The organism is Pseudogracilibacillus sp. SO30301A (assembly GCF_037072025.1).
GTDB lineage: Bacteria > Bacillota > Bacilli > Bacillales > Amphibacillaceae > Pseudogracilibacillus.
Genome location: NZ_JAXHDD010000032.1, coordinates 1 through 46050 on the forward strand (window position 1 = coordinate 1; position 46050 = coordinate 46050).

The window sequence follows — 46050 nt, forward strand, 5'->3', positions numbered from 1 at the left end:
CGACTCGACGTCTTGGAGATCGAGTCATTCTTTCCTAGTGGTGATTAAAATAGTTATGTCACAGTATCCTTCGACTACTTATGACAGTATCCTAGTTAGAGTGGAAATCATGATTCTTGTTTCATTCGTTTTTAATTATTTATACGAAATACTTTTTTAGCATTCTCTGTTGTTATGTGGCAAAGTTCTTCATATTTCATTTCTCTTAATGTAGCTATTTGCTCGGCGACTAGAGTAACGAATGCAGGTTCATTCCGTTTGCCTCGATATGGGTGTGGTGCAAGATAAGGGGCATCTGTTTCAATTAATAGACGGTCTATCGGAATCACTTTTGCTACTTCTTTTACTTCTTTTGCATTTTTAAATGTAACTGGACCACCTAAAGAAATATAAAAATTCATTTCGAGACAAGCTTCCATTTCAGTTATATTTCCACTAAAACAATGCATAATTCCCCCAATATCTTTTGCGTTCTCTTCTTGTAATATATGAATTACATCACTAGTTGCTTCTCTATTATGAATAATGATTGGCATATTGACACGTCTTGCCAACTGAATTTGCTTTCGAAACACATTTTCTTGAACGTCTTTTGGCGACGTATCCCAATGGTAGTCTAGACCCATTTCTCCGAGTGCAACAACCTTTTCATGATCACTTAATTTTTCCAACATACTCAAATGTTCTTCTTTATAATCTATAGCATCAACAGGGTGCCAGCCTACAGCTGCATAAATATTTGCATGTTTTTCAGCAATATCTATTGCAAGTGGGATAGTTTCGTTATCAAAACCGACCACAACCATTTGTTTAACACCCTTGTTATGTGCACGTGCAATAACTTCTTCTACGTCTTCCTTAAATTGTCTTGCATTTAAATGAACATGTGTATCAAATAACATCATCATACCTCCAAATAAGAGAAAAGGTCGTCCTCCTTGATAGCGAGTTCGACCTTTCTAAATTATTTAACTACGGAACCGTTCGGTAAAGACTTTTCAACGGTAGCTAAGGATAAGTTTCCTTTTTCATCTTCCCCTGATAAAATCATACCTTCTGACATTTCTCCACGTAATTTAACTGGTTTTAGATTTGTAATACATATTACCTTTTCACCTACCAAATCCTCTGGTTGGTAAAATTCGGCAATTCCAGAAATAATTTGCCGCTTCTCAGATCCAATATCAACTTGCAGTTTCAGTAATTTATCTGCATTCTTCATTTTTTCCGCTTTTAATACTTCTGCAACACGAAAATCCAATTTCATAAAATCATCGTAGAGTACTTCATCTTTTTGTTCAACTTTTTCATCTTTAACCACAGGAGATTTCATCATACTTTTTATTGTAGCAATCTCTTCTTCCATGTCTAAACGTGGGAAAATAGGATTGCCTTTTTCCGTTTTAATTCCAGCTTGAATACTTCCAACTTCATAAATACTATCCCATTCTTGCAATGAAGCATCTTTAATCCCTAGCTGTCTAAAAATTTCTTTTGGTGTCTCCGTTAAGAATGGCCGTAACATGACAGCAGTAATTCGAAGCGATTCTACCAAATGAGCCATTACATTGCCAAGGCGATTTCTTTTTTCGTCATCTTTTGCTAAATTCCAAGGCTCTGTTTCATCAATATATTTATTCGTTCTGCTTATAAGCTGCCAAATGGAAGATAATGCAACAGAGAATTGCATTTTTTCCATTGCAATTTCTACCTTTTTAACGGTATCTTGTACAACTTGCTCTAAATCCTCATCTTCTTTATTTTCGGCAAGTGTAAATTCAGGCACTTCTCCATCAAAATAACGACCAATCATCGCTACTGTACGATTAAGTAGGTTCCCTAAATCATTCGCTAAATCATAATTTATTCTTTCGACAAATCCCTCAGGTGTAAAAACACCATCAGAACCAAATGGAACTTCACGAAGTAAATAATATCGTAGCGCATCTAGACCAAAGCGATCGATTAAAGGAATAGGATCAATAACATTTCCTTTTGATTTCGACATTTTACCGTCTTTCATTAATATCCAACCATGAGCAAACACCTTTTTTGGTAAGGGAAGATCTAAAGCCATTAAAATAATCGGCCAATAAATGGTATGAAAACGTACAATTTCTTTCGCCATAATATGCACATCTGCAGGCCAATACTTTTTAAACTTCTCCTCATTTTCAGTACCATAACCTAGTGCTGTAATATAATTCGTTAACGCATCAATCCATACATAAATAACATGTTTTGGATTTCCTGGTACTTTAATTCCCCAATCAAACGTCGTACGGGACACAGCTAAATCTTCTAATCCAGGTTTAATAAAATTATTTAACATTTCATTTTTTCTGCTTTCAGGTTGGATAAACTCAGGATTTTCTTCATAATACTGGACAAGTCTGTCTGCATATTTACTCATTTTAAAGAAGTAAGATTCTTCTTTTACTTTTTCTACTTTTTTACCACAATCTGGACAGCAGCCTTCGTTTAGTTGCAGATCAGTAAAGAAAGACTCACAAGAGACACAATACCAGCCTTCATATTCGTCTAAATAAATATCCCCTTGCTCTAATAATTGCGTAAAAATCTTTTCGACAATTACTTTATGTCTGTCTTCTGTCGTTCTAATAAAATCGTCATTCGTAATTTTTAATTTTTTCCATAATGATTGAATCGTTTCAACTATTCCATCTAAATACTTTTGTGGTTTTAATCCTTGCTCCTCAGCGGCTTTTTGAATTTTCTGTCCATGTTCATCTGTACCTGTCAGATACATAACTTCAAAGCCACGCATCCTTTTGTACCTGGCGATCGCATCCCCGGCAACAGTTGAATAAGCATGTCCAATGTGTAAATTCCCACTCGGATAATAAATAGGTGTTGTTATGTAAAACGTATTTTTTTCTGACATTTTTTATCTCCTCTTTTTTGAAACTTATCTAATCTATTTAATCACCATAGGAAACATGCCTTCTGGCAAGCTTCTTGCTTATAGTAAATTGTATAAATCTATTGTATATACTTTTACTGGAAGATGAAAGTATATATAATTTTTGCCACTTTTATTATAATGTAACCAATTAATTAGTATACCATGAACTAATTGACTAATTTAATCGAAACATTTACAATAATTGTAATTCTATTAATTATTTATTGTTCAAATTTATTTACATTTTTTTGATAGATTGCTACAATAATAATGTGAAAAAATTGTTGAAATATACATTTTTATACATTCAATGCTATAGTATAATAGAATAGTATAGTTATTATCAATTTATTTCGACTTAGATGAAAGGGGATCGTAATATAATGAAATCTACTGGAATGGTAAGGAAAGTTGATGAGCTTGGAAGAGTAGTTATTCCAATCGAGTTAAGGCGCTCATTAGGAATTAAAGAAAGAGATGCAATTGAAATATTCGTCGATGAAGATCAAATTGTATTAAAAAAATATGTTCCTAATATGGCCTGTCATATTACAGGTAAAAATACAAACGATAATGTCGCTTTAGCGAAAGGAAAAATTGTACTTAGTCCAGAAGGTGCCAAAGCTTTAGTGAATGAGATACAGCAAAGCTTTAACTTAAATGAATAATGGTACCAGTATACATCGATTGTAAAAATAAATAACGGCTTTTTTCTTTTTTTGCGATAAAATAGATCGATACAATTTAGACATACTTAAAACTTGCATCATTGGGGATGCAAGTTTTTTACTTTTTCACATGAATTTTTTGATATACTTCTCTTCGTGATATGCCTCTATCGACTGCCACTTGTTTCATTGCTGCTTTATGCGACATTTCATCGGAAATTTCATAATGTTTAACGTGATCTGGAATGGATAAGTTTTGCCACCATACAGAAGCATTTTCTTCTCCGGCGTCATTTCCTTCTACAACAATACAACATTCGCCTTTTATCTCATTGTTCTCAGCCCAACGCAAAACGTCTTTCCCATTTCCTCTTAGAATTTGCTCGTATATTTTCGTAATTTCCCGGGAAATAGAAATTTGTCGATTTCCTAGTAGTTTTACGATTGCCTGTAGTGTATCTTTTATTCGGTAAGGTGATTCATAAAATATGAGTGTAGCTTTCAAAGAACCCAATCGTTCCAATTCAGCTTCTTTCTCTTGTTTCTTTCTAGGTAAAAAACCATAAAATAAAAATTCATCTGTCGAAAGACCAGAACCAACTAATGCACATAATGCCGCATTTGCTCCCGGTAAAACTACTACTTGCATTTCTTGATTGATTACTTCCTGTACAAGTTCTGATCCAGGATCTGAAATTGCTGGCATGCCAGCATCACTTACTATGGCAACATTCTTGCCCTGTTTAAGACTTTCTATAAGTTGTTCAAATCTTTCTCTTTTACTATGCTCATGGTAACTAAGTAATCGATTTTTAATCTCAAAATGATTCAAAAGTTTCTGGGTATGCCTTGTGTCCTCCGCCGCAATAATATCCACTTCTTTTAATGTTTTTATTGCTCGAAAAGTCATATCTTCCAAATTTCCAATCGGAGTTGGGACGACATAAAGTGTCCCGGTTTCCTTCTCTTCATAACTTACTTGTACATTCATTTGATGTCATCCTTTTTTCGTTAATGAGTTCGATTTTGTCTTTTCTTTGGAGTTTTTTTATGGCATGTTCCCGTTGCAAAGCAGCAGACTTTGTTGTTAACTCTTCTTGATAAACCAATTGAAATGGCCCTCTACCCCGTGTATATTTCGCACCTTTTCCACTTTCATGTAATTTTAATCGGTTTTCAATATCTGTTGTATATCCAGTATATAAAGAGTCATCCTTGCACCGTAACATATATACGTAATGCTTATTTTCCATAAATGATCTTCCTCGCCCGATCAGTATAATTCCCATCATGTTCATAAATAAATAGTGGTGGTAATACTTTAAGACCTGTCCTTCCATCTCTAATTCCTTCCAAAAGAATTGTATTTGCAGCCTTATCAGCCTTTGGGTACACGTACTGAATTCTTTTTGGTTCTATTTGATATTTACGAAAAAGTGTAAGCATGTCCACTAACCGTTCTGGTCGGTGTACCATAGAAACTTTACCACCCGGTTTCACGTACAATTTACATGCTTTAACGACATCTTCTAATGTACAGCAAACTTCATGTCTAGCAATCGTTAAGTATTCATTTTGATTGTGCTCCGTTGTATTCGGGGACGAAAAATATGGAGGATTACATGTTACAACATCATAATAACTTTGTTTTAATCCTTCGTGTCTTTCTTTTAAATCTCCTTCAATAATGTTAACTTTTTCTTCCATTCCATTTAATTTCACACTCCTATTCGCCATGTTGACTAATCTATTTTGAATTTCAAGTCCAGTAATTTTCCCTTTTGTTCTTTTTGCAAGAAAAAGTGGAATGACTCCATTTCCTGTACATAAATCAAGAATATTTCCTTTGTTAATCGGTACATATGTAAAATTTGCGAGTAATACTGCGTCAAGCGAATATGAAAATATTGTTGGACTTTGAATTATTTGTGTTTTTCCATCTGACATTAAGTAATCCAGACGCTCGTCATCCATTAGATTTACCACTAAGCACCCTCCATATTCTGTCTTTATTATTCAATACTTTAAGAAGATGTTCAAAAAGTTCGGTAAAAATGACACTGTGAATTTCGCACGAATGCTTGTTTCTCTGCTACTCATGTATCTAAATGCATACATTCCGCTGACGGGAACAGCGCCGCCTCGAACTTCTTGGTCCTTTTTATCCTCCTTTTATGAACACGCACTTTAACTATATTGTATTAAATAAATAAATTTATCGTAAATTTTTTATAAAAAAATTGTCTCCTATCTTGATGGGATCTTATCCAATCATATAGGAGACAGTTTTCATTTTAATCAAATAGTTCGAGGCAAAATAAACAATCTTCATCTGTTCTTGGACTTCCAAACTGCATATGGCAAATATGAAAGCCTTCTTTATAAATGCGAGCTAAATTATCAAAACCTTCACCCGGTACGGTAGCTTCACGTTTTTTCTTCGTTGTCTTTTTCTCTTCTTGAACATGATCACGATTTAAATAGGTTCGTAAGTGCTTATTTTCGATAGTTAATCGATGATTTTCCTCAATGAGCTCACCTAAGTCATTTTTTAAATTCCCCAATTGCTCATAAAGTTCACCGATCTGAGTTTCCATATGTGAAACTTGATCAAAAATTTCTCTTTGCCTCTTACTCAAGCGTCCCACCTCTTTACTATTACTGAACAGAAATGATCTTATCCTCGATTAGTTCGTCTAAAGTATATTCAATAATATTTTGATTTTCATACATTTCAATCTCTATTACTTTTTCTAAAATATTTAATCCAACTACTTTACCGCGACCATTATTTGTATGAATTTCTTCCCCAATATCTGGTAGTTGCCTTTTTGCATCTTCATAACTATCATTTTCATAGCGTAAACAACACATTAATCTTCCACATAATCCTGAAATTTTAGTAGGATTTAATGATAAGCTTTGGTCTTTAGCCATTTTAATTGAAACTGGATCAAAATCTCCTAAAAATGTTGAACAACAAAGCATCCTGCCACAAGGACCAATGCCGCCTAACAATTTCGCTTCATCACGAACACCAATTTGCCTAAGTTCAATTCTCGTTTTAAATAAAGCAGCGAGATCTTTAACCAAGTTACGAAAATCAATTCTACCTTCAGCAGTGAAATAAAATATCACTTTATTTCGATCAAATGTATATTCTACATCTACTAAACTCATGTCTAATCGATGATAATTTATTTTATCTATACATATATTTAAAGCTTTCTTCGCTAATTGCTCATTTTGTTTCACATTCTGTTTATCTGTATGATTTGCAATTCGCATTACCTTTTTCAAAGGAAGCACGACATCCTCAATATCTACTAACTTATTAACAAGCACTACTCTGCCAAATTCAACTCCACGTACTGTTTCTACAATCACATCATCATCTAACTGTATGGATAAATTATTTGGATCAAAGTAATAAATTTTTCCCGCTTGTTTGAAACGTACTCCGATTACTTCTATCATCTCATAAACCACCTCTAAAATTGAAGTACAAGTTGTTCCATCACTAACGTAGGATGTACATTCTGATTGACTTTTTGTTTTGCTTCTAAAAGAGTCTTTAATAGTTGAAGTAATCTCTTTTGTGAAAAATGATGGACAGAACGTGTTAAGAGACCATCATCGGATTGGAAAAAAGAAAGTGAGCCAGACCTGCCTACTTGTTCATTTGTAATATCTCTAAATGCCAATAACAAAATATCTAAACCTTGTTCAATATCCTTTTTATCTTTTAAGTTAGTTAACCACACTTGGTGGATAAAAAGATAACGTTCCTCATAATTTGAAAGTAACATATATATAAATTGTTCAACTAAATCTCTTATTTTATAAATCTTTTCTTCTGTATGATACTCTATTGCTTCATCTATATTATTTGTTAAAGCACTAAGTAAACGTGCGTTATTTTCGTTAATTGTTATACTTTCTAATTGGGTTAAGTTTTGTTGAAAAGCTAATTCGTCTAATGGTTTTAAGTCAATTAACTGACAACGAGAACGAATAGTTGGAATAATTCCTTGCCCGTTATTTGTTAATAAAAGGGCAGTAATTTCAATATCGGGTTCCTCTAAAAACTTTAATATTCTATTTGCTGCATTCACGGTTAACGCTTCAGCAGGATTAATAACATATACCTTTTTTGAAGATTCAAGTCCTGTATAGGAAAACTCTTTTCTTAATAATTCAATCTGTTCATTTTTTATGGAAGAGCCCTCAGGCTGAACCCAGTGAACATCTGGATGATTACCTGATAATATACGTGTACACATATGACATGTTTGACAAGGCTCCATTCCATTTTTCTCCTGACAAAAAAGGGTCATTGCTATTAAGTTAGCAAGCATCTTTTTTCCAGTACCACGTGACCCTTGGATGAGATATGCATGGGATACACGATCTTTTTGAAAGCTATTTATTAATATTTTGCTAGCTAAAGGTTGTATTTCACTTAGTTCTGACCATGTTTGCATAAATTAACATCCTTATTATGTTGATAAATTAAATAACAAAGCCCTAATTTCTCCAATAAATCCTAATAAATCAACGGTCTGTTTTTCCTGATCAAGCACATCTTTAGTAAGTTGGACTAGCTTTTCAACAACTTCCTCGACCGTTGTTAACTTATGACCAGACCCTGTCATATTAAAACTTCTTGATTCTTTTAATGATAAACCACTGTGAACAGTTTCTTGTAAAAATGCTTCATCATTCTTTTAAATTTTGCTAAATATTGTAAGGAGCGAAAACGGGCTATTTTTCCCCTTGTTTTGTAATATCCCTAATTAAACTCTCGTTTTACTCGAAAGGATTCTGACCTAACAACCTGTTATAAAGTTTGATTTTCATTCATTTACTTTTCTAAACGGTTTTTGGTCGATGGTTAGAATTAATTTCTTGACCAATTTTCATCTAAATAGCCCCTTTTCTCCTAGTTAAAAGCGATAGAAAGATTCAATCGGCAAAATAAATACAGTTGCTCCACCAACTTCCACCTTAACTGGCTTTGGTATATACGAGTCTGCATTTCCCCCCATCGGAGAAATTGGAGCCACCATTTGCTCTCTTTGTGAACAATTTTCTTTAATTATTTTTAGTGCTTCCTCAATATGTTCATCTTGACAACCAATCATAAGCGTCGTATTTCCTTCTTTTAAGAAACCGCCTGTTGTTGCCAGTTTTGTTGTTTGGAAATTTTCATCATTTAACGCATTGATTAATCGATTGGAGTCCTTATCTTGGACAACCGCAATTATTAGTTTCATTTTCTAACCTCCTTCAAATGAGAAATAATATATTTAAATGCATCTTCCGTAACCTGATTTACCGCTTGCTCTGCATCAATTCTTTGGATGCGATCTGGAAACTTATTTAGTAAAATTTGATATCCTTCATATACTTTGTTATGAAATTCCATCGCTTCCAAGTCTAAGCGATTTTGTTCTCGGTTACTATTCAATGCAATTCGCTTTAATCCCTTCTCAGGTTCGATATCGAAGTAAAGCGTTAATGTTGGCATACACCCTTCAATAGCAAACTGATTAATTGTAAACACTTCTTCTATCCCTATTTCTCGGGCATAGCCCTGATATGCAAGACTGCTATCAATAAACCTATCACAAAGCACAATCTTTCCTTCTTGTAATGCGGGAAGCACTATCTCAACTAAATGTTGTCTTCTCGCTGCTGCATATAATAACGCTTCTGTTCGTTTTTCCATTTCTGTATGATCTGGGTGAAGAATGATATGACGAATTTTTTCAGAAATAGATATACCACCAGGTTCCCTTGTTAAAAGAACACGATATCCCAGCTCAGTCAATTGATGATGGAGTCGATCTAGTACCGTTGTTTTCCCAGCACCTTCCCCACCCTCAACTGAGATAAAAAACCCTTTCATTTTCTCTTCTCCTTTTGTAAATCAAAGATGTTTTGTTACTTTTATATTACTGCGAATAAGCTAGTTGTAATTTAGAAGCGGAGTTTTTAGAGATTTTAACCAACATATTACCTTTGCTGTAAAGGTATGTTTCTTACCGATAACTTATTCATTCGGTTGTTACGAAACAAAAATATTGAAAAGAAATAAGCTTGTTACATCTATTGTATCATGCTTTTCTAATTAATTGTTCTTTATTATATAGTGTTAATTTGGGTAATTGCTACTATGGTAGACAAAAAGTTACTGTCATTTCATTTTACTGAGATATAAATGATTAATCGATAAAATAAGCATGTATCCGTAAGATTCTTTGTTATATAACACTTATTTTATACAGAATGTAATTGAATGCAAGAAAAAAGAAAAGCACAAGCGCTTATTGTCAACTGTTTAGATGACTTTTAAGCAACTTGTGCATGGTCGATATTCTGTCTCTATGAAAAAAGCTTTGATTGATTCATATTTTTTAACTTTTGTACATAGTAGCGATATTTTTCTTCTCGTACTTCGGTATGGACGATATTGTATTCACATTGTGTGCAAATAAATAATGTATATAAATGAATACCCTCTGCCTTTTTCTCTTCACAAATCACACATTGTCCCATACTATTCACCTCTATCGTCAGTTTAGTAGATAGTATCTCCTAATCTAACGATTTTTATACATTAACTGATAGTACGTGCTCAAAAAGTGGATAAAAAGGATCGAGTCGGTTAAGACCGTTGACGTCCTGTCAGCAACACCGACACTAGTACGTCCAGTGCGTCGAACTTTCAAGGCGGCGTAGTTTCAAGCGGCGGAATGTATGCATTTAAATACATGAGCAAAGATTTGGCACGCAGGAAAAGTGTTCTTCTTTTCCAAGGAAACGCTTCTAGCACGCAGAAAAAGTGCTTTCCTTTTTCAAGGAGCGGAGAAGCAAGCCAACGAGCTTCCACAGGACGTAGTGACCTCGACGTTCGATACAGGACATGTCGGTATCTAGTCGAAGTCCCCCTCTCGATGTGTCACTTTTACCGGACTTTTTGAACTTCCTATTATAGTATAAATATATGAATAGCAGCTAAAGATGTTACACCAAATAAACCTAAAATGCTACTTATAATTACAGTAAAAATATTTATCGGTATATGAAGTCCAATCGCACCGCCAAATACATTTAAGAAAAATAAAAATAAAACGCCAATTGTTAATCGGATTACACCTGTTCCAATTAATCGTAGAGACTTCGCTGGTGAACGAAAAATAAAAAAAAATCCGATAATAACTAATATCCCCATTAGAATCATAATTGCTTTCATGTTTACTTCAGCTCCTTTTATACCTTTATTAGTTTTTATGTATAAAAGGATAAAAATAGAACCTAAAGAACATGTTTGTATAGCAAAACATTAATATCTTAACGCACTAATTCTCCGATGTTTCGCTTCCTTTAATAGAAACATATATTTTGCCTCAGCTAATTGCAATGTTTGCTGACTTTCTTCCATCAGTTCAATACTGTTATCAATAATATATCGTAGTTTTTTCCATTCTGTTTCTAAAGTAAAAATTACATCTAGTAATTCATGATCGACTTCTTTTTGTCTCCTTCTTCTCCTCATAATGTCACCCTAATAAATTAGTTTTCTATTTTTTCTCTTTTAATCTTTACTAGTTATTAATTCTTTTGTGCTAACTTTATAATCAATTGTTTTAAAGTTCGCGACGTCCTTCTAATGATTTGGCTAAAGTTACTTCATCGGCATATTCTAAATCTCCTCCAACAGGTAAACCATGAGCAATTCTCGTTGCCTTGATGCCTGATGGTTTGACAAGTCTCGATATATACATTGCCGTTGCTTCCCCTTCAATATTTGGGTTTGTCGCAAGGATTATTTCTTTTACGTCATGCTCTTTTAATCGTTGGATTAAACTTGGTACATTAATATCTTCAGGACCAATTCCGTCCATTGGTGATATAGAACCATGTAAGACATGATATTTCCCATTAAATTCTTTCATTTTCTCCATTGCAATGACATCTTTGGAATCCTCGACAACACAAATTACCGACTCATCTCTAGTATGATCTTGGCAAATGGAGCATGTCTCTTGGTCAGAAATATGCCCGCAAATCGCACAATGCGTTAATTCACGTTTTGCGCTAACTAACGCCTTTGCAAAATCAACAACATCGTCATCATTCATATCAATCACAAAAAAAGCCAGACGGACTGCCGTCTTTGGTCCAATGCCTGGCAATTTTGTAAAACTATCGATCAATTTCGATATTGGTTCTGGATAGTACATCATGTTAGCCTCCTAAGGCAATTGAACCATTAAAACATGCCTGGCATATTTAATCCTTTCGTAAATTGCCCCATCGTTTGCTCTGTTTTTTCTTCAATTTGTTTCATTACGTCGTTTATTGCAGTAAGAATTAAATCTTGTAGCATTTCCACATCGTCCGGATCAACTACTTCTTCCTTAATTTGAACATCTAGAATTTGCCTGCTTCCATTAGCAACGACTGTTACCATTCCACCACCCACAGACGCTTCAAACTCCATTGCTAAAAGCTCATCTTGTGCCTTCATCATTTTTTTCTGCATTTTTTGCATTTGTTTCATCATATTACCCATGTTTCCCATGCCTTTCATGTATAACTCCTCCTTAAAATATATGCATTCAAGTTCTATTTTAGAAGGTAAGAAAGTATAAAACTTTCTTACTTCTCACTGGCTAAAAGCTCAGGCGTCCTGGGACTAGGACTGCGCTTACTCGTCCCACCGTAAAGCATTTGTCGCAGACGCCAGTACTAGCACATCAATCACTCGTAAGTGCAACTAGGGCTTTCGCTATAAGGCTTGGCGATAAGCCAAATTTTCTAATGTTTCATCTAGTCACGAATTTCTAATATTTCATCTCCAACCAATTCTCGAGCTTTTTCAATTACCGGATCATTGGCTGATTCTTGTGTTGGTTCTGCTTCCTCTTGTTGACTTAAAAATTCACTTCGAACGGTGTGCCAATCTTCTTCCGGTATCGGGATGATTGGCTTATGATGGGAAAGTATATTGGCGAGCGTTGATTCAATCAGTTCTTTATGTTCAAGAAATAACGCACAGTGAATTTCATATTTAAATCCAACTACAATTGCTTCTTTTGAGGCTGCCACCGGCTTACTATCTTGAATGGTTGCATGAGCCGGAGCATTTTTTCGTTTTAACTGATCCAGAAAATTCGCCCATTCTGCTCTTACTAGCTGCAATGCGGATTTTTCTGCCTGAGTCAGTACCATACGAATTCGTTCATGTGGAATATCATAGGTTCGTTTCTTTGCTCTTGGCATTTCTCTTTTTCTTGTAGTTGATGCAGCTTGAGCAGAACTGTTAGATTGTCCTACCTCATTTAATTTCTTTTCTAACAAGTTAATCCGCTCAGTTAAATCCTTCACTTCTGAATTATTTATTTGCTTTTCTTCTATATTTTGTTCTGTTTTATTATGTCGATTTGTAATGGTCAATAAAGTGATCTCTACAAAAATTTTGGGACTATTCGTCCATTTTGTTTGTTGTTCACACTCTGTCAGTTGAACAATTGCCTCTTGAATCCAACTTGTTTCTATCGTCTCAGTAAATTTTACAAATTCCTCTGTTACGATAGCCCTTTCTAAATACTCTTCCAATTTGGGGTTTGTTTTATAAAACAAAACATCTCGTAAAAAGTAGATAAAGTCAAACACAAAACGTCCCGGATCTTTTCCACTCTGAATAAGTTCATCGAATAGTCGCAACGTTTCTATCGTTTCTTGTGCATACATCGCACGAGCAATATCTGTCAAAATATTTTGTGAGACCCCACCGGTTACAGCAAGAACATCCTCTATTTCAATTTTTCCATTACTATAAGAAATTGTTTGGTCTAAAAGACTGAGTGCATCACGCATGCCACCTTCAGCCGTCAGTGCAACAGCCTCAAGTGCTGCAGTAGAAATTTCAACCTCTTCATAATTCATAATCTCCTGAAGCCGTTCCATAATAACACGGTTACTTATGGATTTAAAATCAAAGCGTTGGCATCGTGAAATAATCGTAAGTGGAATCTTGTGAGGCTCCGTTGTTGCCAAAATAAACACAACATGTTCCGGAGGTTCTTCTAACGTCTTAAGTAAGGCATTAAACGCATTTGTTGAAATCATATGGACTTCATCAATAATGTACACTTTATACGGAACGGAACTTGAAGCGTATTTAACTTTATCACGAATATTTCGGATGTCGTCTACGCTCGTATGAGAAGCGGCGTCAATTTCAATTACATCCGAAATCGATCCATCTAAGATTCCTTGGCATGATGCACATTCATTACACGGTTCTTTCGTCGGCATCTGTTCACAATTAATGGTTTGCGCAAAAATTTTCGCAGCACTAGTCTTCCCTGTACCTCTTGGGCCAGAAAAAAGATAAGCATGCGAAAACTTACCAGTTGATATAGCATTTTGTAACGTTTGCGTAATATGGGATTGGCCAACGACATCTTTAAATGTACGAGACCGGTAAACACGATATAATGCTTGATAACTCATCCGACATGTTCCCTTCTACCGTTTCCCTATCTATTATAGCTTATTTAAAGAGCAATTTGAACTGTTAGAAGTAATGAAAAAAGACAATTAAAAAAACATTTTATGCAATTAATGTGAAAATGCGACGTATCCGTCAGGTTAATTTCAGCTACAGGCTTTTTTTTTCGATAAATTACCGAGATTGAGAACGATCGAGGACGCCGCAGACAAATTTTTATTTCCCTATACTCGTGCTTCCATCGATTGCAGGAATGAAAAACGCTTAATCATACCTCTGTAAAGCGTGGTTTCATCGATTTCGGGAATGATTAGCTATTATTCGTTACCTTGTGAACGTGATTTCACCGATTACGAGAATGATTAACACTTAATCATTACCTTGTGAGCGGGATTTCATCGATTATGGGAATGATTAGCAATTCATTCACTTTTTATTCAAAGGGCATACCGTACAGAAATGTTACACCGGAGTGATTTCTGTAGCGGTATTGTACGTTGCAACTTTGTTTGGAGCTAAGCAGTAGAGCTTACCCCCGTTGTTACGTCACGATTTAGAATATGTTCAAATATCCTCAGTTAGTGATTCTTAACACTAAAAAATTAAAAGTAGGCTTATTTCCCTTTTTCCTCGTCTGCTTCTTTTTCAATTCGCTTCATAAAGTCTTCTGCTGCACTATATCCTTGTTGTTTCAAATACCAATTATTCACGGCAGCTTCAATTAACCCTACGACATCACGGCCTGGCTTTAATTGAATTTGGATATAAGGAATTTCCACATCCATATACGACGTAAATTTTGTTTCTACTTCTAATTCATTATATAAGGACTCTCCTTGCCATTTCACTAGTTCAATATCAAGCGCAATTCTCGATTCTTCTTGAAAAGCTTTTCGCCCATACATCCGAACCACATTTAAAAGACCTACACTACGAAGAGCTAATAATTCTTTATTCGTTTCATTATGGGTTCCTAGAAGTGTTTGAGGGCTGAGCTTCTTTAACACTACAATATCGTCGGCAACTAAACGATGCCCTCGACCGACAAGCGAATGGGCTGTTTCACTCTTTCCAACACCGGAATCGCCCCGTAATAATACACCAATTCCTGACACATTTACACATACTCCATGAACAGCAATTTCCGGGGCCAATCGTTTGATTAAATATGCATCAATTTTTCCGATAAACTCGTAGTTGGAATCATCTGTCCGTAATAAAGGGATTTTTCGTTCTTTACAATATTTTGTTAAATATTTCAATCCTTCTTGTCCATCTGTCACAATAATACATGGAGGATTATATTTAACGAGATTTTCTACCCGATGTTCGCGGTCTTCCTCTGGTAATGTATGCAGATATTGTATTTCATTTTTACCAAGAACTTGCACATGTTCTTTTGGAAAAAAATCCAAATACTTAATAAATTCCAGTCCTGGCCTCCTTGCGTTAGACCGTTTTATTAAGCAACTTAATTCTTCTTCTCCGGTTAATACTTCCAAGGAGAAAGCGCGTACTATATCTTGGATTTCAATTGTTTTTTCCACTTTTTATCATCACCTTATTTTACAACTCTCTATTCATTCAACCATTCTACCCTATTCAAATGCATCTGCAATTATACTATATTATGGCAATTTAGTATCGTGATTAGCACTCATCATTTACTTCTAAACGGCAACACTTTTTTTCTATTGCTAACCCTTTTATCTCTACAGCCCTTGCTCCCTTGTTCGATACACCAATCTCATTACATTTTCGACTACCTGTTCGATTAACCATTCACTTTTTTCCATAGATTCTTCTAGTGACATTGGCGCATTCGTAATACTAAAAATTGCATCGATCCCAGTTTCATAAATTTCTTCTGATGTTACTAAGTTTGCCCCGGTAATCGCAATCACCGGTACCCCATGTTTTTTTGCAATTTTTGCGACACCTACAGGGGTTTTACCGTAAATCGTTTGATCATCAATTTTACCTTCACCTGTTATAACAAGATCCGCTTCCTGTATGTATGTTTCGATATTCGTAATTTTCATTACCAATTCTATTCCCCGTTGTAGTTTTGCGTCAAAAAAGGCAATAAATGCAGCTCCAAGTCCTCCCGCAGCACCTGCTCCTTCTATACTAGAAACATCTACATGTAAGTCTTTTTTTAATAGTTGTTCATATTTTTTCATCGACTGATCAAGAGATGCAACCATATTCGGATCAGCCCCTTTTTGGGGTCCAAATATAAATGATGCTCCTTCAGGGCCTGTTAATGGGTTTTTCACATCACAAGCAATGTCAAATGTACATTCCTTTACCCGTTCATCCATTTTTGAAACAGAAATGTGTTCGACATCGGCTAGTCCTTCCCCACCAAACCGAACCGGATCACCAATCTTATCAGTAATTTGTGCCCCTAATGCTTGTGCCATACCGATTCCACCGTCATTTGTAGCACTTCCTCCTAAACCGATTAAAAAATGCCTAATCCCCTGGTCGAGGGCGTGCAGGATTAATTCACCTACACCATATGTAGTTGTCTTCATAGGATCCCGCTTCTCAACTGGAATTAAATCAAGTCCAGCTGCTGCCGCAATTTCAATAACTGCTGTCTTTTTGCCAACTATCCCGTAAAAAGCTTTTACTTTGCCACCTAAAGGTCCAGTCACCGTATGCGTAATTAATTTTCCATTCATACTATTTACAAGCGCTTCTACCGTTCCTTCACCACCATCAGCTAAAGGCATTTTAATAACATCTATATTTCTATCAACATTTCTAATGCCTCTTTCTATGGCATCGGCAGTGGAAGCGGCACTCATACTTTCTTTAAATGAATCAGGGGCAATGACTATTTTCACAATAGAGCCTCCTTATTTTATTAGTTCATCGTTTCAAAAAGCTCTGTTATAATTATTATGCTTAAGTTACAAGTCGATAGCAAATAAGACCTGTGAAGGAGATTTCAGTACGTGAACATACATATCATCACCGTCGGAAAAGTAAGAGAAAAGTATATAAAATTAGGAATTCAAGAATTTGAAAAACGACTTTCTTCCTATTGTAAATTAACATTCAGCGAATTAATGGATGAACAAGCACCAGAGCAATTAAATGAAAAAGAACTCCTCTCTGTAAAGAAAAAAGAAGGAGAACGGATTTTAAATAAAATAAAGCAAGACCATTACGTGATTGCATTGGATATAAAAGGAGTCAGCTGGTCGTCTGAACAGTTTTCTAAAGAACTAGAGAATTTGAGCTTCCAAGGAAAAAATCAAGTGACGTTTATAATTGGAGGTTCGAATGGGTTAAGTGAAGAAGTGCTAAGAAGAGCAAATCTAAAGCTCTCTTTTTCTAAAATGACATTCCCTCATCAGTTAATGAAGTTGATTTTATTGGAGCAAGTGTATCGGGCGTTTAAGATACAGCGGGGGGAACCGTATCATAAATAGCGGTTTTCTTTAAAATATAAGCCCCGAAGTAAGATTGGGGAGTTGTTAGTTATCGTATTATGTAAGGGGGGATCATTAGGGCTACCACCCTTTGTATACGCAAAACAATAAAAGAAATGTACTAGTTGATGGTCGCTTTAATTATGACGTGTTGAATCATACTGACCTAAACCGTGATGGTGGATAGTCTGGTGAAATCAATTTGAATGCGGTCAACTGGTCTAATTATGACCTTGTTGTAATTGACGAATCTCATAATTACCGTAACAACAATCCACGAAAAGATCGGTTGACGAGATACCAAAAACTGATGCAAGAGATTATTAAAAAGGGAGTAAAGACAAAGGTACTTCTTCTCTTTACTACTCCAGTTAATAATAAAATGAGTGATATTAAAATATCAAATCGCTTTTATTACTGAAGATCAAGATAGTGCATTAGCAGATGATGGCATTGAATCTATTGAAAATATTCGTTAAGAATGGCACAGATTGTTTTTGATCTTTGGTCAGAATTACCTAATGAAAAACGAACAACAGAGAACTTCCCCATATGGTTGATCCTGATTACTTTCAATTACTTGACCTACTCACTATCGCTAGAAGTAGGAGCATATTGAGAAATATTGTTGTATTCTTTATGACGTTTGACAATCGTTGCAAGGAATTTTCCATGAAGTAATTTCTATGTCTTAACTTAATATACATAAACTATAACTACAGCAACTCAGATAGGATTAGTACTAAGATACCTATTATGATGTGTAGAAATTCTTAATCTGACAAAAGAGGATATTCCTATCTAGCGAGAATAGCCTCTTTTCTTTAGAATATGTAATTGCCATGTTAAACTTATATAATTTTTCCGTTATTGCTTTAAATTGGTGATTATTCTTTTCATATATGTAACAAGGATTTAGAACAATAAATATCTTAAAAATACCGATGTTTTATTTGGTATATATAAACCATTGACTAAAACAAACATTGATGGTATACTTAAACCAGAATAAATTTTGGTATATAAAAACCATGAGGGGTGTTTTTGTTGGAGAATAAAATTAATGATTTAATCAGAGTAGTTGGTGAAGCAAGAGGAGATGTCAAACAGGAATCTTATTTACAGTTTATTGCTTTATATATAAGTCAAAAGTTGCAAAAAATGGGATTCGAGGAGATACTCACGAATATTGGAGATGAAAAAGTAAAAAGGGCTTTAAAAGACGTTTATGAGGAGAATTTTAATTTAATAGAAGAATTTAAACAGATATCGAAATTATCAGATAAGGAATGGCTAGAGATTATAGAACAAATATCAATATTTGATAATAGAGAGAACACTATACAAAAAACGCCTATCAGTATTATAAAATTAGCAGAATCACTACTTGATATTCGTAATAAAGATTCAATACTTGATATTTGCTCAGGATTAGGTATTACATTGGCACAATTGTCGATGGATAAAGATATAGCGCTAATGGGCGTAGAAATTAATCCTCAGGCATATATTCAATCTAAACTATTACTAAACATTATGAATAAAGATACATCAAATATTATTTTAGGTAATGCTCTTAAAACCGATATCAGTGTATTTGGAGCAAACAAAGTATTTATAAATGGACCACTGGGACTTAGGGTGTCAAAATATATATACGATGAGGTACTTAATAAAAAGTTTAATGGGACAGCATACGAAGAATTAATTCCTAATTATGATAGTACTTGGTTATTCGTATTAGATGCGGTTTTACATTTAAACTTTGAAAAAGTAGTAGTTGTCATGAATGAAGCTCCGTTGGTTAATAATCGCGATGCGCTTATTCGAAAACAATTAATGAAAGATGGTTTAATTGAAGCAATCATAGATCTGCCAGAGGGGTTATTGGATTATTCAGGCATACCAGTAAGTTTGCTTGTTTTAAGTAAAAATAATTCGAATGTTTCATTTGTTGATGCGACAAAACTGGGCACTAAAAAAAGACATAAAACTGTTTTAAGAGATGACGATATTGAAAAAATCATTAAAGCAATAGGGGTTGATGGACAATTAAGTAAAACTTGTAAATTTGAAGTTATAGAAAATGAAGATTTCATATTATCTTCAAAACGCTATTTAATTGCAGATTTACCATATGAAAATACAGTACAATTAAAAGATGTTGTCAAAACAATTAATCGTGGTGCAATGATTTCTAATAAAAATTTAAAGGAAATAGAGTCGGAAACACCTACACCATACCAATATTTGGCTTTGAATAATTTTACAAATGGTATAGTGGATAAGAAGTTGCCATTTATAAAGAAAGTTGATCCATCATTAGAAAAACATGTAATAAAAAATGATTCATTAATTATATCTAAAATGTCTCCATTTAAAGTGACATCTATTGAACAAAAAGAAAAACAAATATTAGTTAACGGTAACTTATACTTTTTGGAGATTGATAAAAATAAAATCAATCCAAAGTACCTTGAAGCTTATTTGCAAAGTGAATTAGGTATGAGAGAACTACAGAAATACGAAAAAGGAACCGTGATGAAAACTATAAGTATTCGAGATTTAGAAAAAATTATAATTCCAGTTCTAACAGAAGAGGAACAAAACAAAATTGAAAAAGTATATGATTTATTGAAGAGAGAACAAGAAGTTACTTTAGAGAGAATTAAGCGAATTGAAGAAGAAAAGAATAATATTATGGAGGTGAGGTAGGATGCAAGTAGATCAAGAGTTGCTATTTGACATCGCTACTGAGGCCTCGTCTATTTTAACTCGAAAAATTTTACAAGCTACTGACGAAAGAACGTTAAGAATAACGTTAAATGATTATAGTTTCATTGATTTGCTACCAGAACAAGAAAACAGCTTTACTTATCCAAACGGAAATATACTTATTTTTGGAGAGAGTAATGTTAAGGAACGTGTTATCTATCAGATATTTAAAAAACAAGGAATTGACAAAGATAGAGTGAAATTACATTTAGGATTTAATGAATATAAAAAATTTGATTTTAAACGTTTAAGTTATAGACCAGAAAATAGACTGATTCTATTTGGTCCAATTCCACACTCAACTCGTGATAAAGGAAATTACTCGAGTGTTATTAATATGATGGAAAATGAAGACGGCTTTCCTAAAGTAGTTAGGTTAACAGCGAATCAAAGCTTGAAAATAACACGAAATAGTTTAACAGAAGTGATAGAGGAAGAAGTGAAAACAGGATTTTTAAAAATTAATTAAACTACTATTATATAGGGACGCAGGGACGAATAATGGGGCGGCAATATGTATTTAACTGAGGGAGACAAGATTCCAGCGCCTAAGTCTTTCAAAAGTCAAAGAATCTAGTCAATCCTCTGATTTTGAACTGCTAACAGTAATATCGCAGCCTAGATTATAAAAGAAATGATTGTTACAAACGAACAAAGCTATTTCAATAAATGAACTCATCACATTAACATGATATCCTAAGATATAATGGTCAATTATAAATCGGGTTAAAAGTCTTAGTTTATATATCTGGAAAAATTATAACCATCGATTAATTATAAAAGCGAGTAACTATTTTGGAAGCATGACGATACGGATGCGCTGAGATGGTATATCAGTTTAAAAGGCATTGGAAAAAATTGTTGAAGCCTTCATTATCAAGTTGAAATATTTTATATATTGATTGAAAAGTAAATATAATTAAGGGAGAAAGAACATGATTACATCAGATGATATTAAAAGCAGATTATGGGATGGTGCTAATGATCTTAGGGGATCAATGGATGCCAGCCGTTATAAAGATTATATGTTAGGTTTAATGTTCTATAAATTCCTTAGTGATAAAACACTTGAAACATTTGTCAAAACGAGTGGTGTTAAAGGGAATGAGGCAGAAATTGTCCAAGCTTATGAAGAGGCTTACGAAAGTTATGGGGATAATCTCATCAATATGATTCAAAATGTCCTTGGATATTATGTTTTACCGAAACACTTATACCAGACGTGGTTAAAGGATATTCGTGAAGGTACATTTGAATTAGAGAAGGTAACAGAGAGCTTACAAAGCTTTGAACGTACGGTAGCTACAACTGGAGGTATTGATGACTTTAAAGGTCTTTTTTCTAGTTCTACGATTGATTTAACAGACACTGCGTTAGGAAGTAACTTAAACGCTCGAAGTAAAAATATCCGTAAATTAATAGAACTATTTGCCGATTTAAATATGGTTGCACTTCAAAAAGGTGATGTGTTAGGAGATGCTTACGAGTATTTAATCGGTCAGTTTGCGATGGAATCGGGTAAAAAGGCAGGAGAGTTCTATACACCACGTCAAGTAAGTGAAGTCATGGCACAAATTGTTGCTAAAACTACGGAGGTAAAATCAATTTATGACCCTACTGCTGGATCGGGTTCATTACTTTTAACGGTTAGTCGATATTTAACAGAAGATAACCGAAAGGATCTCCATTATTATGGACAAGAAAAAAATACGGCTACATATAACTTAACACGAATGAATTTATTACTACACGGTGTTCGACCGGAAAAAATGACTGTGAATAATGGCGATACACTAGGGCAAGATTGGCCTGAAGATCCGGAACGTCCCAATGAGGGTGTTCAGTTTGATGCGGTCGTGATGAATCCACCTTACTCAGTTAAAAATTGGAATCAAGAAGAGATAAAAGTAATAGATCCACGATTTGAAGTTGCAGGAGTTTTACCACCAGATTCTAAAGGTGATTATGCATTTTTATTACACGGTTTATTCCATTTGGGTCAAGGAGGTACGATGGCAATTGTACTTCCACATGGTGTGTTATTCCGTGGAGGGGCAGAAGGGGAAATTCGCAAACGACTTTTAGAGAAAAACTATATTGATACAGTTATTGGCTTGCCAAATAAACTGTTTATTAATACAGGCATTCCTGTAACTGTAATGATTTTGAAAAAGAACCGAAAGCTAGATGATCCTGTTCTTATGATTGATGCTTCTAAATCGTTTGTAAAAGAAGGAAAGCAGAACGTCTTACAAGAGAAGGATATTGCTAAAATTGTTGATACTTATATCGAACGCACGAGTGAACCGGGGTATAGTTATCTAGCAACAAAAAAAGACATCATAGAAAATGAATATAATTTAAATATTCCACGATATATTGAAGCAGTAGACGATGAAATTGCCCATAATGTGGATGCACATTTATATGGTGGCATACCATTGAACCAAATTAAAGAACTAACTGTGCTTCACGAGATGACAAAAGATGTTTTATATAATACGCTTATTGAATTACGTCCAGGTTATATGGAATTAACAGAATCAGTTAAAGACTTAACAGAAGAAGTGTTAACACATGAAAACGTACAAAGTCAAATCAAAGCATTAACAGAAGTAACTAAAGTCTATATGGATACATATTGGGAAAAGTTAAAAACAGTTGCTGATGTGAATGATATTGAACCATTAAAAGGAGAAATGTTATCGGAAATTAAAAAGCTATTAACACAATTTAATCACGTTAATACGTATGATGGTTATCAAATTATTGCGGAGTTATGGGAAAACATTCTTTCCGAAGATACGGAGAAAATTGCGATTAGCGACTTTTACACAGTTGGAAAAACACGCGAAGCGAATATGGTTACAAAAGGATCTGGTAAAACGAAGCGAACAGAACAAGATGGTTGGGTTGGAGCAATTGTACCGAATGAACTTATATTAAAGGAGCTCTATACAGAACAACTACGAGAAGTGGAAACACAAAAAGATGCTTTAGTGGCTATTAATGATGACATAAATGAACTCGTTGAAGCAGCAAAGGTAGAAGAAAGTGAAGAAGAAGCGGCATTAAGTGAAGCGTTAAATGCGAGAGAAGATGACTTTACTATATCAGCAGTTAGAGCAGAAATAAAGAAAGTTGCAAAAGATACGGATGAATATGTTTTATTAGATAAGGTTAGAAAACTATTAGATGAAAAATCATCTTTAAACAAATCAATTAAGGAAAAAGAAAATGCATTAAATGAACAAGTTGAAGAAAGAATTGAAAACTTAACGAATGAAGAGATCGATCAACTCATGTATAAAAAATGGTTTGGTCATTTGATAGAAGACATTACAAAACTTGTAGAAGTACCGCTTAAAAATGAATTGGATATTCTGAAAGGGTTAAAAGAAAGATATGCTGATACGCTAGAAATAATTGAAGAAGAAAGTAAATCATTAGAAGCACAATTTGAAGCAATGCTGCAAGAATTGGTGGTGACGCAATGAAGGAAGAGAAAAAGCTAGTGCCGAAGAGAAGGTTTAAAGAATTTGTGTGGGAATGGAAAAAGATTGATTTGGGAAGTATTGGATCAACATTTTCGGGATTGTCTGGAAAAACTAAAAATGACTTTGGACATGGGACGGCGGAATTTGTTACTTACATGAATATTTTTAATAATACTATTTCAGATATTAATGTAACGGAAAAAGTGGTCCGTGATGATAAACAAACACAGTTGGAATATGGAGATATATTATTTACTACATCTTCTGAAACGCCTAATGAGGTGGGTATGTCCTCAGTATGGCTAGATAAGAGACCTAACGTATATCTAAATAGTTTTTGTTTTGGTTTTCGACCAACTATTAAATTTGATTATTACTATATAGGATATATGCTTAGAGCAAATTCGTTTAGAAAGCAAATGGAGATATTAGCTCAAGGTATTTCAAGATATAATATATCGAAGGCTAAAGTATTAGAAACAGTAGTTTTACTACCGTCAGTCCAAGAACAACAAAAAATCGGCGAGTTTTTTAAGGTTTTAGATGAAAGAATTGCAAATCAAGAACGGAAAATTGCTAAAGTAAAAGCATTAAAGTCTGCTTATTTAACTGAAATGTTCCCGCAAGATGGTGAACTTGTACCGAAAAGAAGATTTAAAGGATTTGAAGGAGAATGGAAAAATGGAATGTTGGGAGACTTTGGTACAGTTGAAATGAATAAACGAATCTTTAAATGGCAAACATCTAGTGCAGGAGATGTGCCATTCTATAAGATAGGAACCTTCGGACAAAAAGCTGATGCATTTATCTCATATGATATTTTTAATGAATATAAATTAAAGTACCCGTATCCTAACATAGGAGATATATTGATTTCAGCTTCAGGAAGCATTGGTAGGACTGTAGTATACAATGGTGAAGATGCTTATTTTCAAGATTCAAATATTGTATGGTTAAAACATGATGGTAAGTTAAATAATCTTTTTCTAAAACAATTTTATAAAATCGTAAAATGGAATGGCTTGGAAGGGAGTACTATTCAAAGACTATATAATAAAGATATTTTAGAAACACAAATTAATATTCCACCTACGTATGAGGAGCAACAAAAAATCGGTGAGTTTTTCAAAAACTTAGATGATCAAATTATAACCGAAGATAAAAAGTTAGAAAAACTAAAGAAAATGAAAGAAGCATATTTAGAAGAGATGTTTGTGTAGGGAAGGAGGTACATAGATGAGTAATGGGCGAAAGAATGCGGCGGAGAAAGCTTTTCAAGATAAGTTCGTTGCTAAATTACAACAATACAAATGGAAAGCACCAGATTTTCTCAATGGAAATAAACAAAAAGTAACTGTACAAGATTTAGTCATTCATTGGCGCAAGGAACTGAATCGAATGAATGCGGATGTTTTAGAAAGTGTTCCTTTAACAGATAATGAATTTGCACAAGTGATGGCAAAGGTATTGCAAATTGATAACAGTTATGAAGCGGCAAAGATATTAGCAATGGAACAATCGACTGGGAAAATTGATGGCATTTATCGAGATTCTCAGCCAGACGTAACACGCGAACAAATTACATTGACAATCTTTAAAAAAGCACAAGTACGTGGCGGAGATTCGAGCTATAATATCGCCAGAGAAGTAGAAACACCGAACGGAAATCGATTTGATATTGTTTTACTCATTAATGGTCTACCACTCATTAATATTGAACAAAAGCGTACAGATAAGACGCTCGAAGAAGCATTTAATCAGTTTAAACGTTATTATGCAGATGGTGAGTATGTAAATAATTTTATGGCATTTTCACAAATGATGGTGATGACGTCAGAAGTAGCTACTCGTTACTTTGCAACACCAAAGTCCATTCAGGCATTTAATCCAAGTTTTTTATTTCATTGGGCAAACAAATATAATCAACCCATCAATCATTGGGAAGATGTGATTGGACACTTCTTAATGATTCCGATGGCACACCAAATGGTTGGCGATTATTTAGTCATTGATGAAGCAAAAGAAGAGGAAAATCGTAAACATATGTTATTACGCTCTTATCAAGTACATGCCCTGCAAGCGGTCGAAGGTGCTGCACTTGGATGGGACAATGATGATAAAATTCCTCACGGTGGATTTGTTTGGCACACAACAGGTTCTGGTAAAACGATTACGAGTTTTAAAACGGCTTTATTTTTATCGACGCGAGCCGGATTTGATAATGTTGTTTTCTTAGTAGACCGGAAAGAGCTTGATAGTCGGACGAATGATAATTTCAAAGCATACGCACAATATGAATCCGTAACCGTTGATGATACAGCACATACCTATCAATTACGTAAACTTTTATCATCCGCTCGTACAGGTATTGTTGTAACGACAACTTTTAAATTAAATAATCTGGTGAAAGATTTAGTGGAAGCGAAGGATGAAAGTTTAGCTAATAAAAAATTAGTCTTTATTATTGATGAAGCCCACCGAACGACAATGGGTGACATGATGGTAACCATTAAAGATTACTTCCGAAGAAATGGTCTGTTTTATGGATTCACTGGAACACCTTTATTTGACGAGAATAATATTACGGGAATGATCAATGAAAAGAGTGAACTCATCGATACGACGGAAAAGCTTTTCGGACCATTATTACATCAATATACGATAGATGAAGCAATTGCAGATAAAAACGTTTTAGGCTTCCATGTTGATTATATAAATACCGGAGAATTTGAAAGTTATGATACATTACGCGAGCAAATTGTTGAATATAAATTAGCGGAACAACCAGATACACCAAAAAGAAAAATTGAACGAGAAGTATATGAACTGTCTGAATTAGAAGTGGAAAAGGAAGCAAGAAAACGTAAGATGTTGTTTTATCATGATGAGACGCATATTCCGAGAGTAGTAGAGGAAATATTAAACAACTGGGAAGACCAATCGCAACATAAATTTTTCAATGCTATTTTAACGGTCGCATTTAAACATCGAGTAATAGCATACTATGAAGAGTTTAAAAGGCAATTAGCTGAACGAGATGATATTGCCATTAACGTAGCAATGACATTTAGTTTTGGAACAGATGCAGATAAAGAACCTACCGACCCAGAATTAATTAAAATGATGTTCAAAGATTATGCAGCTTTCACTGGAATTAAATATGCTTACGGTGATAAACGACGAGGAGAAGATATATATTATGAAGATGTCGTTGAACGAGCAACACGCGGTGGAAGTGGTCGGAATCCGAAAAACATTGACCTTGTTATTGTTGCGGATCAGTTACTAACAGGTTATGATTCTAAATTTATTAACACGTTATATGTGGATCGTTCGCTTGCACTACAAGGATTAATTCAAGCCTATTCACGCACAAACCGAATTTATGGGAAAGAAAAGGAATTTGGTACGATTGTTAACTTCCAGTACCCAAGAATTACGGAAGAAACAGTAAATGAGGCGTTAATTTTATATGGAAGTGGTGGAAAGAGTAGTAAAGCAATTGTAGAACCCTATCCTGTAGCAGTAAATGAATTTGTAAAATACTCACAAGAATTGATGCAGATATTACAAGATCCAACGGTATGGCAAGCCTTAGAAAAGGATGAGGAGGCAAAGGAAACCTTTGTAAAAGCTTTCAAAAAGGCAAACGGTCAATTAAATACGATTCAGCAATATTATGAATTTGCTTGGGTAGACGAGGCATTCGGTATAACAGAACATGAATGGATGCGTTATGTTGGTGCCTATCGAAACGTAACAAGAGATGATAATCAGGACGATGATCCAGAAGAGTTACCAGTATTACCATTAGGTGAAGCAAAACTAGCTGGTACACAAACAATTGATGCGTATTATATTATTCAATTAATCGGCGATAAAGCCACTTCGACAAATGGAAAGCAAACAGTGGATGCGGAAACATTACGGATTGTTTACCAACATATTGAAGAATTAAGTAATATGGGTGATTTTGAACAAGCGGAGCTACTGAAGCAATTTGTTGAAGATGAATTAGAACCTGGCAATATATCAAGTAATGTGAACTTTGATGAAGCATATGAAGAATGGAAGCGAAGCAAATTAAAAGACGAAATTTATAAAGTATCTCGAGAATGGGGACTTAATGAAATAATCTTTGAGAAATCGGTAGAAATCTATTCAACAGCGAATCCAAAGGAAATTCCTTATATCGATGAATTAACAAGTAATGTTGATTATGATTCGATTGATAACCCAAAAACTAGTAACTTATTGGAACATAATATGGAACTCATGAAAATACTACCAGAGATTGTACCGAAAATTAAAAGGAAGTATAAATAGAAATTAGCAATTCTTGCTTACAATCATAGAGGGGTTGCAAGGACGGGTAAATATTCCGATAAGTTTATATTTAACAATGTGGGACAAGTTTCTTGTCTCTATCCCTATCGATGGCTTCAGCCCTTTTACGAAACAATAACGTTAAAATAAGAAATAAATTTGAAATTAATCTACGATACGCAAAGTAAATTATGTAAATTTACTTTGTATAATGATGATGATATTGCTCAAGTGATGAAACTTGTGAAACAAGCACAAAGAAGCAAGATGAGCGTTTATTAGGTCGTATATCTAGTTTATTTAAGCCTGTTATTTAACGTTATGAGGACTTACCAGAAGATACACAATATGAATTCAGAGTTACATTACGTAACTTCGGTAAATGGTATAATTATGTTGCACAGTTAGATTGCATATTTGAGAAGAAAACATTTACACAAGTTATTTATTAAAGTTTATCCCTAAAGAAAAGCGTGAAAAGGTGGATATTGCAGATAAAGTAAAACTTGAATATTACAAGCTGCAAAAGGATTTTCAAGGCGAAATCATACTTGTTGCTGAAAATGAAGAGGGTGGGGAATTAAAGCACCCTGAAGAATTTAATACAAACGTAAAACCAGTTGAAGAGCGTAATTCGTTAGAAGAGATTATTCATTTACAGCAAGCAGCGGAATCAAAGTTGAGTATTAATCATAACAGCAAATGTCAGTCATTATAGAAGAAGTTTAGTGGAGGAACTTTTTTGGATGACTGGCATTTCTTATTTTAAAAGAGGTGGTTATATATTAAAGTATGTATTTTTCAGGAAAACAAGTTTTTAAATGATGAGAGAGTCTATTTTACTAGTAAATATACCTGTAATTCGTAATTTGACCCTTATATTTTAATTTATATCTAGATTGAAAATTCTAAGGAGGATTTAATAAATGATAATATCAGAACTACATATAAATAATTTTAGATCATTTGGTGCAGATACCCAGTCGATTAAAATTGATAATTTAACAGCTTTAATAGGCTCAAATAGCTCAGGTAAAACTAGTATGATTATCGCTTTGTTAAGATTATTTGGCCAGAAAAATAATGAAAGAACTTTGATTAAAACGGATTTTCACGTTTCCGAAGACGAAGATATATCTAGTATCGAGGAAATGAACCTCTTCATAGAAGCTAAAATTTCATTTCCGGAATTAAAATCTCAAAATCCAGAGGAGATTAAGACTATACCTGAATTTATAAAACAGTTGATTGTTGATGAGGCTGGAAAAGAGCCGTATCTAAGAATGCGCTTAGTGGGTAAATGGGTGAAGGGTACTACACCTGAAGGTGATATTGAACAAGAATTATCTTATGTAAAAGTACCATATGGACATGAGGAGCAAGATGCCTTAATTAAGGTGCCAATTCACCATAGAAGGTTAATTCAAATGATTTATGTACCTGCAATGAGGGATCCGGCTAGTCAGTTGAAAAATGCTTCTGGTACTTTACTCTGGCGTATTTTTGGAGGAATTGATTGGCCTGAAAATATTAACCAAGATATAGAGGCATTAACTAATCCAATTGAAGAGTTATTTAACGGTGTTGACGGAATTAAAAATGTACAACAAATCTTAAACACTCAATGGAATAAGTACTATAAAGATAGAAGGTATTCAAAGAATCAATTGAAATTCAATAGTAGTAATCTGCACGATTTTTTGAAGAACGTTGAGATTTTATTTAGTCCAGCTGTTGATGGTAATTCTATTAGGGTTGACGGGTTGGGAGATGGTTTGAAGTCATTATTTTATATAACGCTAGTTTCTTCTCTGCTTGAATTTGAAAATAAACAAGAAAAAGAAGATAAGCCATTGTTGAATATATTAGCCATAGAAGAGCCGGAGAATCATATATCCCAGCATATTCTAGGAAGAGTAGTAAGAAATTTAAAGGAAATAGCTGATAGAGAAAATGCACAAGTAATATTATCTTCCCATAATTCATCTATCATTGGAAAAATGGATCCTGAATATATTAGACATTTGCAGATAAGGAATTCAAAGTCTCTAGTTCATAATATTACACTTCCAGAGAAACATGATGAAGCATTTACTTATATTAAAGAAGCAGTAAAATCTTATCCTGATTTATACTTTTCAAAACTGGTAGTCTTAGGAGAAGGAGATAGTGAGGAAATAGTATTGCCTAAATTATTGAGTGCTTCTAATGTTTACCTTGATGATTTCAACATTTCAATAGTACCACTAGGCGATCGACATGTTAATCATATGTGGAAGCTCCTAAACGATTTATCGATTCCCCATGTTACATTGTTAGATTTAGACAGAGAGCGAAATGGTGGCGGCTGGGGAAGAATCAAATATGTACTAAAGCAGCTTAATGAAAATGGTAGATGTTCCGAAGCACTTAGAACAGTTTATAGAGGTAAAGAAAAAGAAAAGTATATTTATAGCATGGAAGAAATAGAAGAATTTCATAAAAGAGATGTAAATGATTTAAAATCAATGGCAACTTGGATAAATATATTAGAAAGAGCAGATGTTTACTTCTCATTTCCATTAGATATTGATTTCTCTATGTTGAAAAGCTTCCAAGAGGAATACCAAAGTACTATGATTAAAGGTCCAAGAATTCCAGAAGATGAACAATCCCCAGAGTATGATGATAAATTACAAGGCTCAATACAAGCTACTCTTAAAAATAAAGACGCTGTTGCAAATACATATTCAGACGACGATAAAAAGTTAATGATATGGTACAATTCCTTGTTTTTAGGTAGAGGAAAACCAAGCACGCATATTGCCGCCTTGAAGGATGTAGAGGATACTACACTTTTGACCAATGCCCCGAAAGAACTGTTAAGACTTCTAGAAAAAATAAAAGAAAAAGTAGATTTAACAGGAGGGGTCGACCTTGAAGAGTAAAGTACATGAGCAAGATTGGAAACCATCAGATGGCATCGAATTAGAGGATGCTGCTTTAGCTTCAATAAAAGAATCTGATAATGTTTCAATAGTTGCTGGACCGGGAGCTGGAAAGACTGAGTTATTAGCTCATAAGGCTGGGTACCTAATTGAAACAGGAGCATGTACATATCCCAAGAAAATATTAGCTATAAGCTTTAAGGTGGATGCTGCTAGTAACCTTCAAGAGCGAGTTGAAAAGAGGTACGGTAAAGAAGTTTCCAGCAGATTTGAGTCAAGAACATTCGACTCTTTTGCAAAAGGGTTATTGGATCAATTTCTAAATGCCTTACCGGAAGAGTATAGGCCAGCGAAGCAATATGAGATTATTTATAATGAAAGACTAATAGATGACATTATTAAAGGATATATTACTGATACAAATGTTTATTATCCAAATTGGCAGCACGAGTATAACCTTATAAGAGTTAATAAACTACTAAAAGAAACAAGACTTCCTTTCTCAACTTTTGATAATGATTTATACTATTGGATCAATGAGATACTATGGAATGTATTATTAAAAGGAAAAAATGATTTAAATAGCTCATTAACCTTTCCTATGATATCTATTTTAGTGGAATATTTATTAAGGGAAAATCCATTAATTGTTAGGTCATTACATGCTACATATAGTCATGTCTTTTTAGATGAATTTCAGGATACCACATATATTCAATATGACCTTTTAAAAACAGCATTTTTAGATTCAAAAAGTATTATTACAACTGTTGGTGATAATAAACAACGAATAATGGGCTGGGCTGGGGCATTGAAGAATGCTTTTGAAATTTTTAATAAAGATTTCACGGCAACTCAGCTTTCTTTGTTAAATAACTATAGATCCGCTCCTAGATTAATCTACATTCAAAATTTATTTTCTAAAACACTTAATAAGGCCTCGGTAGATGCAATTCCAGCTGGAGAGTGGAGCGCAGAAGATGGAATTTGCGAAATATGGACATTTAAAAATCATAGGAATGAAGCTAACATTTTAGCAAGAAAAGTAAAGGAATGGATGGATTCTGAAGGTTTAAAGCCAAGGGATTTTTGTATTATTGTTAAGCAGCAGGAACATGTCTATGCAGCTGAAATTATACAAGCTCTTTCAAAGTTAGATATCGATAGCAGAATCGAGAAAGAATTTCAGGATTTATTATCGGATGAATTAATTTTACTATCTTTAAATTTTTTGAAATTATGTGGAGAGGAAAAACTACCAGACTTATGGTTGGAATTTATGGATACAATTATTGAAATAAAATATACAAGCTCCGATTTAGAAGATGTAAATATATTGAACGTAGAAAAGGAAATATCAAAAGCATTAAAAACAATCAAAGACATTTTTTCCAATGTCAACGAAGCAAATTTTGAGACTGAATTTCAAAAAATCATGAATACGATAGTAGAATTTTTAGGTGAAAGGAATATTAAATCAGTCTATCCTAAGTATAACCAGAAGAATTATATTGAAGATAGAATTCAAAGAATGATAAAGAATATAAACTATTATGAAGGTGCTACTTTAAGGGATCTAATTCAAGAGTTTTTGGGAGAATATAGTATCCCTATAATGACAATTCATAAAAGTAAAGGCTTGGAATATAAAACAGTAATATTTGTTGGTTTAGAAGATGCAGCATTTTGGAGTTTTAAAACTCAAAAGGAAGCAGATAAGAACGCATTTTTTGTAGCTTTATCCCGTGCAAAGCAAAGAGTTATTTTTACAATTAGTAGAGAAAGAGAAATTCTGAAATATGGAAACCCTATCAATACAATACAAGATATTAAGGGAATTTCGGAGTTACTAAAAACACTTGTTGATGCAAATGTTCCGGTAGTCAAAGAGAATGAACATAAACTTAATGTGTAACTATCTATAAACAGTATGATATATTAATATTCTCAAATCATAATATAAAAAAGACGAGAGTTGTAAGTAACTCTCGTCAATTTTTTACCTCTTAAATCACCACGGTGAATCGTATCACAAATAACGATAAAATAGAGAGTGTAATTTAAATTAAGTAAAAAAACGTATTAGAACAAATTTAATAATAAATTGGGTAGCGCCTTTAAAAAGTTTGGGGTTACTTTTTCATACAAAGATAAAAATCGTCATTAATAGGAATAAATGTTCCCTTTTCATTTAGTATCTAGTCTTAAAATGTTATAATAATACATGGATGAAGTAGATAAGGGAGTGAAGGGGATGCAAAATGAAACCGATATCCTAATCTATCAAACGGAGGATGGCAACACGAAAATAGATGTTAGATTGGAAAATGATACAGTTTGGATGACACAAAAGGCAATTACTGAATTATACCAAAAGGGTGTAAATACCATTAATGAGCATATAAAGAATATATATGCAGAGGGTGAACTTCAGGAAGCGGCAACCATTCGGAAAAACCGAATAGTTCAAACTGAAGGGAAGAGGAAGGTTGAACGCGAAGTATCATTTTACAATCTTGAAATGATTATCGCAATCGGTTATCGAGTTCGCTCCCATCGTGGCACTCAATTCCGCCAGTGGGCAACAGAACGCTTAAATGAATATCTTGTCAAAGGTTTTACAATGGATGATGATCGTTTGAAAGAAATGCGTAATTTCGGGCAGGATTATTTCGATGAGTTACTAGAACGAATCCGTGACATTCGTGCTTCAGAGAAAAGATTCTATCAAAAGATTACAGACATTTATGCTACCTCTGTAGATTATGACCCTAAAGCTGAGATTACACAAGAATTCTTTGCAACGGTACAAAATAATTTGCACTTTGCCATTCATGGTCAAACGGCAGCCGAACTCATAGCAGAAAGAGCAAATGCAGAGAAAGAAAACATGGGACTTACTTCTTGGAAAGGCGATAAAGTACGTAAGCAAGATGTGACGGTCACTAAAAATTACTTATCTGAAAAGAGTTAAAGTCACTAAATCGAATTGTTAGAATGTATTTGGATTATGCAATGCTGAGGATCAGGCTGAAAGGCAACGTCCAATGTATATGAAGGATTGGTTTGAATTAAATGCTTTTCTGCAATTCAATGATCGTGATATTCTTGAAAATGCTGGTAAGGTCTCAAAAGCCGTTGCGGATGAGATTGCGATTCAAGAATATGAGAGATTTAATCAACATCGAATTATTCAAAAGACTTCCGATGATTTTGAAAGATTTATTGAGAACAATAATCTGAAAAAGTAATGAAGTAAGAAAGCCGGGGACTATTATGGTCTCCTTAAATCATCAAATTATCTCGCTCTACTAGTCAGTTTTATTATCGATAATTTCCAAAATAGAAATCACGCTATTCTGCTAAAAAGAATCATAGCGTGATTTTTTATTATATTTCAGTTATTAGCGCTCAAATCTTCAATCTTTACAATTTTCCATGTATCATCGATCATTTGATACGTAAATTCATGTTCAATGTCAATATTACCACTTTCTGCATCCGGATGGTTATCGGGGTAATATTGAGCCACTTGGAGTGTAATGATCGTAAATGAGGTTAGATATTGATGGTCAAAATCGGTAGTTATGATTTTACTTTATCTATAAAAGTTGCAACATCTGCTTGCGTTATCGTAAGTAATTCAAGTTCATTCTCCATAAATACACGATCTGATTGAACCCGAATCAATTCCTCTACCATATTACGGATGAAACGACCGTTTCCATCAACATGGACACAGTATTCGAAAATGTAATATTTCAGCGCCTCATTTCCCTTGTCACTCAAATGGAAGCCTCTGTCTTCAATGATGTTTAATGCAATAGAATACAGTTCATCCACAGAATAATCGTCAAAATGTAATGTATTAGTAAAGCGTGAGTTTATCCCTTCATTCATGCTTAAAAATTTTTCCATCGAGTCTTCATAACCTGCTAGAATCACAGAAACACTCCCACGATAATCTTCAATTAATTTTATTAATGTATCAATTGCTTCTTTACCAAAATCATTTTCTACACCTTGTGCTAATGCATATGCCTCATCGATAAATAATACGCCTCCAAGTGCTTTTCTAAAAACCTTCTCTGTTTTAATCGCTGTTTGCCCAATATACCCAGCTACTAAATCGGAACGGGATACTTCTACTAGATGTCCTTTTTTCAAAACTTGGATGTTCTTAAATAAATCTGCAATAACACGGGCAATTGTTGTTTTACCAGTACCGGGATTACCAGTGAAAATAAAATTCAATGATTGCTTATGTTTAAATGCAGGGTTCATTTCTCTTCTTTTCTTATTGATTAGTTCTTGACGATAAAGTGTTCGTACCATATCTTTCACATGATCCAGACCTATGATGGACTGTAACTCACTTTCTAAATCAAATGGTGCTTTTTCTTCTAAACCAAAATCCTCTAATAACAATAGGTTTAATTCTTCATCAGATAAATTAGTTTCTTGCATGGTACGAACAGCTTGTTTCGTAATTGCATCTTCTATCACTCTTCGTGCTAAACGCCCATTTCCACTATCCGTTTTACCTTGTATTTGAAAGCCCTCAAAATGTTCGGGGAGCAATTGTTTTACCCGTTGTTCAATCACATACCCTTGTGATTTAGCTACTAATTCAGATATATTCACCATTTGTGCACTCGTATAATCATTGAAGAAAAAACTATGTGAAATTCGTGATTGCAAGCCTGGATTCATTTCCAATAAACCATCCATTTCTTCAGGATATCCAGCAAAAATGACAACAAATTTCCCTCTATAATCATCCATCGCTTTTACTAATGTATCAATTGCTTCTTTACCAAAATCATTTTCTCCACCACGCGCAAGTGCATATGCTTCGTCAATGAATAATACTCCACCCATTGCAGCCTCAATTTTACCCATTGTTTTTGTCGCCGTTTGTCCGATATATTCAGCAACTAATCCAGAACGATCGACTTCAATTAAATGCCCTTCGGATAAATATCCAACAGCTTTTAAATATTCCGCAAGCAAACGAGCAACCGTTGTTTTTCCTGTACCAGGATTTCCTTTAAACAAAATATGTAATGATATAAGATCAGAGTCTGCTCCTCTTTGGGCTCGACGGGTGCGACTTTCTAAATATATTTTCAATTCTTTTAATGATTGCTTTACTTCTTCTAAGCCGATTAATTCTTCTATTTCCTTCTCAATCTTTTTTAAGCTTTTTCCTTCTTCCTGCATTCTAAATAGTTCTACAAACATATCTTCATTTTTTATACATACCTGTTGCATTTGATATATAATTTCCCACTGCGCGTGAATTTGATCTGCATGTTGTACAAAATAATCATTAATCTTTTGGAATATTTGGTAGACAAACAATTTCAGCCCGACCGCTCCATCTGTCACAAATTTTGCATGAGCCGCTTGTTGAAAGCTATATAATTCAACTATAATATCTACACCTAAGTTATTTTGCAGTAATTTAATATGCTCATCAAAGAAGTTTTTGAATAATTGTAAACTTTCATCTTGGGTTAACGGATCAATTGCTAGTTTAGTTGTTATCTTCGACTGACTTGTGTTTGTAAAAATATGTAATCCATCTTCCAGTTTTCCATACGTGTGGAATAAAATATATTGATCGGTCGCTTCAATTGAATCAAAACTTCCGCTAACAAGCATTCCCTCCACTTTATGTAAGGACCCATTTTGATAATGATAACGCCCATCTAATCTAATACGTCCCTCTGTAACCAGTTGATTCATTTGTAACCTTAAATCTTGGGGACATTGATCTACATTTTTAAATACAGTTACATGGCCACTACTATTAAATGCATGATATATATCTAATAAAAAGGTGCTTAGCATATTTCCGCCATCACTACTATATTGTGCTAAGTCAATAACCGCTACCCCATCTCCTTCAAGTAATTTATATTTATAAACTTGATTAAAAAATTCCGTAATAGTTGTTTTAACACCTTGGCTAGGCTTACTTGATAATAGCATTACTTCCTTATATGGATATAATTGCTGTTCATTCAATAATGATCTCTGTACGATATTAGATAATTGAAGAATAAATCCATTTAATCCAATTATTTTATTGTCTAAGCCTTTTTGTATCCGATCAATAACCCTTCTATTTTTCTCAAATACAGTTATATCTTCCTGATTACTATTTACATTCGCATGACGTATTTTTGTATGTAACGATTGAATTTCCATATCGTTTGGTCTGCGACGAATAAGTCGTTTACATAACTTTTCGGCTTCCTCTATGAGCCCAAGATCAAATAACTCTTCCGCAATATACTTTTGTGCCTCAATATCTTGACGAACTTCCCTACTTTTAGATACTTCTTTTAAATAATCTGCTATTTGACCTACCTCTGTCTGATTATTGCGTTGCAGATTTACTTGTTTTTTAATATCTTGAACATTGTTCTTTCCTTGTTGAAACAATGAAATACCTCCTTTATAAATTTCCTTTGTAAAACGAATCCCCTGTAGAAGATGTTACATTTCTCTACAGAGGACTTTGTTAGTTTTTATTCAAAGTATTTATATATTTCTGGTTTTTCACATAAACAGGTTTTCTAAACTTCTTCCAACTAAAGTAAATAATAGTTCCAGAAATAGCTAGCTGAATAATACTAAAGGGCTCTAATGCTGATAAAAACCAGAGCGCACCAATAATTAGTAAGATTAAAAACTTAAAATTATAGTGAAACTTTAAAGCTTCATCTGCCAACCTGTTCATTTCATTAATCGAATCTCTTACATTAGGCGCTTTGGCAAAACTAAGTGTATATTGCAAGATTTCTTTCGCTTGTTCTATCAATTCTCGGCTTATAAAAAAGTATTGGTGGGATCCGTTCGTATAATTTACACGTGTAGCATGTTCTTTTTGAACCTTTCTAACATAGGATAATGCGAGTAAATCCTTCCCATTCTCAAAATCATCATTTGTTTTGAAACGTTCTAAAATATTAATCGCTTGTTGATAATCATCCACTTCGTAGTACAGTTGTGCTGAAAGATAATTATACAATGTATTATTCGGATCAATGCTCAATGCTTTATCAATGTATGCTCTCGCATGCTTCATTCGATCTATATCATACAAATCTGTTGATTTTTTATAGATCAGATAAGCTGTGTAATAAAAATGTGCTTCATTCTGTTTTAATGAAATAGCTTTGTTAATTTCATAACGAGCTTCCGCAAAATTGTTTAACATTAAATTAGAAAATGCCAACTTTTTCCAAGCCATTGCATCGTTAGGTGTAAGCTTTGTTAATTCTTGACAAACAAGACTTGCTTGGTAATGATTGTCTTCATTAAGGTAAAATTCGTATCGTCCTTCTAACTCGTCTAAATAATTTTGTTCGACCATTCCCGCACCTATCGGCTGTGCATGTTGATTGTTAGGTTGCGTATTTTGCTGTCCCATTAGCTCTTGGTCATAGGCATTTCTTTTTCCCGGATCCAACAAAGTTTTCTCTGCTTCTTGAATCAATTCCTGTTTTTCTTCAGCTTCTCGTCGCTTTTCTGCGTTTGGTGCATTGACTCTTTTTCTCCATTTATTCATCTCAGCTTTGATTTTAGCACGTATTTCTTCTTCTGATGCATTACTGCTTATACCGATAATGTCATAATAATTTTCCACTTTACTCCACCTCAATAGACAGTAATGCTTCTCGTTTCTCTTCCATTTCAATTTGAGTAATGTTCGATTTACGTTCGATAACCATTTCACCTAAATCAACATTATTTGTAACATCTTTAGCCACAACATTTACAATGCCATTTTTATCATACGAAATAGTAATTTTTATTGGCGAACCGATTGGTAATCCTGGTGGCAATTCTAGATTACTCGTTCCGATAATATTAACGTATTCTGGATCCGTATCTTCACCTTCTGTAATATCCAATGATAGTTTTTGTTGGTTTTCATGCACAGTATAGAATTCTCGTGATGAAGAACAAGGTATTTCTGTATTTCTATGTAAAATAATAGAGTTCTCGTCATCTCCTGCATCATTTAACGAAATGGTACCTAAACTATGTGAATTAACATCCTTTACAACGATATTTGCCTTCGTTGCATTAGGGTTGTTATCATCCATCAATGAAGCTTGAACTGCTGCCCCTAACGCAACTACTTCATCAGGATTTAATTCTTTGGATGGACTAATTCCAGTAAATGATTCAATCATTTCCGAAATGAGGGGAACACGTGTCGAACCACCTACCAATAATACTTTATCTACATTATTCCATGTTAGTCCTGCTTCACTTAATGTATCTTCCATCACAATTTTTGTTCGATCAACTAAATTGTTTATTAATTCATTAAAAAGCTCTTTCGTAATTTCTACTTTCATCGAATGTCCGGAAGAAGAAACAGGTACAATATACTTAGCCCTTCTTGATAAAGACTTCTTACATTTCTCTGCATTTTCTCTTAACTCTTGCATGGCATCGTCATCGTCATATAAATCAATGTCTGTTTCATCTTCAAATTCGTTAATAACATAATCAATAATCACATTATCAAAATCAAATCCACCTAAATTTGAATCACCATCAGTAGATAACACTTTAATTTCGTTATTGTTTATATTGACAATACTAATATCAAATGTTCCTCCGCCTAAGTCGTAAATCGCAATGTTCTGGTTAGTTTTTTCTTTGTCTAAATGATAATAAGCTAACGCTGCAGAAGTCGGTTCATTAATAATCTTTAAAACGTTCAAACCAATCATCTCTGCCGCTTCAATCGTTGCATTACGTTTCGCATCATCAAAATATGCCGGAACTGTAACAACAACGTCTGTTACTTTTTCAGACAACTCTTGTTCTGCATCTTGCACTAATTTTTTCAATATAATTGCTGAAGCTTCGACAGCGTTGATCATTTTATTTAAACCAGGTAACGGAATTTTAAAACTCGGATTCCCCATTTGACGTTTCACAAATTGAATTGTATCGTCTACCTGTGTAATCGAAGCTTCTTTCGCAACTTCTCCAACTATTGCTTTATTTCCTTCCATTAAAATGACAGAAGGTGTCGTTCTTTCACCCTCCCCGTTCGTTAAAATCTCCGCTGCACCATGCTCATTTATAAATGCAACAGCGGAATTGGTAGTTCCCAAGTCTATGCCTATTTTCATGTTTTTCTTCTACCCTTTCATAGATTAAGTTGTTAAAAAACTCCATATTATTTTTTTATTTGAGGTGTTATTGTAATTTTCGTGCATTACGTTTTGCTTCATCAACTTCACGTTGCATCTTTCAGCCCTCTTTACCTTTTCATCAAAATGGTACGTATTCGTATTATAAATACCTTGATTAGCGGCATGGTTCCTAGCGTGATCAGCCTCTGTCTGCCTCTGTCTAGCATTCTCAAACTAGATAAACCGGAAGAAGCAGACAGAGTTTGCTGCATCCTTTACTTTTTTTCTATTATAATCTGAATCTAGAGTGCTTCCAACATTTGATATCCGACGTGACATTGTGCTGTCACACTATGTGCAATGTTTTTTGGAAAATTATTCAGAATTTTATATGTAATCTTAAACTTGAATATATGTATAAATTAATTTTACCATATAGTGTCAAGTATCGGAATTTATTAGTATAGAAGATTTTTATACCACTCCGTATCGGCCCTCACTTCATCCCACGTCTAAGGACAGTGGGCTTTCCCGTTCGAAAAATCTGTAAAAACACAAAACGTTGCATATATAAAAGAAAAAAGTCTTATTAGCCCCCAAAACTTCTCTACTGTATTAGCGCAAACTTAAAGGCAGTGAGGTTGAGAGAAATGCGCAAAAACCTTTAAAAAAAGTGGTTCAGTAACAATTAACGGGTAACATAATCCGACAAATTTGACTTTAAAAAAGGAAAATCCAAACCACCTGTCGTATTGGTAAAGTATCTACACAAATACCAACGAAAGGATGGTTTGGATGCTTAACAGAAAAGGGCTAATACGCTGGCGGGCATACCTCTTTGCAAAATAAAATGTGAATGTTATAGGCAATCATTTTGAGCCATAAGTCAGCGAAATTTGCATAAAAATCTTCTCCTGAAACTTGATCAGAACCAAACCCATTTTTGGACTCTTTAATGTAATTTTCCATACATGCTCGGTGGTTGTAAAACCTCCCTCATCCCCAGAATCATTCATGTTGGTTACGAGTGCTTGATATTCCCATAAAAATTCTTCACTCAAGTATGGCTCTTCAAAATCACTTGCTTCTTCCATTCGAATGAGTATAACGCGACGTGGCTTTGACCATGATTGTGCTTGATGTTCGATCTCTGTCCATTCGATAATTTTGGTTCCTTCGTACACACGACACCATGTCTTTTCTAAGCCTTTCCTAACAAGGTTTTTATACAGCTTCAGTTTTCCAACATTCAATACTTCCTTTTGGGAAACCTGTATCCGGGTCACGATACTCTTCAAAATACAGTAAATGTTTCTCATTTGGAAATCCTTTGTCAAATCTCGCCATGATAGGGGCTGAGAACAGACATGCTTTAAGGATTCCTCTGCGGCTTCGATCATGCCATCAGATGTATAGGCCTTTCCGTTTCTTAGCTTTGCATATAAGCATAAACGTCTAGAGCCTTCAAAAACGTAAAGGGGATGCATGCTTTTCTTTCCAGGATTAGTCGAATTATAACCAACCTCAGCGCTTTCCTGATTTCCATAGACCGTATTTACTGATGAATCAAAATCAAGGATCATGCGGTCTTGTTCGGATAAAACCCGTTTAGTTAACTCCTCTTTCTATCCCTAAAACGCGCCCTAAAATAAGAGCTGTCGCAACTTCAGGTAATGGAAATATTCCTCCGTAGGATGTAGCGTGTTCCAAAGTTGGTTCAATAGTAACTCTACCAATACTAGTATTAAATATGTTATAATTATTGACCATAAGGTGCTCCCTTCCTTGGTTGTTTTGATTTTATCAAATCCTATTCTACCAAAGTTTGGAGCACTTTTTCATTAAATTTTTATATTGATGTTTCGAAATCTAGGATAATAGTATTTCGCATTGCATTGTCCTTAAAATTGAATTTGATTGAAACTGAGACTTTATTAAGAAAACTTCGTAAAGGTTTCATGGAAACCTATTTGGATGGTGTTGTTATGGAAGCGATTGAGCAGGGGGTATATGATGTAATAAAGGTTGAAGCACTTGTGCGACAATTTACAAATGGTAAAGAGTCGCTATTTACAGAGAAAGAACAAGAAGAATTCAGCTTTAATGATGAAGACTTAGAAATAGAAATAATTTAATAAAAGGTGTGTAGCGATGAATAAACGTGATTACTTAGTAAAGACCTTTTCACGTACCAAGAGGAAAGATTACGAGAATTATATTTTAACTGCTATCTGGCATAAGTTGGATAACATGAATCTTAAACCTGTTAGTCAGCAATATGTAAAACGACAAAATGGCACATATGCTTTGATGGATCTATATTTCCCACAATTACATATAGGGGTGGAAGTGGATGAAGCATACCATCAAAAAAATCAAAAAGAAGATAAACTCCGCATGGATGATATTATTTCTGCTGTTAATGAAGATTCTATTAATGATTTTCAATGTCTTAGAATTGATGCCACTAAGTCGCTAGAAGAGATAAATGATAGCATCAATGAGATTGTATCAGTTATCCAAGATGAGGCTTCAAAAAGTATTTTGGAGTGGAAAACATATGAAGAAGAATTAAAGCAATTGAAACAGCAAGAATATCTAACCATTTACGATGCTATATCATTCATGGATATAAAGGATATAGCAAATACTGTATTCGGGAAAAATGCTAAAAGGTACCAACGGAGTTATTTTAGGGTAAAAAATAAAATGTGGTTATGGTGTCCAAAACTTTCAATTACAGAAAATGGGGATACTAAATCAGTAGCTGGAGGTTGGCTAAATTTATTAGCAGAAGATTGGTCATACATTGATGAATCTCACCAAGATGGGGGAATTGTCAAAGCAAGAAGCGGAAACTATATGGTAGAAGTTGAATCTGGCCGTGAAAGAGCAGTATTTGCAAAATACAAAGATAACCTTGGCTTTAATAGATATAGATTTGTTGGAATCTTCAAAGTCTCTGGTATATCTCCCAAAAATGGGAGTTTTATTAGATATTTACGTGTCAGTGATAAGGTGGAAATTGTAAGCTAGTCTATCATGAGAATTTAATATAGTGAAAGGGAGAAAAAATACTTGATAAAGCGGAGTAAATTATCGCAGCATAAATTTGAAAAAGGCAAATTAATCGCTCCATTTAATCAGCATTTTCAAGACTTACTTAAAGATGAATCCTGGTATTACGGAAGAATGCCAGAGTATGTATGGTTGGGTTTAATAGTAAATGATGGAGAGAGAAATGCACAGTTGGATAAATGTCGTAGAATTCTAAATTATATTCATGAACTAGATGAAAGTAAAGAACTCGATCTCCCAAAAATATCATTAATATTCAAACTTTCTGATGAGAAGCAAAAGGAACTTTATAAGTTAATAGATACACTAGATGTAATAGAATCACTCAGACCGCTTACTCTAATTTTTCCAGATCAATCTACTGAATTTTCAAAGGCAGTAGAGGGATATAATATTTCTATAAGAAGTCGTATTCATATACTAAATAATATCCTTGAAGATCTATCCGATCAACACAGTAATCTAACAACTGATGTACGGTTTTTAATCCTCTATAAATTTATGTTATCGGGTAAATTACATGTTCAAAATGACAGTATATTTCCCGAGATGATTTCTCGATATGCCTTTATTTCACATGAAGACCCTGAAATGCAGTTATATAGGCCAAGCATTCGTACAACTGAAATGATGGTGAGTACAGGACTTGGTAGCGAGGGTTCAATAAATATTGAATTTATTAAGGACTTTTGGAAGAGATTAAGTTTGTTAACTGATTGTGAGGCGTTTTACGTGGAAACTGAAAAAAAAAATGAACCAATTGACTTGAAAAAATATAAACAGCATGTATATGATATTTTAAATTACTATACTAAGCTATTTACTGAAACAAGACCATTAGATAAAAAAATGCTAGTTCTATTGGGGATTGCCACATATTCGTATAAAAGACTTATTGAGCTAGTTAATCATAACTTGGAAAATACAATATCTGGTCGTACAATAATGAGATCTATTATTGAAAACTACATGATGACAAAATATTTGTTATTAGAGGAACCAAATCATGAGGATATATGGGGGCAATTTCAGGATTATGGTATTGGTCAATACAAATTGATTTATGGACGCTATGCTGATGAAGAACCAACAATTGAAGGAAGTCATGTCCCATTCAAGTATATTAACTTATTAGTGTCAGAATTCAAAAATGAAGAGTTTATTGATATTGATACTAGCTATTTTGGTTCAGGTAATATTAGAACAAAATTTAAAAAAGTTGATGAGGAGGACTTGTGGAAATTTTATTATGACTATGATTCTGTATTTGAACATGGACTTTGGGGGGCGATAAGGGAAAGTTCTATTCTGAAATGTAATGCTCCTGGACATCAATATCACGGGATACCTGATATTGATAATCTCCAAAAGCTCCCTAGTGTAGCCCACGATTGTGTCATGGTAATGAATAAACATTTAAAGTTATTGGAAGAACAGCATGGTCTTCCTGAGAGTCTGCAGGAGGAAAACCAAAATGAATAATCCATTACTTGAAGAACTGAATATAGTTCAAAATAATTACCTTTCATTATTAAAGGAATTAGACAAAATTCCACAGAATGAAATATCCTTCGCTATGATAGATTTAATTAATGTTTTTTGGTATGAAAATAGGAATATTATAAAATTAATGTTTGAGTATTATTTTGAGGGAAGAGATACGTATTGTTTTAGTGCTGCGACTATTTTTGATGTTGATGATAGGGATCAGGATAGCTTTTTCCTCTTTGGAGATTATCATGTTTTTGATGATCCTATTCCAAGCTATCTAAATACTCTACATGGTATTTCGGACAAGATTTATTTGGAAAAAATGAAAACGGTTATATCAAATACAATTAAAGATAATATTAGAATAATAGAAGAGATTGGAAATGATCTCGTAATTTTACCGTTGAGGTATTCTTCAGTGATATTGAATCAACATTATGAAGAACTTGACGAAATAGCAGAAACATTATTTTGTAGTTTGTTTACTAATGTCTCAAATATTCAAGAATATAAGAGAAAGGTAGTAACAATAGATGATCTGCTTAAACATTTAGATAACCATAATTCAACATTCATTCTTCTATTTGAAGGTGATGATCCATCGGAGTCATGGGAATGCCGAATGCAAAAATATAAAGAAGAAAATAATCCTTTTGATATGAACAAACTTTCGAGTGGAGGTATTTTCTTTCTTGCAGTTTATGGGAACATTAGGCAAGCGTTAGCACTTGTTGACATGGCGAATACCTTCGGGGTAATACCTTTTATTCGTTCTTATATTCCGCTACATTATTATATATTATTGACCTCTACATTAGAATACAATTCAAAATCGGAGTTAGGTTTTACCGAAGAGAAGGCAAGTTTGTGGAAAACTAAAGTTTCTTATCTTTTATACCGGGAATTCGGAAAACGAAAATTTAATTACTCATTAGGTGACTTAATACAAAAGGCTATTGATATAGATTTTGAAACTAAAGTGTTCAGTGATTTAGATTACTCAACCGACGAACAAGAAATTTCTACCATTATAGATGTTGTGAATGAGCTGTTAGATGAGTTTGAATAGAGTTAACGTGGAATTTACATTAAAAGCCTTTATATCAACAAAGAGCATGAGGTAGGTTGGTAGAGTTGCTTGAAAGCAATTCAAGCAAAGTTGGTAAACCATGAATAAGGAATCAGCAATAAAACCGAATCCCTATTCAAAAAATTTAG

Annotated in this window: 39 protein-coding genes and 2 pseudogenes; 16 read left to right on the forward strand and 25 right to left on the reverse strand. The window is 33.9% G+C overall.

The window, feature by feature from the left end; genetic code table 11:
• Positions 1-131: 131 nt before the first annotated feature.
• Both SPD89_RS14705 and metG read right to left on the reverse strand, forming a co-directional pair.
• Complete coding sequence (locus SPD89_RS14705) at positions 132-902, reverse strand: TatD family hydrolase (protein WP_336262707.1); 771 nt, start codon at positions 900-902, stop codon at positions 132-134.
• Between the two features lie 62 nt (positions 903-964).
• Positions 965-2905, reverse strand: a complete 1941-nt coding sequence (gene metG / locus SPD89_RS14710; protein ID WP_336262708.1) for a methionine--tRNA ligase — start codon at positions 2903-2905, stop codon at positions 965-967.
• A 404-nt stretch (positions 2906-3309) separates the two neighbouring features.
• On the opposite strand from metG, the gene SPD89_RS14715 reads away from it, so the two are divergent.
• Positions 3310-3594 (forward strand): AbrB/MazE/SpoVT family DNA-binding domain-containing protein, encoded by a 285-nt coding sequence (locus SPD89_RS14715; protein ID WP_336262709.1) that lies wholly within the window; start codon positions 3310-3312, stop codon positions 3592-3594.
• A 118-nt stretch (positions 3595-3712) separates the two neighbouring features.
• On the opposite strand, the gene rsmI is transcribed toward SPD89_RS14715, so the two are convergent.
• From rsmI to SPD89_RS14800, 17 genes and pseudogenes are all read right to left on the reverse strand, one after another.
• Positions 3713-4585 (reverse strand): 16S rRNA (cytidine(1402)-2'-O)-methyltransferase, encoded by an 873-nt coding sequence (gene rsmI / locus SPD89_RS14720; RefSeq protein ID WP_336262710.1) that lies wholly within the window; start codon positions 4583-4585, stop codon positions 3713-3715.
• Positions 4563-4847, reverse strand: a complete 285-nt coding sequence (locus SPD89_RS14725) for a GIY-YIG nuclease family protein (RefSeq protein WP_336262711.1) — start codon at positions 4845-4847, stop codon at positions 4563-4565. Before SPD89_RS14725 ends, rsmI begins: the two co-directional genes overlap by 23 nt.
• On the reverse strand, positions 4837-5568 hold the full coding sequence (locus SPD89_RS14730) for a tRNA1(Val) (adenine(37)-N6)-methyltransferase (protein ID WP_336262742.1): 732 nt from the start codon (positions 5566-5568) through the stop codon (positions 4837-4839). The genes SPD89_RS14725 and SPD89_RS14730 overlap by 11 nt, the downstream gene beginning before the upstream one ends.
• Positions 5569-5888: 320 nt before the next feature.
• A complete protein-coding gene (locus SPD89_RS14735; protein ID WP_442961176.1) occupies positions 5889-6191 on the reverse strand; it encodes an initiation-control protein YabA in 303 nt (100 codons plus the stop codon).
• 61 nt (positions 6192-6252) lie between these two features.
• Complete coding sequence (locus tag SPD89_RS14740) at positions 6253-7071, reverse strand: PSP1 domain-containing protein (RefSeq protein ID WP_336262713.1); 819 nt, start codon at positions 7069-7071, stop codon at positions 6253-6255.
• A 14-nt stretch (positions 7072-7085) separates the two neighbouring features.
• The gene (gene holB, locus SPD89_RS14745) at positions 7086-8078 is read right to left on the reverse strand and encodes a DNA polymerase III subunit delta' (RefSeq protein ID WP_336262714.1); all 993 of its coding nucleotides are present in this window, start codon (positions 8076-8078) and stop codon (positions 7086-7088) included.
• A gap of 15 nt (positions 8079-8093) precedes the next feature.
• Positions 8094-8297: pseudogene (locus SPD89_RS14750) on the reverse strand (DUF327 family protein); the annotation flags it as partial.
• 243 nt (positions 8298-8540) lie between these two features.
• Positions 8541-8870: a cyclic-di-AMP receptor gene (locus SPD89_RS14755; protein WP_336262715.1), complete on the reverse strand. Its 330-nt coding sequence runs from the start codon at positions 8868-8870 to the stop codon at positions 8541-8543.
• A complete protein-coding gene (gene tmk, locus SPD89_RS14760; protein WP_336262716.1) occupies positions 8867-9505 on the reverse strand; it encodes a dTMP kinase in 639 nt (212 codons plus the stop codon). Before tmk ends, SPD89_RS14755 begins: the two co-directional genes overlap by 4 nt.
• 476 nt (positions 9506-9981) lie before the next feature.
• On the reverse strand, positions 9982-10155 hold the full coding sequence (locus tag SPD89_RS14765; RefSeq protein WP_336262717.1) for a sigma factor G inhibitor Gin: 174 nt from the start codon (positions 10153-10155) through the stop codon (positions 9982-9984).
• Positions 10156-10588: 433 nt separating this feature from the next.
• Positions 10589-10852: a pro-sigmaK processing inhibitor BofA family protein gene (locus tag SPD89_RS14770; protein WP_336262718.1), complete on the reverse strand. Its 264-nt coding sequence runs from the start codon at positions 10850-10852 to the stop codon at positions 10589-10591.
• Positions 10853-10942: 90 nt separating this feature from the next.
• On the reverse strand, positions 10943-11155 hold the full coding sequence (locus tag SPD89_RS14775) for a YaaL family protein (protein WP_336262719.1): 213 nt from the start codon (positions 11153-11155) through the stop codon (positions 10943-10945).
• Between the two features lie 91 nt (positions 11156-11246).
• The gene (gene recR / locus SPD89_RS14780) at positions 11247-11843 is read right to left on the reverse strand and encodes a recombination mediator RecR (RefSeq protein WP_336262720.1); all 597 of its coding nucleotides are present in this window, start codon (positions 11841-11843) and stop codon (positions 11247-11249) included.
• 29 nt (positions 11844-11872) lie between these two features.
• Positions 11873-12193, reverse strand: coding sequence for a YbaB/EbfC family nucleoid-associated protein (locus tag SPD89_RS14785; protein WP_336262721.1), 321 nt, complete (start codon positions 12191-12193; stop codon positions 11873-11875).
• Between the two features lie 239 nt (positions 12194-12432).
• Positions 12433-14121, reverse strand: a complete 1689-nt coding sequence (gene dnaX / locus SPD89_RS14790) for a DNA polymerase III subunit gamma/tau (protein ID WP_336262722.1) — start codon at positions 14119-14121, stop codon at positions 12433-12435.
• Positions 14122-14733: 612 nt separating this feature from the next.
• Entirely contained in the window at positions 14734-15666 is a 933-nt protein-coding gene (hprK, locus tag SPD89_RS14795; protein ID WP_336262723.1) for an HPr(Ser) kinase/phosphatase, read from the reverse strand.
• Positions 15667-15831: 165 nt separating this feature from the next.
• The gene (locus SPD89_RS14800) at positions 15832-16974 is read right to left on the reverse strand and encodes a glycerate kinase family protein (protein WP_336262724.1); all 1143 of its coding nucleotides are present in this window, start codon (positions 16972-16974) and stop codon (positions 15832-15834) included.
• Positions 16975-17085: 111 nt separating this feature from the next.
• Between SPD89_RS14800 and rlmH the strand changes: the two genes are divergently transcribed.
• The 11 genes from rlmH (at position 17086) to rhuM (SPD89_RS23125) (ending at position 34341) form a co-directional block, all read left to right on the forward strand.
• The gene (gene rlmH / locus SPD89_RS14805; RefSeq protein WP_336262725.1) at positions 17086-17565 is read left to right on the forward strand and encodes a 23S rRNA (pseudouridine(1915)-N(3))-methyltransferase RlmH; all 480 of its coding nucleotides are present in this window, start codon (positions 17086-17088) and stop codon (positions 17563-17565) included.
• 1047 nt (positions 17566-18612) lie between these two features.
• Positions 18613-20280 (forward strand): N-6 DNA methylase, encoded by a 1668-nt coding sequence (locus tag SPD89_RS14810; RefSeq protein ID WP_336262726.1) that lies wholly within the window; start codon positions 18613-18615, stop codon positions 20278-20280.
• 1 nt (position 20281) lies between these two features.
• Positions 20282-20809: a hypothetical protein gene (locus SPD89_RS14815; protein WP_336262727.1), complete on the forward strand. Its 528-nt coding sequence runs from the start codon at positions 20282-20284 to the stop codon at positions 20807-20809.
• A gap of 466 nt (positions 20810-21275) precedes the next feature.
• A complete protein-coding gene (locus SPD89_RS14820) occupies positions 21276-23837 on the forward strand; it encodes a type I restriction-modification system subunit M (protein ID WP_336262728.1) in 2562 nt (853 codons plus the stop codon).
• Entirely contained in the window at positions 23834-25057 is a 1224-nt protein-coding gene (locus tag SPD89_RS14825) for a restriction endonuclease subunit S (RefSeq protein WP_336262729.1), read from the forward strand. The genes SPD89_RS14820 and SPD89_RS14825 overlap by 4 nt, the downstream gene beginning before the upstream one ends.
• Before the next feature lie 16 nt (positions 25058-25073).
• On the forward strand, positions 25074-28163 hold the full coding sequence (locus tag SPD89_RS14830; RefSeq protein WP_336262730.1) for a type I restriction endonuclease subunit R: 3090 nt from the start codon (positions 25074-25076) through the stop codon (positions 28161-28163).
• A 481-nt stretch (positions 28164-28644) separates the two neighbouring features.
• Complete coding sequence (locus SPD89_RS14835) at positions 28645-28881, forward strand: hypothetical protein (RefSeq protein ID WP_336262731.1); 237 nt, start codon at positions 28645-28647, stop codon at positions 28879-28881.
• 208 nt (positions 28882-29089) lie between these two features.
• Positions 29090-31090 (forward strand): ATP-dependent nuclease, encoded by a 2001-nt coding sequence (locus SPD89_RS14840; RefSeq protein WP_336262732.1) that lies wholly within the window; start codon positions 29090-29092, stop codon positions 31088-31090.
• Positions 31080-33005: an ATP-dependent helicase gene (locus SPD89_RS14845; RefSeq protein WP_336262733.1), complete on the forward strand. Its 1926-nt coding sequence runs from the start codon at positions 31080-31082 to the stop codon at positions 33003-33005. The genes SPD89_RS14840 and SPD89_RS14845 overlap by 11 nt, the downstream gene beginning before the upstream one ends.
• Positions 33006-33344: 339 nt before the next feature.
• Complete coding sequence (rhuM, locus tag SPD89_RS14850) at positions 33345-34064, forward strand: RhuM family protein (protein WP_442961173.1); 720 nt, start codon at positions 33345-33347, stop codon at positions 34062-34064.
• Between the two features lie 73 nt (positions 34065-34137).
• Positions 34138-34341 (forward strand): RhuM family protein, encoded by a 204-nt coding sequence (gene rhuM / locus SPD89_RS23125; protein ID WP_442961174.1) that lies wholly within the window; start codon positions 34138-34140, stop codon positions 34339-34341.
• Between the two features lie 334 nt (positions 34342-34675).
• Here the strand turns inward: rhuM (SPD89_RS23125) and SPD89_RS14855 are convergent, their stop codons facing one another.
• The 6 genes and pseudogenes from SPD89_RS14855 to SPD89_RS14875 all read right to left on the reverse strand — a co-directional run bounded on the left by SPD89_RS14855 (position 34676) and on the right by SPD89_RS14875 (position 42033).
• Complete coding sequence (locus tag SPD89_RS14855) at positions 34676-37543, reverse strand: AAA family ATPase (RefSeq protein WP_336262734.1); 2868 nt, start codon at positions 37541-37543, stop codon at positions 34676-34678.
• A gap of 79 nt (positions 37544-37622) precedes the next feature.
• The gene (locus SPD89_RS14860) at positions 37623-38750 is read right to left on the reverse strand and encodes a DnaJ domain-containing protein (RefSeq protein ID WP_336262735.1); all 1128 of its coding nucleotides are present in this window, start codon (positions 38748-38750) and stop codon (positions 37623-37625) included.
• A 1-nt stretch (position 38751) separates the two neighbouring features.
• A complete protein-coding gene (locus SPD89_RS14865; RefSeq protein ID WP_336262736.1) occupies positions 38752-40260 on the reverse strand; it encodes an Hsp70 family protein in 1509 nt (502 codons plus the stop codon).
• A gap of 816 nt (positions 40261-41076) precedes the next feature.
• Positions 41077-41232, reverse strand: coding sequence for a hypothetical protein (locus SPD89_RS23130; protein WP_442961175.1), 156 nt, complete (start codon positions 41230-41232; stop codon positions 41077-41079).
• A 56-nt stretch (positions 41233-41288) separates the two neighbouring features.
• Positions 41289-41849, reverse strand: a pseudogene (locus SPD89_RS14870) (transposase); the annotation flags it as partial.
• 22 nt (positions 41850-41871) lie between these two features.
• Entirely contained in the window at positions 41872-42033 is a 162-nt protein-coding gene (locus SPD89_RS14875; RefSeq protein ID WP_336262737.1) for a hypothetical protein, read from the reverse strand.
• A gap of 215 nt (positions 42034-42248) precedes the next feature.
• On the opposite strand from SPD89_RS14875, the gene SPD89_RS14880 reads away from it, so the two are divergent.
• From SPD89_RS14880 to SPD89_RS14895, 4 genes are read left to right on the forward strand one after another with little or no spacing between them, the layout of a single operon-like run.
• A complete protein-coding gene (locus tag SPD89_RS14880) occupies positions 42249-42398 on the forward strand; it encodes a hypothetical protein (RefSeq protein WP_336262738.1) in 150 nt (49 codons plus the stop codon).
• Positions 42399-42414: 16 nt separating this feature from the next.
• On the forward strand, positions 42415-43299 hold the full coding sequence (locus SPD89_RS14885) for an AbaSI family restriction endonuclease (protein WP_336262739.1): 885 nt from the start codon (positions 42415-42417) through the stop codon (positions 43297-43299).
• A gap of 42 nt (positions 43300-43341) precedes the next feature.
• Positions 43342-44823: a DUF5677 domain-containing protein gene (locus SPD89_RS14890; protein ID WP_336262740.1), complete on the forward strand. Its 1482-nt coding sequence runs from the start codon at positions 43342-43344 to the stop codon at positions 44821-44823.
• Positions 44816-45901 (forward strand): hypothetical protein, encoded by a 1086-nt coding sequence (locus SPD89_RS14895; protein ID WP_336262741.1) that lies wholly within the window; start codon positions 44816-44818, stop codon positions 45899-45901. Before SPD89_RS14890 ends, SPD89_RS14895 begins: the two co-directional genes overlap by 8 nt.
• The last annotated feature ends 149 nt before the right edge of the window (positions 45902-46050 follow it).

Excerpts from the sequence above, each read along its gene's own strand:
- dnaX (WP_336262722.1), bottom strand. The coding sequence starts at position 14,121 with ATGAGTTATCAAGCATTATATCGTGTTTACCGGTCTCGTACATTTAAA.
- recR (WP_336262720.1), bottom strand. The coding sequence starts at position 11,843 with ATGTACTATCCAGAACCAATATCGAAATTGATCGATAGTTTTACAAAA.
- rhuM (WP_442961173.1), top strand. The coding sequence starts at position 33,345 with ATGCAAAATGAAACCGATATCCTAATCTATCAAACGGAGGATGGCAAC.
- SPD89_RS14885 (WP_336262739.1), top strand. The coding sequence starts at position 42,415 with ATGAATAAACGTGATTACTTAGTAAAGACCTTTTCACGTACCAAGAGG.
- SPD89_RS14705 (WP_336262707.1), bottom strand. The coding sequence starts at position 902 with ATGTTATTTGATACACATGTTCATTTAAATGCAAGACAATTTAAGGAA.
- SPD89_RS14895 (WP_336262741.1), top strand. The coding sequence starts at position 44,816 with ATGAATAATCCATTACTTGAAGAACTGAATATAGTTCAAAATAATTAC.
- SPD89_RS14735 (WP_442961176.1), bottom strand. The coding sequence starts at position 6,191 with ATGGAAACTCAGATCGGTGAACTTTATGAGCAATTGGGGAATTTAAAA.
- holB (WP_336262714.1), bottom strand. The coding sequence starts at position 8,078 with ATGCAAACATGGTCAGAACTAAGTGAAATACAACCTTTAGCTAGCAAA.
- SPD89_RS14865 (WP_336262736.1), bottom strand. The coding sequence starts at position 40,260 with ATGAAAATAGGCATAGACTTGGGAACTACCAATTCCGCTGTTGCATTT.
- SPD89_RS14765 (WP_336262717.1), bottom strand. The coding sequence starts at position 10,155 with ATGGGACAATGTGTGATTTGTGAAGAGAAAAAGGCAGAGGGTATTCAT.
- SPD89_RS14840 (WP_336262732.1), top strand. The coding sequence starts at position 29,090 with ATGATAATATCAGAACTACATATAAATAATTTTAGATCATTTGGTGCA.
- SPD89_RS14725 (WP_336262711.1), bottom strand. The coding sequence starts at position 4,847 with ATGGAAAATAAGCATTACGTATATATGTTACGGTGCAAGGATGACTCT.
- SPD89_RS14825 (WP_336262729.1), top strand. The coding sequence starts at position 23,834 with ATGAAGGAAGAGAAAAAGCTAGTGCCGAAGAGAAGGTTTAAAGAATTT.
- SPD89_RS14770 (WP_336262718.1), bottom strand. The coding sequence starts at position 10,852 with ATGAAAGCAATTATGATTCTAATGGGGATATTAGTTATTATCGGATTT.
- SPD89_RS23130 (WP_442961175.1), bottom strand. The coding sequence starts at position 41,232 with ATGGAAAATTACATTAAAGAGTCCAAAAATGGGTTTGGTTCTGATCAA.
- rsmI (WP_336262710.1), bottom strand. The coding sequence starts at position 4,585 with ATGAATGTACAAGTAAGTTATGAAGAGAAGGAAACCGGGACACTTTAT.
- SPD89_RS14730 (WP_336262742.1), bottom strand. The coding sequence starts at position 5,568 with ATGGATGACGAGCGTCTGGATTACTTAATGTCAGATGGAAAAACACAA.
- SPD89_RS14815 (WP_336262727.1), top strand. The coding sequence starts at position 20,282 with ATGCAAGTAGATCAAGAGTTGCTATTTGACATCGCTACTGAGGCCTCG.
- SPD89_RS14830 (WP_336262730.1), top strand. The coding sequence starts at position 25,074 with ATGAGTAATGGGCGAAAGAATGCGGCGGAGAAAGCTTTTCAAGATAAG.
- SPD89_RS14775 (WP_336262719.1), bottom strand. The coding sequence starts at position 11,155 with ATGAGGAGAAGAAGGAGACAAAAAGAAGTCGATCATGAATTACTAGAT.
- SPD89_RS14755 (WP_336262715.1), bottom strand. The coding sequence starts at position 8,870 with ATGAAACTAATAATTGCGGTTGTCCAAGATAAGGACTCCAATCGATTA.
- SPD89_RS14820 (WP_336262728.1), top strand. The coding sequence starts at position 21,276 with ATGATTACATCAGATGATATTAAAAGCAGATTATGGGATGGTGCTAAT.
- SPD89_RS14715 (WP_336262709.1), top strand. The coding sequence starts at position 3,310 with ATGAAATCTACTGGAATGGTAAGGAAAGTTGATGAGCTTGGAAGAGTA.
- SPD89_RS14785 (WP_336262721.1), bottom strand. The coding sequence starts at position 12,193 with ATGAAAGGCATGGGAAACATGGGTAATATGATGAAACAAATGCAAAAA.
- metG (WP_336262708.1), bottom strand. The coding sequence starts at position 2,905 with ATGTCAGAAAAAAATACGTTTTACATAACAACACCTATTTATTATCCG.
- tmk (WP_336262716.1), bottom strand. The coding sequence starts at position 9,505 with ATGAAAGGGTTTTTTATCTCAGTTGAGGGTGGGGAAGGTGCTGGGAAA.
- rhuM (WP_442961174.1), top strand. The coding sequence starts at position 34,138 with ATGTATATGAAGGATTGGTTTGAATTAAATGCTTTTCTGCAATTCAAT.
- SPD89_RS14875 (WP_336262737.1), bottom strand. The coding sequence starts at position 42,033 with ATGGTCAATAATTATAACATATTTAATACTAGTATTGGTAGAGTTACT.
- SPD89_RS14880 (WP_336262738.1), top strand. The coding sequence starts at position 42,249 with ATGGAAGCGATTGAGCAGGGGGTATATGATGTAATAAAGGTTGAAGCA.
- SPD89_RS14740 (WP_336262713.1), bottom strand. The coding sequence starts at position 7,071 with ATGATAGAAGTAATCGGAGTACGTTTCAAACAAGCGGGAAAAATTTAT.